The following is a 57103-nucleotide window of genomic DNA, read 5'->3' on the forward strand; positions in this document are numbered from 1 at the left end:
GTTATGTTGAGTATTGCGAAAGTGGCGCGGCCGGTGGCCGCACCGCGTTTTAACGACACGTTCGAGGCTGTCTGAGAGAGGCTCAGGATCACCCTCGGACGGGTCTGCCGGAACGCGCTCAGGCGCGCGCTTCGACGACCCAGTTGCCGTTGCGCTCGACCAACACGCGGTCGAATGCGAATTCGTCCAGATCGTGTTCATGGCCGGGCAGCGCCTGTATCACGACTTCGCCGGCATCGCGCAACGCGGCGACGCTCACGCGCAGTGCTTCGTCGTGCTGCCACGGCGCGAGAATCGCGCTGCTGCGCGCTTCGACCGGCGAAATCCGCGCCACTTCGCGCAGATCGAGCGAAAAGCCGGTTGCCGCGCGCGCACGGCCGTACGCCTGGCCCACGTGGTCGTAACGGCCGCCGCGCGCGACCGCGTTCGGCACGCCGTCCACGTACGCCGAGAACATCACGCCGCTGTGGTAAGCATAGCCGCGCAGATCCGCGAGATCGATCATCACTTCGGCGCCCTCCACCTGGCTTGCGAGGAACGCGAGGTCGTCGAGCGCACGAGCGATGGCCGGTGCGTTCGGCAAGCGTGCGCGGGCTTCGTCGAGCACCGATGCGTCGCCGTACAGCGTGGGCAGCGCGCGCAAGGCGTCGCGGATCACCGGTGTCAGGTTCGCCGTCAATTCGACCAGACGCGGCACGTCCTTGCCCGCCAGCGCGTCGTAAAGCGACTGCCCGAGTTCAGCCGCGGCCGGTTCGGCTTCGATCAGCGCCGCGAGCACGCCCGCGTGGCACAGATCGAGGCGCACTTTCGCGAGGCCGGCCAGACGCAGCGCGTCGAGCATCAGTTGCTGGATTTCCAGGTCCGCTTCGAGGCCCGCGTGACCGTAGATTTCCGCGCCGATCTGGATCTGCTCGCGCGTGGCATGCAGGCCGCGCGGACGCGTATGCGCGACGTTACCCGCATAGCAAAGACGCGTCACGCCCTGGCGATTCAGCAGATGCGCGTCGATGCGGGCGACCTGCGGCGTGATGTCCGCGCGCAGACCAAGCGTGCGCCCGGACAACTGATCGACCAGTTTGAAGGTCCGCAGATTCAGATCGTGGCCGCCGCCGGTCAGCAGCGACTCGATATATTCGAGCAACGGCGGCATGACCATCTCGTAGCCGTACGAACGGAAACGGTCCAGCAAATGGCGCCGCAATTCTTCGATCTTGCGGGCTTCCGACGGCAGCACGTCGGCAATATTTTCGGGAAGTAACCAGGTCGACATCGATACAGTCCTACGACGTTGAACACGGCGGCTGGGTGCGCCGGTAAGTGAGAGTGAATGGCGGGCGGCGGCTCGATTTTGGCGGCCATCGCGGGCGTCTGGATTGCTTGCAACCGCCGCATCCGGCTTTTGGCCGCGGGGCGATGCACGACGCGGCGTTCAGAGCACCGCGGACCATGGCGGCGGGTCGCATCCGGCCGAGGTGATTGCGGGTAAGCGCAGGTAAGCGCGGCTGATCGCACGTGCCGTCGGACCGCAAGGCCATCGGCCACCAGGCCCCATCAAGTCACGATAAACAGCAAGATCAGTCCGAGCACCATCACGATGAGGCCGCCAACGCGAATCTGGTGCGGCGGCCGTTCCGCTATTTTACGGAACGTGTCGCTCCAGGCGCTCGGAAAAACGAAGGGAAACATTCCCTCGATAATCAGCATCAACGCGATCGCGAGCAGTAACGAGCCGGCTATGTCCATGCGAATTAAAGCGCCGCGATGCGGATGCCGCGGCGTTCCGGTTATCAGGGTTTGCGCGAAGCCGCGGAAGCGTCCGGGGCGGCGCCGCCGGTCGAGCTACGCATGAAGCGGAAGAACTCGTTGCTCGGATCGACGACGATCACGTCGCCCGGCTTGAAGGTGTTCTTGTACGCCTGCATGCTTTGATAGAACTGGTAGAACTGCGGGTCGCTGCCATAAGCGTCGGCGGCGATCTGCGCTGCCTTGGCATCGCCCTCGCCCTTGATGGTCTGCGCCTGACGATAACCGTCCGCGAGAATCGCCTGTTGCTGGCCGATCGCGTCCTGCCTGATCTTGTCGGCCTCGGCGGTGCCCTTCGCGCGTTCGTCGGCCGCGACCTGCTGGCGCGCGGCGATCATGCGCTTGTAGACGGAGTCCGCCATCGACGCGGGGAAATCGACGCGCGTCAATTGCACGTCGACCACCGACACGCCGAGCGATGCCGCCGCCTTGTCCATCGCGGCACGCGCTTCGTCGGCGACGGCCTGTTGCCGCGCAAGCGCGTCGGACAGCGTGACCTTCGCGAACGCATCGCCGAGCGCGCCGCGCGACAGCAACGCGAGCCGGTCCGGCAGACTCTGCGCATCACCGCGGGTTTCGGCCAGCAGCTTGAGCGGATCGGTCACGCGATATTTGAGAACCGGGTTGGCCAGCAGATCGATTTTGTCGGACGTCACGTAGCGGTCTTCGTCCGGTGCGTCGAGCGACTGGATGCGGTTGTCGACCAGCGTGACGGTTTGCAACGGCGGCGGCAATTTCACATGCAGACCGGGGCCGAGCAGGCTCGGCGCCGCGTCGCCATGCGAGGACAGTACGGCCATGTGGCGCTGATCGACGACGAACACCATCGACGAAGCGGCGAACAACACGATGACGACAGCCACGACGAGCGCAATGATCTTGTTCATGATGTGCGCTCCTTATTGAACGTCGTCTTCGCGCATACGGCTGCGGAAGGAGTCGCGTGAACGCAGCGGGTCGCTGCCGGATGCGGCCTGGCTGGCCGGCGCGGCGGAGGCGGCAGGCGCCGAGGCCGCCGCGCCGGTTGCGGAGGCAGACGGTGCGGACAAAGGCGACGCGGCATTGCTCGCCGCTTGCGGCGCGGCAGCGGCCGTGGCGCCTGCAGCCGTGCCCGAGGCGGCGGCAGCGTCGGCGACCCGCTGGCGAGTCTGCTCGACGAGCTTGTCGAGCGGCAGATACAGCACGTTGTTGCCGCTCTTGCTGTCCACATACACCTTGGTCGTATTCGAATAGATCTGCTGCATGGTGTCCAGGTACAGGCGCTCGCGAACCACGGCGGGCGCTTTCGAGTACTGCGCGTAGACCTGCTTGAAGCGCTCGGCGTCGCCTTGTGCCTGAGCCACAGTCTTGTCGCTGTAGGTTTTCGCTTCGTCGATCTGGCGTGCCACGTCGGCTTGCGCGCGCGGCAAAAGATCCGCGGCGTAGGCTTCGGCATCGCGCTTGGCGCGGTCGTTTTCCTGACGGACTTTGGCGGCGTCGTCGAATGCGGCCTGCACGCGGTCGGGCACCTGCACGCCTTGGATCGTCACACCGGTCACGGCGAGGCCGGACTGATATTCATCCAGAGATTGCTGGATCGCCGCCATGAGTTGCTGGCGAATTGTTTCGCGATCCTGATAGAGGATGTCATTGGTGCTGCGCGCGCCGACGATGCTGCGCACCGCCGCCTGGGCCGCCTGCATCACGCCCTGATCGGGATCGACGCTGCGAAACAGATAGTCGGTCGGCTTCTTCACCTGATATTGCACGGCGAAGCGCACATCGACGATGTCCGCGTCGTGCGTGAGCATCGACGCGTCTTTCACATTCGCGAGACGCACCACGTTGTTGCGGCCGACTTCCACCTGGCGGATCTGGCCGATATTGACGAGCTCATGCGCTTCGAACGGATACGGCAGACGCCAGTGCACACCCTGTCCCGCCGTGTAGCGATACTTGCCGAACTGCATCACCACGCCGGCCTGGCCGTCCTGCACGACGAACACGCCGCTGCCGAGATAAATGGCCAGCAGCACGCCGATCACGATGCCCACGCCGATGCGCGCGCTACGACCGTTGTCGGGACGGCCGCCGCCCGCACCGCCGCCCTTGCGGCCGAACACCCGGCTCAAACGACGGTTGAAATCGCGCCACATCTCGTCGAGATCAGGCGGGCCCTCGCCGTCTTTGGTCGGCGGACGCTTCGGCTCGTTGGGACGTTGCCGGTCGCCATTGCCGTCTCCCCGGCCCCAGCCCGGATCGTTCAGTGACAGCATGGTGCGCATGCGCAGCCAGATACTCCGCTCGTTGTAATCGTTCACCTGTGTTCGTTCACCAGAGTAGACAGCGGGTCAGTGCAATTGGAACGGGTCAGTGCCCGAGTTCTGGGACCTTGCGGTCGTCGCGTGGTGCTGCCGACCGGTCTTCTTCCGAGAGATCGACCAGCGTTTCGGGAAGAGGTTCGGCAGTAGCGATTTCAGCGATGGCAGCGCGCAGTGTGTCCAGCCCTTGCCCCGTGCGCGCGCTCAAAAAGACGCGCGAAATATTACCATACTCATCCCTTTCAACCGCGTCCCCACGGGCCGCCAACTCCGGCACCGCGTCGATCTTGTTGAAGACCAGCACCTGGCGGATCGTGTCTGCACCGATTGCGTGCAATACCTCGTTCACCTGATCGATCTGGTCGAGCCGCACCGCGCTCGATGCATCGACCACGTGCAGCAGCAGGTCGGCATGAATGGTTTCCTCGAGCGTGGCGCGAAATGCCGCCACCAGCTGGTGAGGCAGTTCGCGGATAAAACCGACCGTATCCGACACCACCACCTGCCCCGCTTCGTCGCCGAGATAGACGCGCCGCGAGGTGGTATCCAACGTCGCGAACAACTGGTCGGCGGCGTACGCCTGAGCCTTGGTGAGCGCGTTGAAGAGCGTGGACTTGCCCGCGTTCGTGTAACCGACCAGCGACACCGACATGGTCTGATTGCGGCTGCGCGCGCGGCGCTGCGTGCCGTGCTGACGACGCAGTTTCTCGAGCCGTGTCTTGAGCGCCTTGATGCGCTCGCCGATCAAACGACGGTCTGTTTCAAGCTGCGTTTCGCCAGGGCCGCGCAAACCGATACCGCCTTTTTGCCGCTCCAGGTGGGTCCATGCGCGGATTAGCCGCGTCGACAGATACTGCAGTTGCGCGAGTTCCACCTGCAGTTTGCCTTCATGGCTGCGGGCGCGTTGCGCAAAAATGTCGAGGATCAGACTGGTGCGATCGATCACGCGCCGATTAAGCGCTTGCTCCAGATTGCGCTGCTGCGCAGGCGCCAGAGCGTGATTGAAAATGACGAGTTCGATGTCGTTCGCCTCACACGCAAGACGCAGTTCTTCGGCCTTGCCGCTGCCGACGAACATCTTGGCATCGGGACTGGACCGGCGCCCGGTGAGGGTGACTAAGGGATTCGCGCCCGCGCTTTGCGCGAGCAAGCTGAGTTCTTCCAGACTGGCTTCGAAATCGATCTTACCGAAGTCGATGCCGACAAGCGCTGCATTGATCAAATTGGAGGGTATCAAAGTGAGGCGGCCGGAAGTAATCGCCAACGGGCGACGTTACGCCGGCCGCGACGGGGGTTAGGACTGTTCAGAATCCGGGTGGAAATTCACCGGACGGGCTGGCACGACTGTCGAGATTGCGTGCTTGTAAACCATCTGGGTGACCGTATTCCGGAGCAACACGACGTACTGGTCGAACGATTCGATGTTCCCTTGAAGCTTGATGCCGTTGACCAGATAGATCGACACCGGCACATGCTCTTTACGCAGTGCGTTCAAAAACGGGTCTTGTAACAATTGCCCTTTGTTGCTCATAGCAAACTCCGTATTTTTTTGCAGGTTGACTTAATTGACGAGGAAGAAAAAGAGATCCACCGTCAACCGCTACACTATAGCCGATTTTCATTTTTGCGCGGCAGGCCTGGCCAGGCGGCCAAAGCCAGCACACACGCGGGTTTCAGCCTGGAATTAGCCTTTATCCGCGTAAGGGTTCGTCGACGATCTGAACTCTATGCGCAATGGAGTCCCAGTCAGCTTGAAAGTTTCCCGGAAGCGGTTTTCCAGGTACCGTTTGTACGTTTCGGTGATCGCGTCGAGCGCGTTGCCGTGAATCACGATGATCGGCGGATTCTGTCCACCCTGGTGCGCGTAACGCAGTTTCGGGCGCACCGGACCGCGTCGGCGCGGCTGCTGGAATTCGACGGCATCGATCAGCGCGCGCGTGAGCTTCGGCGTCGGCAGCTTGGCCATGGCGGCTGCGTAGGCGTCGTCGACCGAACGCATCAACGGGCCGATCCCGGTTTTTTCCGCGGCGGAAATGAAATGGAATTTGGCGAAGTCGAGAAATTTTAGTTTGCGCTCGAGGTCCGCTTTGGTGCGCTCGCGCACATGCGGATCGAGACCGTCCCACTTGTTCACGCCCACCACCAGCGCACGGCCCTGCTCCACCACGAAGCCGGCAATGTGCGCGTCCTGCTCCGAAATGTCCTGGCGCGCGTCGAGCAGCAGGATCACGACGTTGGCGTCGGAGATCGACTGCAGCGTCTTCACCACCGAGAACTTCTCGATCGCTTCGAACACCTTGCCGCGGCGGCGCAAACCTGCCGTGTCGATCAGCGTGTACGGCTTGCCGCCGCGTTCGAAATCGACGTAGATCGAATCGCGCGTGGTGCCCGGCATGTCGAACGCGATCACGCGCTCTTCGCCCACCAGCGCATTGATCAACGTCGACTTGCCGACATTCGGACGCCCGACGATCGCGATCTTCACGCCGCGCGTCTGCTTCTCTTCGTCGCTTTCTTCCGGCTGGCCGGCGTACGCGACTTCGAGCGCCTCGTTGATCATTTCGGTGACGCCGTCGCCATGCGCCGCGGAAATCGCGCGCGGGTCGCCGAGACCGAGCTCGTAGAAGTCGGCGGCGACGTTGCTGTACTTCATGCCCTCCGCCTTGTTGACGACCAGGAAGATCGGCCGGCCGACCTTGCGCAGATAGTCGGCAATCGACTTGTCCTGCGGCGCGAGGCCATTGCGACCATCGACGATAAACACGACGATGTCCGATTCCTCGACCGCCTGACGGGTTTGACGCGCCATTTCGTGCAGGATGCCGTCTTTCGCGACCGGTTCGAAACCGCCGGTATCGACGACCAGATACGGCCGATCGCCGGCTCGCCCTTCGCCGTAATGGCGATCGCGCGTGAGACCGGGCAGGTCGGCAACCAGCGCGTCGCGCGTGCGCGTGAGCCGGTTGAACAGCGTGGATTTCCCCACATTGGGGCGCCCGACGAGGGCAATAACGGGTTTCATCAGATGTTGTTCACGGTGAAACGCGGGATCGAAATCGACCGGCCGCGTAGCGACGCCATGCGGCCGCTACACGGCAGCGTTTGACGAAAATTATCACGAATTCGGCCAGCCCCGGATGTGCTGTCAATATGCACGTCCGGGCGGACGGGGGTTTGGCTGTATGGGCGACGCCAGCGGGCCGCCAGATTCAGTCTTTACTGCTCGACGGCTCGCACGCCGGTTCGAATACGATTCTCTGCGGTATTGGCGAAGATGCCGCCGAGGGTGGTGCCGCAAGCACCCACCGATGGCCACGTGGGCCGTACGCCATGTCTGATCCGACTCGCCGGACCAGCCAGTCCGGCGGAATTCTTTTGCTTACTCTGCCCTGCAACTTCAACTCAAACTAGCACTTACAAAAATGCGTGCGGCCGGCAAAGCCGGCCTGCACGCCAGACGGCGATTGCCGCGCGCGATTAGCGCGGGCGGTAGCCGTACAGGTCACCGTCGTGCGTGAGCACCACCAGCGTTTCGCCGGCGAGTACCGGTGCCGCCGTAATCGGGCTGCCGTCGGTCTTCACGCGCGCGACGAGCGTGCCGTCGTCGCGGGACAGGAAGTGCACGTAACCCTGATAGTCGCCCAGCACGGCTGCGTGACCCAGAATGAACGGCACGCTCAGGTCGCGATTCTTTAGCTTGTCGTTCTTCCACAGCAACGCACCGCTGTTGGTATCGAACGCCGACACCACCGACCAGTCGTCCGCCGCGACTACGGCGCGATCATCCTGCGCCAGACCGCTCGTGCTCGAGAACGCCTTCTCCCAGACGGCACGGCCCGAGTTCGCGTCGAAACAGCCAATCTGGCCCTGGAACGTCACCGCGCAGGTTTCCGAACCGACCAGCGTGGGCGGTCCGGTCACGTCGTTGATGCGCTCGACTTCCGTCACGCCCTTCGGATAGGACACCGGCGTTTGCCAGTAGTTGTCGCCCGTCTGCACGTTGATCGCGGCAAACGCGCCGCCAGGGAAACCGGCCAGCACGGCTGCGTCGCCCGCGAACGTCATGCCCGACGACACGCGCAGATTGAGCGGCACCGCGCGATTGCGGTAGTTCCACTTCTGCTCGCCGGTTTGCGCGTTGAACGCGGTGATCTGGCCGTCGACCGTACGCACCACCACGAGACCATTGCCGACGAGCGGCGGCGAAATGATTTCGCCCGGCGCCTTGGCGGTCCAGAGTTGCTTGCCGTCCGCGCCGAGCACGTAGACGTCGCCCTTCAGGCCGCCGACTGCTGTCAACGTACCGTCGCTGCCAACGCCCGCCGAGAGGTCGTCGTGGAGCTTGACGCGCCAGACGTCCTGACCGGTCTGCGCGTCGATCTTCGCAACCGAACCGTTCGCGCCAGCCGCGTACACCGCATTGCCCACCGCGACCGGCGAGAACAGGTAACGGCCGGCCTTACCGACGCTTGCCTTCCAGGCCTGCTGCACGTCCAGCACGGGTTTGAACTCGGTGAGCGGCGTGGGCACGCGGCGCTCGTCTTTCGTGGATGAGCAAGCCGCCATGGTGAGCACGGTCATCGCACAGGCAACGGGCACAGCGTAACGTTTCAGCAGATTCATCGGTGGACGAAGCATTCAGGAAATTAATTAAAGGAGAGCGGTTGGTCGTTGCACGCGGCGCCGATTGCGGCGCTCATATGCGGCGATCAGCCGCCCAGCGCGTCCAGCTTGAACTGAATCAACTGGCGTGCGGAGCTATCGTTTTTCGACAGCGAGTCGAGCGCGAGCTTGTAGGCCGCGCGTGCATCGTCACGCTTGCCTTGAGCGGCGAGCAGATCGCCGCGGCCGTTCGCCACGATGCCCTTGAACGCGTCGGATTGCGGTTCGGCTAGCAACGCGAGGCCCTGGTCGTAAGCCTTGTCGTCGAGCAGCAGCGAAGCGAGACGCAGCTTGGCGATCTGCTTGAACTCGTCATCTTTCGCGTGATCGATGGTCCATTGCAGTTGTGCCTTCGCGGCGGCTTCGTCGCCCGCGGCGTACAGCGCCTTGGCGGCGCCCAGCGCAGTCATTTGCGCATACGCGGTGCGGCTGAACTTGTCTTCCATGTCGGTGGCGACGCGCGTGATCTTCGCCTTGTCGCCGGACGCCACGGCTTGCTGGACCTGGTCATACAGCACGGCGGCTTCCGCCGCCTGGCGCCGTTGCCAGAAATTCCAGCCGTTCCAGCCGGCCGCGGCCACCAGTGCCACCAGCACGATCCATGTGGTTGCATTACCCCACTGCGTCCACCATGCCTTCAGACTTTCAATCGATTCTTGTTCGTCGTGGTAACTCATTGCCCGGCGATTTCCTCTTTCTTGCTACGTGTGCGTGTCGAATCCGATTGGCGCCCAACCGGCTCGACGACATCGCGATCAGTCGTCGCCGTCTTCGGCGGTTGCAACCATCGCATTGATTAGAAATTCGGTCAAGTCTTCGGCCGGCACGTTTTGTTGCTCGTTTTTACCGCCGTTAGCATTTGTATCGCGCAGCGGTTTCACGCCGACCGTGCCGTTGGCGATCTCGTCTTCGCCGAGCACCACCGCGAACGCGGCGCCGCTTGCGTCGGCACGCTTCATCTGCGATTTGAAGCTGGCCGTTTGACCGTCGGCGCTGCAATGCAGGATCACATCGAGGCCGGTGTCGCGCAGACGCTCGGCGATGATGAAGGCCTGCTCGCGCGCCGCGTCGCCCTGATGGACCACGTACACGTCGCAACCTTCGTCTTCCGGCACGAGCTGCTCTTCTTTCAGCAACTCGAGGATCCGCTCGATGCCCATTGCCCAGCCGCATGCCGCCGTGGGCTTGCCGCCGAGCTGTTCGATCAGCGGATCATAACGGCCGCCCGCCGCGACGGTGCCTTGCGCGCCGAGCTTGTCGGTCACCCATTCGAACACGGTCAGATTGTAGTAATCGAGACCGCGCACGAGACGCGGATTGATCGTAAACGGGATGTTGTTCGCCTTCAGAATGCGCTGCAAACCTTCGAAGTGCGCGCGCGATTCTTCGCCGAGAAAATCGATCAGCTTGGGCGCGTTCTGCGCGACTTCCTGCATGGCCGGATTCTTCGTGTCCAGCACGCGCAGCGGGTTCGTGTAGAGACGGCGTTTCGCTTCCTCGTCGAGCACGTCCATGTGCTTTTCGAGGTGCGCGATCAATTCCACACGATGCGCCGCGCGTTCTTCCGCGAGGCCCAGCGAGTTGATTTCGAGCTTGATACCCATCAGTCCGAGGTCGTCCCACAGACGCTGGCACATCATGATGATTTCAGCGTCGGCGTCCGGACCGGCAAAGCCGAGCGCTTCCACGCCGACCTGATGAAACTGGCGATAACGGCCGCGCTGCGGACGCTCGTGACGGAACATCGGGCCGATGTACCACAGGCGCTTCGGACCGTCGTACAGCATGTTGTGTTCAATCGCCGCGCGCACCACCGCTGCCGTGTTTTCCGGGCGCATGGTCAGATTTTCACCGTTCAACGCGTCGGTAAAGCTGTACATCTCTTTCTCGACGATGTCGGTCACTTCGCCGATACCGCGCTTGAACAGCTGCGTATGCTCGACGATCGGCGTACGAATATTCTGGTATCCGTACGAACGCAGCATCGACTTGACGGTCGTTTCGAAAAATTCCCACAGCCCGGCTTCCTGCGGAAGGATGTCGTTCATGCCCTTCACGCCGGAGAGTTTTTCGAGCTTTTTCTTCTGTTCAGTCATCTGTATTTCGAGAGCCGATATTTAGTTGGCTACCGTGGCGCGGCCATAGCTGCGCTCGACGTAGTCACTCACGATTTGCTGGAATTCTTGCGCGATGTTATCGCCGCGCAGCGTCTTGACCTTCTCGCCGTCGATGAACACCGGCGCGGCCGGGTTCTCGCCCGAGCCCGGCAAGCTGATGCCGATATTCGCCTGCTTCGACTCGCCCGGACCGTTGACGATGCAACCCATCACCGCGACGTGCATTTTCTCGACGCCAGGATACTGATCGCGCCACACCGGCATCTGCGTGCGCAGATAGGTCTGGATTTGCGATGCGAGTTCCTGGAACAACGTGCTGGTGGTACGGCCGCAACCCGGGCACGCGATCACCATCGGCGTGAACGAGCGCAGACCCATGGTCTGCAGGATTTCCTGGCCGACGATCACTTCGCCGGTGCGCGAGGCGCCCGGTTCCGGCGTGAGCGAAATGCGGATCGTGTCGCCGATGCCCTGCTGCAGCAACACGGACAACGCCGCGGTCGACGCCACGATGCCCTTCGAACCCATGCCTGCCTCGGTCAAGCCGAGATGCAGCGCGAAGTCACAACGGCGCGCGAGTTCGCGGTACACGGCGATCAGATCCTGCACGCCGCTGACCTTGCACGACAGAATGATCTGATTGCGCGACAGGCCGAGTTCGACCGCCCGCTCCGCCGAGCCGATCGCCGACTGGATGAGCGCTTCGTACATGACGCTTTGCGCTTCCCACGGCGTGGCACGCGCGGCGTTCTCGTCCATCATCTTCGCGAGCAGGTCCTGATCGAGACTGCCCCAGTTCACGCCGATACGCACCGGCTTGTCGTACTTAGCCGCGGCCTCGATCATCTGCGCGAATTGCGTGTCGCGTTTCGCGCCGTGGCCCACGTTGCCCGGATTGATCCGGTACTTGGACAGCGACTCCGCGCACGCGGGGTAATCGCGCAACAGCAAATGGCCGTTGTAATGGAAGTCGCCGACCAGCGGCACCGACACGCCCATGCGGTCGAGCTGCTCGCGCACGGCCGGCACCGCCGCGGCTGCTTCCGGCGTGTTCACGGTAATACGGACCAGTTCCGAGCCGGCTTGCGCCAGTTCCTTGATCTGGATCGCGGTGCCGATGGCGTCCGCGGTGTCCGTGTTGGTCATCGACTGGACGCGCACGGGTGCGTCGCCGCCGATGGTAACGAGCTGGCCGCCCCAACGGACGTCGACCGCGTGCGACTTGCGCCGCGGTGCGTGGCCGCCGAACACCGGCTCGGTTGAAACGATCTTGCTACTGGATTGGGATTGAGCTTCGGATTGCATCGAAAAACCCATTTACGCCGCATGCGCCACACAAAAGACGTCGCGCCTGAATTGAAAAAGCGCCGCGGACCGGTTGGCCGCGGCGCATACCGTATCTGTCAAGGCAGCGCGAAACGCGCCACGTTGCCTTTGGCCGCCGCATATTTCGACGGATCGACCGGCTGGCCATCGAGCGTCAGCGAGTCGAGGCCGGCCCTGTTGCCGAGCGTGACCTTGAACGGCGCTTCGCCCGTCACTGTCTTGGTATCGCCCGCATGCACGAGGCCGGAGAACACTTCCTTGCCATCTTTGCCACGCACGCTGAACCAGCTATCCTGCTTGACGCTCAACGCAACGATCGACTGACCTGCAGCCGGCGTCACCGTAGCCGCCGGCGCGCTCGCGCCCGGCGCAGTTGCTAGGGCCGGTGCTTGTGAGCCCGTCTTCGGCGCGGCGGTCATTGCCGTGACTGCCGGCGCCGACGAAGGTGCCGCACCCGTGGCGAGTGGCGCGGGCATCGGCGTAGCCGACGCTGCATTCTCCGCCGCCTGCGTGTCCGTCGCTGAAGCAGCCTCTTCCGCAGTCGCTTCCGAACCTGCCGACTGGCCCTGCGCCACCGCGCCCGATGCGCCGGTCGAGCCGCCAGCGGCGCCATTCGCGCTCGCTTTCAAGCGCGCCAGCCAGGCCGACGAATCGCCGCCATTGGTATGCCACATGCCAAGCGCGATCACCGCGACGATCACCGCCGCCACGCCCCACAACCACGAGCGGCTCTTTTGCCCGCTGCCGCCCAGCGAGAGCGATACCTTGCCGCGCGGCAAATCCCTACCCGACGAGGCCGGCATTGACAGATCCGGCGCGGGCACACCCTTTTCGCGGCGCAGTGCCGCCGTGAACGGCGTGGGATCCGCACCGAGCATTTTCGCGTAGCTGCGCACCACGCCGAGCGCGAAAGTCGTATCCGGCAAGTGGCTGATGTCGCCCGATTCGAGCGCGCGCAACTTGATGACGGACACTTTCAGACGCGCCGACACGTCGTCGATCGTCCAACCTTTCGATTCACGCAATTGGGTCAAGCGCGCGCCAACCGCCGCCAACGAATCCATGGCCGGCTGCACAACAGGCTGCACCGCCGCCCGTGCGACTGGCGCCGGATGGCCTTCGTTCGTGTCTGTGTCCTGCGGCTGCGGGTGCTGCGGCTCACTCATCCCAAATCCTTTCGCGTCGATTCTTTTTCACTCGTGCAACCCGGACGGGCTCAAGCCTCACATCCGAATCGCAGACCGTTTATAACAAAATGTGCGGCCTTGTGCGCCGCTTCCGATCGCTTCTGCAAACTTTCTTTTCAATCGACGCCGGCACTGCAGGATGTCGCGCGTTCGCGGAGTTTTCTCCAGACGCCGGCGCCCTGCCGTTCCCGCGCGATTACACGGCGCGAACCTCGATCACCTTGGCTGCCTTCCCGGTGCGCTCAGCGAGCCGGGTGCGGTCTTTCACCGCGCCGGCCAACTGACCGCAGGCAGCGTCGATATCATCGCCGCGTGTTTTACGCACCGTGGTGACGACGCCCGCGTCCATCAACACTTGTGCAAACCGCTTGATCTGTTCCGGCTTCGAGCGGATGAGGCCCGATTCGGGGAACGGATTGAACGGAATCAGGTTGAACTTGCACGGCACGTCACGCGTGAGCGCCAGCAATTCGCGCGCTTGAGCTTCGCTGTCATTGACGCCGTCGAGCATGCAATATTCAAACGTAATGAAGTCGCGCGGCGCGACCTTCAGATAGCGCTGGCAAGCCGCCATCAGTTCGCGCAGCGGATACTTCTTGTTCAGCGGCACCAGCATGTCGCGCAGCGGATCGCTAGGCGCATGCAAGGAGACCGCGAGCGCTACCGGCAGATCGGCGCCGAGCCGGTCCATCATGGGCACGACGCCCGAGGTGGACAGCGTGACACGGCGGCGCGACAGGCCGTAGGCGTTGTCGTCGAGCATCAGGCGCATGGCCGGCACGACCGCGTCGTAATTGAGCAGCGGCTCGCCCATGCCCATCATCACGACGTTCGTGACAACCCGCTCGCCCTTGCCGTCGCCGCCCGTGGCGCGGCCGCCATCAATACCGCGCGACGCGCGCAGCGCGAACTCGGCCATGCGCAACTGGCCGATGATTTCGGCGGTGGTGAGATTGCGGGAGAAACCTTGTTTGCCGGTCGAACAGAAACGGCAGTTGACCGCGCACCCGGCCTGCGACGACACGCACAGCGTGCCACGCGTTTCTTCGGGGATGTAGACGGTTTCGACCGCGTTGCTGTTGCCGACGTCGATCAGCCACTTGCGTGTGCCGTCGGTAGAAATATTGTCGCTGACGATGCCCGGCATCGAGATCGTGGCGCGCCCCTTGAGCTTTTCGCGCAAGGACTTCGCGAGATCGGTCATGCCGTCGAAGTCGGCAGCGTTGTACTGGTGAATCCAGCGCTGCAATTGCTTGGCGCGAAACGGCTTCTCGCCCAGGCTGTCGCAGTAGGCGACGAGCCCTTGGGCGTCGAGGTCGAGAAGGTTGACGGTGGGACTGCTCGTCATATCGAATCCTGCCATTTCAGTGCGAGACTACGTTCATGCAACAAGCTGCATGAACGCAATGCCGTTCGCGCCCATTCCTGCTGCTTTTACCTTACTACTTTGCCGGGCGATTCGTGCGATAAAACCAGTCGGCTGCACGAATCGCGCGAGGCAAGTTCTGCTTAACGCGAGTAGACGTTCACTTGCGGGAAGAAGAACGCGATTTCGACTGCTGCCGTTTCAGCGGCGTCGGAACCGTGCACTGCGTTCGCGTCGATGCTGTCGGCGAAGTCGGCGCGGATCGTGCCCTTTTCCGCCTTCTTCGGGTCCGTTGCACCCATCAGGTCACGGTGCTTGAGGATGGCGTTTTCGCCTTCCAGCGCTTGCACGACCACCGGGCCCGAGATCATGAAATCGACCAGGTCCTTGAAGAACGGACGTGCGGCGTGCACAGCGTAGAACTTCTCCGCGTCGGCGCGCGACAGGTGAACCATGCGCGAAGCCACGATCTTCAGACCAGCGTTTTCGAAACGGCTGTAGATCTGGCCGATCACGTTCTTGGCCACTGCGTCCGGCTTGATAATCGACAGGGTGCGTTCGATCGCCATAAAAACTCCAAAAAATTAAGAGGTTACAGATTCAAATGAATCCGCTATTGTAGCATGTTCCCGTGTATGATTGCGATTGAACCCTTACAGTGCTGAAAGACTTCGAGCAGGAGTTGCCGATTACTGGTAGCGTAGCCGTGTGGGTATTTTCAGGGCATTGAAACTCCCCGCCCCCGCGCCAATCTTAGGGATGAGAGCGCCGCGACCGGCGGCAGGAAATCCCACCGGCGCTGCACGACTCGCTACAACCCGCTTTAGCCCGCATCACAACCATACGCAACACGCTTCTGAGGTAAGGAGAGACCATGAACGATCATCCGTATAGCTTTGGCCGCAATGGCGCGGTCAGCACGGTCGAAACGCGTAACCGCGTGCTACGGAACACCTACTGGCTGCTCGCGCTGTCCATGATTCCGACAGTGCTGGGCGCGTGGGTGGGCCTTACCACTGGCTTCTCGCTGTTCGCCGCCACGAGTCCCGCCATGAGCATGCTGGCGTTCTTCGCGATCGCCTTCGGTTTCATGTTCGCCATCCAGAAGACCAAAGACAGCGCGGCCGGCGTGTTTGTGCTACTCGGCTTCACGTTCTTCATGGGCCTGATGCTTTCGCGCATCCTGAGCTTCGTGCTCGGTTTTTCGAACGGCCCGTCGCTGATCATGCTCGCCTTCGGTGGCACTGGTGTGATCTTCGCGTCGATGGCAACCATCGCCACGGTCAGCAAGCGCGACTTCTCGGGTCTCGGCAAGTGGCTGTTCATGGGCGTGATCGTGCTGCTGCTTGCATCAGTCGCGAACGTGTTCCTGCATTTGCCGGCGCTGATGCTCACGGTGTCGGTCATGGCCATCGTCATCTTCTCGGCCTACATGCTGTTCGACGTCCAGCGCGTCGTGAACGGCGGTGAAACGAATTACATCACTGCTACGCTCGCGATCTACCTGGATCTGTACAACGTGTTCGTCAACCTGCTGGCGCTGCTCGGCATCTTCGGCGGCAATCGCAACTAAGCCTGATTTGGGCGCGGCGTTCGAAACCCGCCGCCCCGAAAGACAAAGCCCATAACGAGCAATCGTTATGGGCTTTTTTCATGACTCCGCGGCGTCTGCTGCGCAGAGAATCAACCGCGTCTGACGCGGTTCACACGCTCAGCCACGCAAACCCCTCATCCTGCGAAGCCACCACCACTTCCGTCGGCGCCGTGCCTAGTACACCGGCCATGGCGGCCTGCGCCAATTCAGGCAAATTGTTCTGCTGGCTCAGATGCGCGGCAACCAGATGGCGCAATCGCGAACGGTCGAGCGAAGCGAGAATTTCAGCCGCCGCGTCGTTGTTCAAATGCCCATGATTGCCGCCGATGCGCGCCTTCAGCGATTGCGGATAGCGGCTGCCCGCCAGCATCCGCACGTCGTGATTGCATTCGAGCACCAGCGCGTCGCAGCCGCTCAGCACCGAGCTGATATGCGGCGTGGACGTGCCGACATCCGTTAGTACGCCCAGCCGGCTCGCGCCGTTCGAGAGCACGTATTGCAGCGGCTCACGGGCGTCGTGCGGAACGGTATAGGGAAGAATGCTGAGGTCGCCGATCGCGACCGCTTCGTCGCCCCACAGCACCTGCAGGTCGACGTCGGCCTCATCGGCGCCCACCGCGCGGGCGGTGCCCCAGCTCATGTACAACGGAATCGACCACTTGCGCGCCAGCGTCAACGCGCTGCCAATGTGGTCGCTATGCTCATGTGTAATCAGAATTGCGTCGAGACCTTCGGCGCTCGCGCCGAGCCGCGTCAGCCGCCGCTCGACTTCTTTGGCCGAAAAACCGCAGTCGAGCAGTACGCGTGTGGTGGTCGCGCCGCTTTGCGCCTCCACCAGCAGCGCATTGCCTTCACTGCCGCTACCGAGACTGGCGAACCTCACGGTCCGCTTAGTTCAGTTGCGCGTGCAGCAGCGTCACGATGCGCTGCGCGTCCGACGAATTGTCGACCTGCCCGTTCGCCGTCAGCACCGCCACCTGCGTGACCGTGTCGCCCTTCGAGCGCACGTTGACGAGGAATTCCTGGCTCGGCTTCTTCGACGAATTGCCGCTGTAGAACAGCTTGCCGAGCAGACCTTCTTTCTTGAGCTCCTGCATCGAGTCCGCGTAGCGCACGTAGTAGATGCCCTTCGCGCGATCGCGATTGTCGACCGTGAAGTTGGTACGGTCGAGTGCGAGGCCCACGCGCAGCCATGCGCGGTCGAACGACTCCGGCAGGTCGAGCGTGGATGCGCCCGCGCTCTGGTCGATTGTGGCCGGCGCGACAGCCGTACGCGCGTCGGTCAGCAGTTGTTTCGATTGCGCTTCGGTCAGGCCGAACTTCTGCATCAGCTTCGTAAGGAACAGCGCCTCGAGCGCCGGATCGCGCGGGCGCTCTTCCCAACGCGACGACGTCTTGTCCTGCCCCGTCAACACTTCTTCCATGGCGCTGTGCGTGATGGAGATGTCGGTCGTGTCGCCCGGCGCACGCGAGACGAGCGTGCGGAAGCTGTCGCGCGTGCCCGACGAATACGCGAAATCGATGACCTTGCCGACCGTGCGGCGGAACCAGTCGTCCGGAATGTTGGCGCGGTTTTCAGCCCAGTCGGTCGTCATGATGCCGGTGGCCGGCGCGTCGGTCTTAAGCGCGAAACCGTTTTCCTGCCAGAACTCCTGCAACTGCGGCCAGAGCTGATCCGGCGAGCGGCCGTCCACAACCAGCCAGCGGCGATCGCCGTCACGTTCGATATGCATGCCGAGCGGATCCTGCGCGTTCGGCTGGCCTTCGGTCGTATTGCCGGCGGCCGTCACCGCGCGCGTCTGCGCGCCGCCCAACGCCAGATTGGCCGGCGGCGCGACGTAGCGCTCGTCGGTCTTGGTGGTGCTCAAATCGTTCGGAACGGCCAGCGGCGGCGCGCTGCCCGCACCCTTGTAGTTGACGCGGTCGGAAGCAAACCAGTCGTTCAGCGTGTCACAGCCGGCGAGCGTCGTGAGGGCAAGCGCCAGCGCCGCCATGCGGGTTGCGTGGAGGGAAAGTGCGGAACGTTTCATGAGGTCCTTCGTGATGCTGGAACGCGGTGCCTTGGTTCTGTGTGCCGGGAACGTGGGCTGGATCGACGTCGGTTAAGGGAGTGCCGGTGGCAGGCTTGGGTTGGCGCTGTGGGTGCCGCGGACGCTGTCCGCCTACCCCAGCAGGCCCGCTTCGCGCAGCGCGCCGCGCACCACTTCGTGGTATTGCGCGTCGAGCGGCGTGAGCGGCAGGCGGATTCCGCCCTGCACACGACCCAGTTGCTGCAGTGCCCATTTGGCCGGAATCGGATTCGATTCGATGAACAGGTTCTTATGCAGCGACAGGAGTTTCAGATGAATTTCACGCGCGGTCTTCGCGTCTGCGGCCAGGGCGGCCTTGCAAAGATCGCTCATCGCGCGCGGCGCGACGTTGGCGGTGACCGAAATATTGCCGTGGCCGCCGAGCAGCATCAGCGCGATCGCGGTGGGATCGTCGCCGCTGTAGATGCCGAAATGCTTGGGCGCGGACTTGATCAGATGCGCGGCGCGATCGATATTGCCGGTCGCTTCCTTCACACCGATGATGCCCGGCACCTGCGCGCAACGCAGAATGGTGTCGTTGCTCATGTCGGCAACGGTGCGGCCCGGCACGTTGTACAGAATCACCGGCAGATCGACGGTTTCGGCGATCTTCGCGAAGTGGCGGTAGATGCCTTCCTGCGTCGGCTTGTTGTAGTAGGGCACGACCTGGAGCGTGGCGTCCGCGCCGACTTCCTTGGCCTGCTGGGTGAGTTCGATGGCTTCCGTCGTGGAGTTGCCGCCCGAGCCCGCGATCACCGGAATCCGGCCCGCCGTGTGCTCGACTGCGGTCTTGACCATCAGCACGTGTTCTTCGACCGACAGCGTGGCCGACTCGCCGCTCGTGCCAACCACGACGAGAGCGTTCGTGCCCTCCGCGATGTGCCAGTCGATCAGTTTGCGAAACGCCGGCAGATCGAGGCTGCCGTCTTCGAGCATCGGGGTGATGATGGCGGGAATGCTGCCGCGAATCTGAACGCTGTCGTTGCTGCCGAGCTTGCTGCTTTGGTTGCCGTTAGTCATGAAACGCCATGAATTTGATCAGGTAAACCGCGATTGTAGCGGATTAGCCAGCCAACTCGTAACAAGGCGGAGATGCCGCCTGCGCGGGGTCGTCTGAGCGCTCCGCCTCCAGAATCGCGCAGATCCGCTGGACGTAGGCCGGGCGTGGCTGCGCGAGAAAACCGTCCTGAAAAGCGACCACCCGGAGCTGGCCGCGCACGCGGTCGAGAAGCTCGCCGGGCGCCAGCAGAAACGCCGGATTAGAGGGTTTGCCGACGCTTTCGTTTCCTTGCGCGAAGGTCTCGTAAACCAGTACGCCGCCGGGCGCGAGCGCGTGCAAAAGCTGCGGAAAGAGCGGCCGGTGCAGATAGTTCGTTACTACGACGGCGGCGAATTTCGCGTCGGCCGGCAGAGGCCACGCGGCGCCTTCGATGTCGGCCTGGAGCGTGGTAACTAGCGGCTCACCGCGCAGCGCGTCGAGCGCCGCCGCGTCGCGGTCGATGGCGGTGACGGGATGCCCCAGCGACGCGAAGAAACGCGCATGCCTTCCCGCGCCGGACGCGACATCGAGCACGGCACCGCCCTTCGCGACCAGATGCGCCCATTCGCGCACCCACGGCGACGGTTCGCCCAATCCATGCACGGCACAGCTAGCGGGAGTACTCATGAGATGGACGCGGCTCGTCAGTCGTGTCAGTTGTGTCAGTTGTATGAGAGCCCCATGGCTTCGCGTACGTCACGCATCGTTTCCGTGGCGAACTTGCGGGCCTTGTCGCAACCGTCGGCGACGATCGCGCGCAACAGCGACGGATCGTCCATGTACTTCTGCGCGCGCTCGAGCATAGGCTGCTGTTCGCGCAGAATGCCTTCGATCACCGGCTGTTTGCACTCGAGGCAGCCAATGCCCGCGGTGCGGCAACCCTTCTGCACCCATTCGTGGGTGGCTTCGTCCGTGTAGACCTGATGAAGCTGCCACACCGGGCACTTGTCGGGGTCGCCCGGATCGGTACGGCGCACGCGGGCCGGATCGGTCGGCATGGTGCGGACCTTCTTCGTGATCGTCTCCGCGTCTTCGCGCAAGCCGATCGTGTTGCCATACGACTTCGACATTTTCTGGCCGTCGAGACCCGGCATGCGCGACGCTTCGGTCAACATGGCCTGCGGTTCGACCAGAATGATCTTGCGCGAACCTTCGAGGTAACCGAACAGGCGCTCGCGGTCGTTCATCGACAGGCTCTGCGATTCCTGCAACATGGCACGCGCCTGTTCGAGCGCTTCGTCGTCGCCCTCCTGCTGGTAGGCGTTGCGCAACTCGTGATAGAGCTTGGCGCGCTTGCCGCCGAGCTTCTTTGCGGCGTCGCTGGCCTTCTCTTCGAAACCCGGTTCGCGGCCGTACAAGTAGTTGAAACGGCGCGCGATTTCGCGCGTCATTTCGACGTGCGGCACCTGGTCTTCACCAACCGGCACGAGCGAGCCGCGATACAACAAAATGTCCGCCGCCATCAGCACGGGATAACCGAGGAAGCCGTAAGTGGACAGATCCTTATCCTTCAGCTTCTCCTGCTGCTCCTTGTAGGTCGGCACACGTTCGAGCCAGCCGAGCGGCGTGCTCATGCCGAGCAGCAGCGCCAGTTCGGCGTGCTCGGGCACCTTGCTCTGAATGAACAGCGTGGCCTGCGCCGGATCGATGCCGGAGGCCAGCCAGTCGATCAGCACGTCCCAGACGTTCTTCTCGATCACTTCGGGCGTTTCGTAGTGCGTCGTCAGCGCGTGCCAGTCGACCACACAGAAGAAACACGGGTATTCGGACTGCAGCCGCACCCAGTTTTTCAGCACGCCGTGATAGTGGCCGAGGTGCAACGACCCGGTGGGCCGCATGCCGGAGAAGATACGGTCTGGGAACATGGTTATCTAGAAAAGCGAAACAAGGGGAGTCAGAATGGCGGTGATCGCGCTGTAGCCGATCGTGACCAGCGGGTTCAGCCAGTATCGCGTGAGCGTGCCCGTCATGACCAGCGCCATCACAATGAAAAACCCGTACGGTTCGAGGCGCGATAGCGTGATGGACTGCCGCGGCGGCAGCAGCGCCATCAGCACGCGGCCGCCGTCGAGCGGCGGCAGCGGAAACAGGTTGAGCACGCCGAGCACGAGATTCACGCCGACGCCCGCTCCCGCCATGCGCGTGAAGAACGGCTCGTCGACGTTCAGCACGGCGAGCGCGACGCCGAACAGCCCCCAGATCACCGCCTGCACGAAGTTGCAGGCCGGACCCGCCGCCGCAACCCACAGGCTGCCCCAGCGCGGATTGCGCAGGTTGCCAAAGGCGACCGGCACCGGCTTGGCGTAGCCGAACATGAACGCGCCGCTGGTGGCGAAGTACAGCAGCAAGGGAATCGCGATCGTGCCGAGCGGATCGATATGCCGCATCGGATTGACGGAGACGCGGCCGAGCACGTAGGCGGTATTGTCGCCAAGCCAGCGCGCGACGTAGCCATGGGCGGCTTCGTGCAGCGTGATGGCGAAAATCACCGGCAGCGCGTACACCGCAATGGTCTGTATCAGGGAAGAATCCATAGCTCGTTATTGTAACAACGCGATTGCGTGCGTCTGTCCGCTTTCACTCATGCCGTCTCTGCGAGGCCGAACGGTGCGAGAGAACCGCGCCCCGGCCGCACCAGCACCGGTTCCGCGCCGGTCAGATCGATCACCGTGGACGGTTCGCACACGCACGGACCGCTGTCGATCACCAGATCCAGTTGCTTCTCGAGGCGCTCGCGGATTTCCTCCGGGTCGTTCAACGGCTGGGTTTCGCCCGGCATGATCAGCGTCGAGCCGAGCAGCGGCTGGCCGAGTTCTTCGAGAATCGCCAGCGTGATCGCGTGGTCCGGCACGCGCAGACCGATGGTCTTGCGCGAGGGATGCGACAGGCGCCGCGGCACTTCCTTGGTGGCTTGCAAAACGAACACATACGGGCCCGGCGTCACCGATTTGATCAGCCGGTATTGGCGGTTGTCCACCATCGCGAAATTGGCGAGCTCCGACAGGTCGCGCACCAGCAGCGACAGCAATTGCTTCTCGTCGAGTCCGCGAATGCGCCGCAGACGCTCGACCGCGTCCTTGTCGTCCAGATGGCAGGCGAGTGCGTAGCTCGAGTCCGTCGGCAACGCGACCACGCCGCCATCGTTGATGATCTGCACGGCCTGCTTGACGAGGCGCGGCTGCGGGTTATCAGGATGAAGCCGGAAGTATTGGGACATGGCGGCTAACGTTGGCTCACGGATGGAAAGCGAATAGACGGCAAATCGAGTTGCAGCTGAAGTGCGGCCGAGAATATGCGCCGCGCCCGGCCAGCTTTCGTCGACGACGTGCCGCGACGGCACGGCGCGGTCACAGCCAGCGTTCCCAGACGGGTTTGAGATCGGCGGGCAGCGGCGGCAGCGTGCCGAGATCGACGCGGCCTTCGCCGGGTGCGTGGAAGTCGGACCCGCGCGACGCCTCGAAACCGAAACGGCGCGCGACATCGGCGTATTCGCGGTACTGATCTGGCGTGTGGCTGCCCGTCACCACCTCGATCGCTTTGCCGCCGAGATCGATGAATTCGGCGAAAAATGCGTCGAATTCGACTGGCGAATAAGCGTAGCGGCCCGGATGTGCAATGATCGCTTCACCGCCGGCGGCCTGGATCCAGCCGACCGCGTCGGCCAGTTTGGCCCAGCGGTGCGCTACGTAGCCCGGTTTGCCGTCGCCGAGAAAGCGGCTGAACACCTCCTGCGTGGAACTGGCGTAGCCGCTTTCCACCATGAAGCGCGCGAAATGGGTGCGCGAAATCATGTCCGGATTCGATACATATTTCAGCGCGCCCTGATAGGCGTCAGGAATGCCGAGCGTGGCGAGTTGCTCGCCGATCGCTTCCGCCCGCGCGGCGCGGCCGTTGCGCGTACGCGCGAGGCCGTCGATCAGGATCGAACTGGTCGGATCGATGCCCAGCCCGACGATATGCACCGTGCGCGAAGCCCAGGTCACCGAAATCTCGACGCCGCTCAGATAGTCCATGCCGAGCGATTCGGCGGTGCTTCGCGCTTCGAGCTGGCCGCCCAGTTCGTCGTGATCGGTCAGCGCCCACAGCGTCACGCCGCCCGCATGCGCGCGGCGCGCGACGTCGGCCGGCGCGAACTGGCCGTCGGAAACGGTGGAGTGACAGTGGAGGTCGGCGTTCATCGTTGTCTGGAAAAGGTTCTGCACTCATTTTACTGCAACGCAGTAAGTGGACGCAGAGCTATCTCATAACGAACGTCCGGAAGCGGCTGCGTCGGAAACGCTCGAACCTCTCGAAAGCGCTACGCGCAGAATCCCTCGATCAGCGCGGCCACCTGCTCCGGCTGGTCGTGATGCACCATGTGCCCCGCTCCCTCGATGATCTTCTCGCGCCAGTCCGGGAACGCCTGAAAGCGCGCCTTGAATTCGTCGAGCGGAATTTCGCCAGCAATCTGCACGAGCGTTGGCGAGTTGGCCGCCTCCACGTGCAACACCTTTGCGCTTACCTTACGCCAGGTCGCCATCACTTCGTCGAGACGGTACAGCGCCGGCCCGCGCAGCTTGTGCGCGGGATCGGCGAGCAGCATGAAGCGCCCTTCGCCGTCCGGCTTCGACCAATGCTGGGCGAGAAACTGCGCGCGCTGCGGGTCGAGCCGCGGATTGGTCTTGATCAGGCGCGCGGCGACGTCGTCGAGCGACGCGTAGCGCTTCAATTGCGGCGGATCGCGCAATTCGTCGAGCCAGTTGCGCAGACGCTTAGGCGCTTGCGCCGAGTGCGACGGCGCAAGACCGAAGCCTTCCAGATCGACTACCCGCCGCACCCGCTCCGGCCGCACACCCGCGTACACGCAGGCGATGTTTGCCCCCATGCTGTGGCCGACCAGATTCACTTCGCCGGTCGGCGCGTAGTGGTCGAGCAAGGCGTCGAGATCGGCCAGATAGTCCTGAATCCAATAGTTGCCGCCGCCGTGCTCGGCCACCGGCCAGTCCGACAGACCGAAACCGCGCATGTCCGGCGCCAGGACCTGCCAGTCGCCGCCCAGCGCATCGACGACGAACTGGAACGACGCGGCCACGTCCATCCAGCCGTGCAGCATGAAAAGCATCGGCGCATCCGGATTGCCCCAACGCCGCACATGCAGACGGATGCCGCGCACGGCAACGAATTCAGACTGGGAAGTGTTCATGAACGGCACGCCCAAAAAAGAATGGTCGTTCGATTATAACGAGATAGCCCGCCGATGCGCGGGGCCGGATGGCGAAGGAAGTCTCAGTCGCCCGCGGGCGGTGGCGCCGCTTCCTGCGCGTCCAGGCCCGCCAGCGCGGCCAGTTCGGCTTCGTCGAAACCGGCGTCGCGGCGCGCCTCGAAATTGAACGGACCGCGTAATTTCGGTGCGTGATACTGGTCGGCGAGGCGCGTGTAAGTCTGGTGAGGGTCGAGGCCGCCGACGTCGCACAGATGGCGGAACCAGCGGTTGCCGATCAGCACGTGGCCGATTTCGTCGCGCAGGATCACGTCGAGGATCGCCGCCGACGCCTGATCACCCGCCTGCAGCAGACGCGCGCGGATCGGCGGCGAGGCGTCGAGGCCGCGCGCTTCGAGCGTGCGCGGCACCAGCGCCATGCGCGCCAGCACGTCGCCGCGCGTACGCTCGCACATGTCCCACAGGCCGTCGTGGGCGGGAAAATCGCCGTACACGTGGCCGTACTCCGCGAGGCGCGCGCTCAGCAACGAGAAGTGGTAGGCCTCTTCGGCGGCGACCTTGAGCCAGTCGGTGTAGAACGCGGCGGGCATGCCGGCGAAGCGCCAGACCGCGTCGAGGGCGAGATTGATGGCGTTGAATTCGATGTGCGCGAGCGCGTGCAGCAGAACCGCGCGACCTTGTGGCGCTTGCATGCTGCGCCGCTTCAGACCGCGCGGATCGACCAGGTCGGGGCGCGCGGGACGGCCCGGCAGGCCGGACGGTTCGGCGAGTTCGGCGTGAGCGGCGCATGCCATGCTGCCGTCGAGCACCGCGGCGTAGAGCGCGCGAGCGGCAGCGGCCTTGGCGGCCGGATCGGCTTCGCGCAATGCGGCGAGCGCTGCGGTGCGCGCGCAAGGGCCTTGGCGCGGGGGATCAGCGGCCGGTGGATCCGGCGAAATGGACGGTGCGGACGGTGCGGACGGTGCGGACGGTGCGGACGGTGCGGCGGACATCATGGCAAACAAATCGACGAGGAAACAGCAAAGGAAGCCACAAACGGCATGGCCAAGGAAACGACAAAATTCTCGGCAAACGACGCGGCAGCATGCGGCGGTCGAGGCGGTCCCGCGGCGCAATTGCGCGAACGATAGCCTGAACAGCGAACCGGCCGTCTAGGCACAGCCGCGCCCGCACTACGTGACCGACGGCGCCTGGGCAGCGAAGCGGCCATCCGGCTAAGTCCACGCAGCTATTGCGCGAACGACAGCCTGAACAGCGAACTGGCCGTCCAAGCACGGCCACGCAGTCATTGCGTGTACGGCAACCTGATCAGCGAAGCGGCTGTTCAGACACGGCACGCTCGCATTGCGAGAACGGCAACTTGAGCAGCGACAGGCCGTCCAGGCACGGCCGCGTAGCCATCGCGTGTACGGCAACCTGATCAGCGAAACGGCTGTTCAGACACGGCCACGCAGTCATTGCGTGAACGGCAGCCCGAGCATCGACCGGCCGTCCAGACACGGCCACGCAGCCGTTGCGTGAACGTCAACTCGAACAGCAGGGCGGCCAGGTAGCGAGGACACGCTCCGCACCGCATCGATACAGACCTCAACCCGAGCCCGAAGCGAGCGCCGCGTGGCCGGACCAAGCGACCGAACCACACAACCGTTTACAATACCCGATTCGACCATCCAACGCGCCCGAGGCGCCAGCGAGGCGGAACAGCCCGGCAAGGCAAAACGTTCCAGCCAGTTCGGCGCGCCAGCCAGCGCACGTAGCGACCGATCAAGAGGAGACACCGTGACCATCTACAAGCTTGGCGAGGCCGCCCCGACCATCCATGAAAGCGTCTTTGTCGCGGATTCGGCGAGCATCATCGGCAACGTGACGCTCGAGGAGAACGCCAGCGTCTGGTTCGGCGCAACGATTCGCGGCGACAACGAGCCGATCACCATCGGCGCCGGTAGCAACGTGCAGGAAAATTCCGTGCTGCACACCGATCCGGGTTTTCCGCTCACGATCGAGCCGAATGTGACAGTCGGCCATCAGGTCATGCTGCACGGCTGCACGATCAAGGAAGGTTCGTTGATCGGAATTCAGGCCGTGGTCTTGAATGGAGCGGTAATCGGCCGCAACTGTCTGGTCGGAGCGGGCGCCGTCGTCACCGAAGGCAAGGTCTTTCCCGACAATTCGCTGATTCTCGGCGCGCCCGCCAAGGTGGTGCGCGAACTGACCGAGACGGATATCGCCAACATGCAACGCGGCGCGGCAACTTATGCCGAGCGCCGCGAATATTACAAGGCGCAGCTCGTGCGCATCGGCTAACCAGCCGGAGCGCGCGGCGCGCACGGCGCGGCATCACGCTGCGTCATTCGACCGAGGAAAAGTTGTGAGCGACCAGTTGCAAAAATTCATGTTCAGCGCGGCGCCGGTGCGCGGCGAGATCGTTTCCCTGCGCAACACCTGGCAGGAAGTGCTGACGCGCCGCGACTATCCGGCGCCGGTGCGCACGGTTCTGGGCGAAATGATGGCGGCGTGCGCGCTGCTGTCGGCGAATCTCAAGTTCGACGGCACGCTCATCATGCAGATTTTCGGCGACGGCCCGGTCAAGATGCTGGTGGTGCAATGCGGCTCCGATCTGTCGATGCGCGCCACCGCCAAGCTGTCGGGCGAAGCGGCTAACGTTATCGGCGAGACGGCCAGCATGGTCGACCTGCTGAACGCGAGCGGCCATGGCCGCTGTGTGATCACGCTCGACCCGGCCAGCAAGCAGCCCGGTCAGCAGCCGTATCAAAGTATCGTGCCGTTGTCGGGTGTGGACGGCCCGCTCAACTCGATGGCCGAAGTGCTCGAGCATTACATGCATCATTCTGAGCAGCTCGACACGCGCCTGTGGCTCGCCGCGAACACCGAGCGCGCGGTCGGCATGCTGCTGCAAAAACTGCCGGGCGACGGCGGCATCGTGCCTCATCCGGGCGATCTGGACGCGGATACGTGGGAGCGCGTCTGCACGCTGGGCGGCACGATGTCGCAAGACGAGCTGCTGAAGGAAGAACCGGAAACGATCTTCCGGCGCCTCTTCTGGCAGGAAAACGTCCAGCATTTCGAACCGGCCACGGCGCGCTTCGAGTGCACGTGTTCGCGCGAAAAAGTCGGCGGCATGCTGAAGATGCTGGGCCGCGAGGAAGTCGACGGCGTGCTCGAAGAGCGCGGCCATGTCGAGATTCATTGCGAGTTCTGCAATCAGCGTTACGAGTTCGATCCGGTCGACGTGGCGCAACTTTTCGTCGCCGAAGCGCTCTCACAAGGTGTGACGCCCGCGGCTGAACAGCGGCACTGAGCGAGTCGCATTCGGCGCGCGTTTCACATGCGCGGAACAGAGGCTCATCACACCCGTATCACGGCTGTAAAAATACCGCGCCGCCCGCTGCCTTTTCAGAGCACGGGCGGCGCAGTATCTTTGATCATTGCGTTGAATCATTGGCGGTGCGCGCGGCGCATGATTTGCTTAGGCATCCGGCCGATGGAGATCGAACATGAACCACCCTACTTCGTTGATCCCGCTGCTGCGCCGTGGGCGCTCGGTGGCTGTGCTGGCTGTTTTGATCGGGAGTGGCGCGCTGGCGGGTTGCATGATGGATCCGCCGGGCCCGTCGCCGATTTATAGCCGGCTGCCCGCCGACCAGTCGGGCGTGGCTACCACCGCCCAACCGCTGACGCCTGAAGAACGCCAGCGCTATGACGCGATCGACCGCCAGGTAATGGCCGAGCAGAATCAGGCGATTGCAGCCGATAACGCGGCGCAGGCGTGGTCGCGTTACTACACGCCGCCTGTCACCGTCTACGGCAGCTATTACGGCGGTGGATGGGGACACGGCTGGGGTACGGGCGTCGGCGTCGGCTACGGGTCCTATTACGGCTGGTGAGCGACTGCAATCGCCCGGGTCGCGACTGGTCGCGCCGGGGCGAGGCCAAAGAAAAAGGCACGGTTCTCACCGTGCCTTTTTTGCATCCATCGACCTGAACCGTTGTCGTGCTAGGGCGACGCTCAGTGCGCAGGCTTCTTGTCTTTCGCAGCAGCCGCCTTACTACCATGCTTGCGATCCGGCTTCGCGCGCGACTCCGGATTCGGCACCACATGCAGCGGTGCCGCCGACATCTCGCCCCGTGTGGAGGTCGTGACCGAAGGTGTATTCGCCGACGGCAACGGCGCGTTCGGCGAGACGAACTGCACGAACACTTCGCCGTCCTTCACCATGCCCATTTCATAACGCGCGCGCTCTTCGACAGCGGCCGTGCCGTTCTGCAAATCCTGCACTTCGCCTTGAATGCGTTCGTTGCGCAGTTTCGAATCGGCGTTCTTTTGCACCTGCTGCGCGAGTTGCTGCTGCAACTCGTGCACGCGCAACCAGCCGCCGTGCCCCCACCAGAGCGGGTACTGGATCAGCGCCAGTAGAACGATCAGGACAGCAGTGACAAGCCGCATGAAGTAAGCACAATAAATACACGCCGCCCTGCGCTATACGCAGGGCGGCGGGGTCAATCAGAAACGAAGAATAACCGGCTCATCGGTCAGCGCCAGCGAACCAGTCATTAGCGCAGATTGTAGAACGCCGACTTGCCCGGGTAGCTGGCGATATCACCGAGGTCTTCTTCGATGCGCAGCAACTGGTTGTACTTCGAGATGCGGTCCGAACGCGACAGCGAACCCGTCTTGATCTGACCGGCGTTCAGGCCGACCGCGATATCCGCGATCGTCGAATCTTCGGTTTCGCCCGAGCGGTGCGAGATCACGGCGGTGTAGCCGGCGCGCTTGGCCATTTCGATCGCCGCGAAAGTTTCCGTCAGCGTACCGATCTGGTTGATCTTGATCAGGATCGAGTTGGCGATACCCTTCTCGATGCCTTCCTTCAGGATGCGCGTGTTGGTGACGAACAGGTCGTCGCCTACCAGTTGCACCTTCTTGCCGAGCTTGTCGGTCAGAGTCTTCCAGCCGGCCCAGTCGCTTTCGTGCATGCCGTCTTCGATCGAGACGATCGGGAACTTGTCGGCCAGGTTCGCGAGATAGTCCGCGAATTCCGTCGACGACAGTTGCAGGCCTTCACCGGCCAGCTGGTACTTGCCGTCGTGGTAGAACTCGCTGGCTGCGCAGTCGAGCGCGAGCAGCACGTCTTCACCGGCGCGGTAGCCGGCTTTCTCGATGGCTTGCAGGATAGTCGACAGGCATTCGTCGTTGCTGCCGAAGTTCGGCGCGAAGCCGCCTTCGTCGCCCACTGCCGTGCTCATGCCGCGATCCGACAGGATCTTCTTCAGCGCGTGGAACACTTCGGCGCCGCAGCGCAGTGCTTCGCGGAAGGTCGGCTGGCTAACCGGCACGATCATGAATTCCTGAATGTCCAGGCTGTTGTTGGCGTGCGCGCCGCCGTTGACGATGTTCATCATCGGCACCGGCAGTTGCATCGCGCCCGAGCCGCCGAAGTAGCGGTACAGCGGCAGGCCGGCTTCTTCAGCGGCAGCTTTTGCGACGGCCATGGAAACAGCCAGCATCGCGTTCGCGCCGAGGCGCGACTTGTTGTCCGTGCCGTCGAGTTCCAGCAGGGTCTTGTCGAGGAAAGCCTGCTCGGAAGCGTCGAGGCCCATGATCGCTTCGGAGATTTCGGTGTTGATGTGCTCGACAGCCTTCAGCACGCCCTTGCCGCCGTAACGGCCGGTTTCGCCGTCGCGCAGTTCGATTGCTTCACGCGAACCCGTCGATGCGCCCGACGGCACCGCGGCGCGGCCCATCGTGCCCGACTCGAGCAGCACGTCGCATTCGACGGTGGGGTTGCCTCGCGAATCGAGAATCTCTCGACCGATGATATCTACGATAGCACTCATGGTTTCCTCAAGAAATGACGTTGAATTCTTTACTGTGACACTGTATCTGGCGCCTGACGATCCAGAGTCAGCGCTTCATCGCTCACTTCGGTCCCGTGCAGAGCACCGGTCTCCCCGGCAAACTACCCGCGCGCAGATACGTTCGACGACCATTGCGTGCATTCGCCGCGTGCCACGATTATGCGTACCGCTCGTGACACGCCGTGAACGCCTGAATCAGTTGAAATTGCTTTCGAGAAACGGCGCGCGCTTGACGGCCTGGTCGAGCGTAACCAGCGTCTCGAGCAGATCGGCCATGCGATGCAGCGGCACGGCGTTCGGACCGTCCGACCTGGCTTCAGCCGGATTCGGGTGCGTTTCCATGAAGAGCCCCGACACGCCCACCGCCACCGCGGCACGCGCCAGCACCGGCACGAATTCGCGCTGACCGCCCGAGCTCGTGCCCTGCCCGCCCGGCAACTGCACCGAGTGAGTGGCGTCGAACACGACCGGCGCGTTGGTTTCGCGCATGATCGCAAGCGAACGCATGTCCGACACGAGATTGTTATAACCGAACGACACGCCGCGCTCGCACGCCATGAAGCGGTCTTCCGACAAACCTGCTTCGCGCGCGGCATCGCGCGCTTTGTCGATCACGTTCTTCATGTCGCCCGGTGCAAGAAACTGGCCTTTCTTGATGTTGACCGGTTTGCCCGAACGCGCGCATGCGTGAATGAAGTCCGTTTGACGGCACAGGAAAGCCGGCGTTTGCAACACGTCGACCACCGAGGCAACCTGCTCGATTTCGTGCTCGGCGTGAACGTCGGTCAGCACTGGCAGACCGAGCTGGCGCTTCACTTCCGACAGAATCCGCAAACCTTCGTCCATGCCCAGACCGCGGAACGATTTGCCGCTGCTGCGGTTGGCCTTGTCGTACGACGATTTGTAGATGAACGGAATGTTCAGCTTCGCGCAGATTTCCTTCAGCCGGCCCGCGACGTCGATCGTCATCTGCTCCGATTCGACTACACAGGTGCCTGCGATCAGGAAAAACGGCTTGTCGAGCCCGATTTCGAAATCGCCCAGTTTCATGCTTTCTCCCCGACTGCGACCGGCGCTTGCGCCTCGTGATGCGCGAGCGCCGCTTCGACGAACGACTTGAACAGCGGATGCCCGTCGCGCGGCGTGGACGTGAATTCCGGGTGGAACTGTACGCCGACGAACCACGGGTGCATGCTGCGCGGCAATTCCATCATTTCCGGCAGATCTTCGCTCGGAGTACGGGCGCTGATGATAAGGCCGCCGGCTTCGAGTTGGGGCACGAAGCGGTTATTGACTTCATAACGGTGGCGATGGCGTTCGTTCACGTCCTTGCCATAAATCTCTTCGGCCATGGTGCCGGGCTTGATCGGGCAACGCTGCGAACCGAGGCGCATCGTGCCGCCCAGATCCGACTCTTCCGTGCGCTTTTCGACGCGGCCTTCGCGGTCATACCACTCGGTGATCAGCGCGACCACGCGGTTGGGCGTTTCCTGATCGAACTCGGTGCTGTTCGCGTCTTTCAGACCGACCACGTCGCGGGCGAATTCGATGACGGCGAGTTGCATGCCGAGGCAGATGCCGAGATACGGCACCTTCGCTTCGCGCGCATAGCGGATCGCGGCGATCTTGCCTTCGGTGCCGCGACGGCCGAAGCCGCCCGGCACGAGCACGGCGTCCAGATGCTTGAGGCTTTCGACGCCTTGCGTCTCGACCTCTTCCGAATCGATGTATTCGATGTTGACCTTGGTCGACGTATGCATCGACGCGTGGCGCAGCGCTTCGATCAGCGACTTGTACGACTCGGTCAGATCGACATACTTGCCGACCATGCCGATCGTGACTTCGTGCTTCGGATGCTCCAGCTTCTCGACGAGGTCGGACCACATGGACAGATCCGCGGCATGCGGCGTGAGCTTGAGCTCTTCGCAGATGATCGCGTCCAGACCTTGATCGTGCAGCATCTGCGGAATCTTGTAGATGCTGTCCGCGTCCCATACGGAGATCACGGCGTCTTCCGGTACGTTCGAGAACATGGAAATCTTTGCGCGCTCGTCGTCCGGAATGCGGCGGTCGGCGCGGCACAGCAGCACGTGCGGCGAAATACCGATTTCGCGCAGCTTCTGCACGCTGTGCTGCGTGGGCTTGGTTTTCAGTTCGCCAGCCGTCGCGACCCAGGGCACCAGCGTGAGGTGCACGAAGCACGCGCTGTTGCGGCCCATGCGCAGGCTCATTTGACGGGCTGCTTCGAGGAACGGCAGCGATTCGATGTCGCCCACGGTGCCGCCCACTTCGACGATGGCGACGTCCGGCTCACCGCACGTCGCGGAAGCCGCGCCGCGTTCGATGAACGCCTGGATTTCATTCGTGATGTGCGGGATGACCTGCACCGTCTTGCCGAGATAGTCGCCGCGGCGTTCCTTGCGGATCACCGATTCGTAAATCTGGCCTGTGGTGAAGTTATTGGCCTTGCGCATCTTCGTGCTAATGAAGCGCTCATAGTGGCCGAGGTCGAGGTCAGTCTCCGCTCCGTCTTCCGTCACGAACACTTCGCCGTGTTGAAACGGACTCATCGTGCCGGGGTCGACATTGATGTAGGGATCGAGCTTGAGGAGGGTGACTTTAAGACCGCGCGATTCGAGGATCGCGGCGAGGGAAGCGGCGGCAATACCCTTGCCGAGGGAAGATACTACGCCGCCGGTGACGAAAACATATTTGGTCATCGCTGGATGCTCGCGGAAAAAACGGATTATACCGTAAAGCAGGGCCCCAACCCCAGCAAAATCCTGGCGGCATCCGCACGTGCGCACGCCGCGGCGGCGGCCGTTGCCGCGCGCGGATCATGCACCGTTTCTTGCGCCGCGTGCCGGCGCGGCGCGCTATGGCCGGCGTCGCGGCGCATGGCTGATGCTGCGGCCGTCGCCGTCAGCGCTCAAGTCCGCGCCAACGTCCGCGCGTGAGTTCGCGTCAACCGCGCTGCTCCAGTTCATGCAACATGCTTTGCACCGCGCGCGCGGTTTCGACGGGTTTTTCCATCGGAAAGAGATGACTGCCCTCGATCCATTCCACATGGCCGCCGGTCGCGCGGCGGGTGGCGTCGAGACCGGCCTGGCGGATTTCCTTCGAACGCGTGCCGGCGATGAAGCCCACCGGCACCGGCGCGCCCCGGGCGAGCCGCGAGCCCAGCGTGTGCGGCAAGGTCTTATAGATCTGATATTCGGTACGACGGTCGAAGGCCAGCGAGCGCGAGCCGTCGGGCGAAGTCTGCGGAATGCCGAAGTCGATGTAGTCGGACAGCATGCGCTCGTCCCAGCGCGCGAACGCCGGCTTCGAATGGAAATGGCGCCACGCTTCGTCGCGGCTCGTCCACTGGGTGCGACGCGTGCGGGTCGCGGCCGCGGGCGAGAGCCGCTCGTCGAGGCCGGTCCATTGCGACACGCGCAGCATACTGCTGCGCCAACCGGCGATCACCGGCGAATCGAGCATCACCACGCCGCGCACCCATTGCGGCTTCTTGAGCGCGGCCATCAGCGAAAGATAGCCGCCGAGCGAATGTCCCACCAGCCAAACCGGGTACTCGTACGTCCTGCGGATGTCGTCGAGCAACTGTTCGACCAGATGCGGCCAGTCCTGCGTCACCGGAAAACGCGCGTCGTGCCCGATCCGCTCGATGGAGCGCAGTTCGTAGTCGTCGGCGAGCTCGGCGAAAATCGTGCGATAGGTCGATGCCGGAAAGCCGTTCGCGTGCGAGAAGTGAATGATGTTTTTCAACTGCGGCTGTCTCCGTTCTGTTCTTGCGTGCGGGTCGTGGCACACGCCTGCGGGTAGTCGACATGCCCGGCGCGCGTTTCTTCTATCTGCGCGCCGGCAATTCACCAATTAACCGGTCAGCGATCCATCCAGTAGCGGCGCTGCGTGTCGCGATAGCGCTCGAGCGTGACCGTGGCGCTGCTGCGGGTGGCGTCGCTTATCTCGCCGCCCGGGTTCACCTCGACGCGCACCGCACCGTCCACGTCGCTGCGCCCGAGCTCGATCCGTCGCGCCTTGTAGCGCTCGAACACACCCGCATTCGGATGATGAAAACGGTTGCGATAGCCTACCTGAAATAGCGCGATGAGCGGATCGATAGAGTCGAGGAACGGCTCGGTCGACGAAGTCTTGCTGCCGTGATGCGGCACGACCAGCACTTGTGCGCGCAACGCCTCGCGATCGCGCGCGAGCAGAACGCGTTCGACGGGCGCCTCGATGTCCGCCGTGAGCAAGGCCGTCATGCGCGGCGGTTCTGTATGAGTATGGCTGATCGACGGGCTTGCGGCGGTCGGCAAAGTGCTGACCCGCAGCACGCAGCAATGCGCATTCGGCTTGCCTTGCAGCGGCCCGGCGTCCGGCCAGAGCATTGCGAACTCCACGCCGTCCCACTGCCAGCGCTGACCCGCCGCACAAGGCAGCGTGTCGGCGCCGCGTTGCCGCGCATTCGACCACAGCGCATTCGACGGCGCCAATGCCGCCACCATTTGATGCACATCGATCGCGTCCAGCACGGCGGGCGCGCCGCCCGAATGATCGGAGTCGGCGTGGCTCACGATCAACGTATCGAGCGCCGTCACGCCACGCGCCTGTAAAAACGGCACGACCACCCGCTCGCCCGCGTGAGTCGACTCCGGTCCCGGTCCGGTATCGAACAGCAACGTGTGATGCGTCGTTTCGACCAGCACCGAGGTGCCTTGACCGACGTCCAGCGCGGTCAAACGGAAACTGCCGTGCGGCGGTCCGGACGGCGCGGGTATCAGCAGCGGCAGCCAGGTCAGCGGCGCGGCCCAGCGCAGCGGCCAGCCGCGCGGCGCAAGACACCAAAGCACGCCGACTGCCGCCGCGGCCAGCGTCCATGCATCCGGTTGCGGCAGACGCCAGAGCGTCCAGGCGGGGCCGGATAGCGCTTGCAAGCCCACCGCCAGCAGGTCCAGCAAAGCGTGTGCGCCATGCCATGCGTAGGCGTCGAACGGCGCCGGCAACGCGACGCCGGCCAGCACCGCCGGCGTGACCAGCAGGCTTACCCACGGAATCGCGAAAGCATTCGCGAGCGGGCCGATCAGCGGAATCTGCGCGAACCAGTAGATGGTCAACGGCGCAAGCGCGATCGTCACGGCGAACTGAACCTGCGCGGCGCTGCGCAACCTCGCGCCGGCATCGCGCAAGCGGCGGCGCAAAACGATAACCAGTCTCGACCAGCGGCTCGCCGCAGCGCCGTCGTCCGCTGTTTCGTCGCGGTGCTGTTCGTGATCTTGCACATGCGGCCGCCCCGACATGGCGTACAGAATCGCCGCCACCGCGCAGAACGACAACCAGAAGCCCGCCGACACGACCGCCCACGGATCGACCACCAGCACGAGCCCCAAGGCCCACGCGAGCACCGCCGAGCGCGGCACATTGCGCCCGCTGATAAACGCGAGCGCGACGACCCCGGCCATCCACAGCGCACGCTGCGCCGGCACGTTGAACCCGGCCAACGCGGCATGCAGCGCGGCGAACAGCGCACCGCCCGTCACCGCGACGACTTGTGCCGGCAGCCGCAACGGCCAGTTGCGGCCGAACCATCCGGAGCGCCGCCACACCGCGCCGGCCAGCCAACCCGCAAGGCCCGCGACGAAGCCAATATGCAGCCCCGAAATCGCCACCAGATGACTCGTACCCGTGCCGCGCATCAACAGCCAGTCCGCGGCGCTGACTTCGTCCTGCGCGCCGATCGCGAGCGCCACGACAATCCCGCGATGCGGCGCGTCAGCGAGCACTGCATCGATCCGTTCGCGCAGCGCGGCGCGCCAGCGGTCCACCGTCACGCCGACGCCGCGCGCCCTACCAGGCAATCGCACAGCGTGAACCGGCGCGCTCACATAACCGGTGGCGCGCACGTTGCGTGCGAGCAGAGTCGCCTCAGCATCGCGCACGCCGAAGTTGGCATTGCCATGCGGACGCTTGAGGCGCACGGCCAGCCGCCATCGTGAGCCCGGCTCGAGCAAAGGCGGCGGCGCATCTTCGGCGATCCACGAGAGCTGGATGACGCGAGGGAAAGCGTCGATTGGCGCATCGGCAGACTCGACGTCGAATAGAAAACGCGCACCATTTTCATCGTGTGACGGCAAGCCTTTGATACTGCCGACGACCTCGATATCGCGCGCTTCCCACGCGTTCGGCAAGCTCACCGCAAGACGCATGTCCGCACGGATCGCTGCGTAGCCAAAGCCCGCGCACATGGCCGCGCACCACACGGCGCTCCAGCCCAGGAAGGAACGCACGCGCCGGCTGAAGCGGATGCGGAGTACGAGCGAAGCGAGGGTCGTAGCACACGCGTGCTGCCAATCGCCGGGCGCCACCGTTGACCTTGTCGCGGCGCCAACTCGCGGCACGGTCCCAACCTCAGTGTCAGCGTCAAGCTCCGCTATAGCCGGAGCTCTATCTGCATTCGTAGTTCCGGCCTCAGCCGAAATGCTAGTTACGCGGGTCATCGCATGATCCGCACCGACCGCCGCGCGACTACCCTCGCCCAAACCCCACACCGCCGCCACGACCGCGGCGCAAGCAAGCATCACCAACCCGCACAACGCCGTCCAGTCCGGCAACACCGCCTGCCGTTGCAGCCCGATCACGCCCAACGCAAAACCACACCACCATGCCCGCATCCGCCCTCCGCCAGCAATCGCCGGACGACGGAACACTCGACGCGCGCGCGTCAGCGAGCCCGCCAGGCGTGGGTATCGCCCGGCGCGAACCACTCAGACCATCGGGTTCAATTATGCAGAGGAAAGTGCCAGCCGCGGCAGCGCGGCGAGCGCGTTAGCCGTTGTGCCTAGGGCGGCTTCGTCGGCGGCCATGCCGCGCAGTTGCGCGAGGCCGGCGCCGATTGCGGGAATCTGCTCCGGCGTGTTGCGCTGCTTGTAGATCCACGACGGCGCGATGTCCGGCGCGTCGGTTTCGACGACCAGCGCGTCGAACGGCAACTGCTCGGCGAGACGGCGAATTTGCCGCGCGCGCTCGAAAGTCAGATTGCCGCCGAAGCCGAGATGCATGCCCTGATCGATATACGCCTGAGCCTGCTGAAAACTGCCGTTGAACGCGTGCGCGATGCCGCAATGAATCTGATGCCGCCGCAGTCCTTTGATGACCTGATCTTGCGATTTGCGCACGTGGCAGATCACCGGCAGATCGAACTCACGCGCGAGCTGCAACTGGCCGTTGTAGAAGAATTGCTGGCGCGCGTCGTCGAGCCCGTCGACGAAATAATCGAGTCCTATCTCGCCGATGCCGACAAAGAGCGGATCATCGAGACTCGCCTCGATTTCCATGCGCAACAGATCCAGATCGCTTTCCTGCGCGCGAGGCGTGAACAGCGGATGAATGCCAAGCGCGTACGCACCGCCCTCAATCTGGTGTGCCAACTCACGCACCGCCGCGAAATTCTGCCGGCCGATCGCCGGAATCACGATTCGCCCCACGCCCGCGCGACGCGCCGCCGCCGCGACTTCCGCGCGATCGGCGTCGAATTCCGATGCGTCGAGATGACAGTGCGTATCGATCCACATCACAGACCTCGCGAGCGGCGCGGCAGCCACGCCGAATGGACGGCCATTTAAACCGGCACCGGCGGCTCTTCGTGCAGCACGCCGTCGCGCAGCCGCATGATGCGGTCGCAACGTCCCGCGAGTTCGGGATCGTGCGTGACGATCACGAAGCTCGTGTCGAGCGTTTGCGACAGTTCGAGCATCAGATTGAACACGGTGTCGGCGGTGCCGCCGTCGAGATTGCCGGTCGGTTCGTCGGCCAGTACGCAGGCGGGCTTCGTCACCAGTGCCCGGGCAATCGCCACGCGCTGGCGCTCGCCGCCCGACAGCTCGCCCGGACGATGCTTCGCGCGATGCCCCATGCCGACGCGTTCCAGCACCGCGAGCGCTTCGCGGCGCGACGCTTCGGTCGTCATGCGGCGGATCCGCAGCGGCATCGCGACGTTATCGAGCGCGGTGAACTCCGGCAGCAGATGGTGGAACTGATACACGAAACCCAGCGCGCGATTGCGCAGGTCGTTGCGTTCGCGCTCGGAGAGCCTGGTGAAGGGCTTGCCCATCACCGAGACATGGCCGGCGCTCGGATCGTCGAGGCCGCCGAGCACGTGCAGCAGCGTGCTCTTGCCGGAGCCCGACGCGCCGACGATCGCGAGCTTCTCGCCACGCCGCACGCTCAGCTCAGTGTTGTTGAGGACCGTCACGTTCAGGCCGCCCTGCACGAACGACTTGGAAATGCCGGTTGCTTCCAGCACGTAGGGATGCGGCACGGTGTCGGAAGAAGCCATGGACAGATTAGCGGAACGGTCATTCATAGCGCAGTGCCTCCGCCGGACGGACTTTGGCACCACGCCAGCTCGGGTACAACGTGGCCAGCGCGGACATCACGAAGGCGATGACGCCGATTCGCGCGACGTCGGCCGGAACCAGTTCGGACGGCAGTTCGCTGATGAAATACACCGACGGCGGCAGGAACTGCACGCCGAGCAGGTGTTCGATCATCGGCACGAGCCATGGAATACTCCACGCGATCAGGCAGCCGAGCGCGACGCCGGTGGCAGTGCCGATAAAACCGATCGTCACGCCCTGCACCACGAAAATCTTCATGATCGAACCGGGCTGCGCGCCGAGCGTGCGCAGAATCGCGATGTCGGCCTGCTTGTTGGTCACCGTCATCACAAGCGACGACACCAGATTGAACGCCGCCACCGCGATGATCAGCGTGAGGATGATGAACATCATGCGTTTTTCGATCTGCACCGCCGAGAACCAGGTCTTGTTCTGCTGCGTCCAGTCGCGAATGTATAAATCGCCGGACAGCGTGCGCGCAAGCTGATGCGCGACTTCCGGCGCGCGCTGCATGTCGGTCAGGCGCAGCCGCACGCCGGTCGGCGCGGGCAGCCGGAACAGCGCCTGCGCGTCCTTGATGTTGATCAGCGCGAGCGTGCTGTCGTATTCGTAGTGACCCGACTCGAAGATGCCCACCACCGTGAACTGTTTTAGCCGCGGTAGCATGCCGGCGGGCGTAATGGTGCCTTCGGGCGCGACCAGCGTGATCTTGTCGTTGACCGTCACGCCGAGATTGGTGGCGAGGTCGGCGCCCAGCACGATGCCGAAGTCGCCCGGCACCAGCGCGTTCAGACTGCCGCCTTTCATCTCCTTACCGATATCGGACACCTGCGGCTCCAGCGACGGCTCGACGCCGCGCAGCGCCACGCCGCTCACCGCGTCCTGGCGCGTGAGCAGCGCCTGGGCTTCGACATACGGCGCCGCGCCGATCACTTCCTTGTTCTGGCGGGCCTCTTTGGCGGTGAGTTGCCAGTCGGGCATCGAGCCGGTCGGCGAAAAGATTTCCACGTGCGCGAGCACCGACAGCATGCGGTCGCGCACCTCTTTCTGAAAGCCGTTCATCACGGACAACACGACGATCAGCGCCGCGACGCCGAGCGCGATGCCCGACATCGACACGAGCGCGATGAAGGAAATGAAGCCGTTACCGGTCGTGCGTTTGCCGGCGCGGGTGTAGCGCCAGCCAATCTGCCATTCGTAGGGAAATTTCAAGCGAATCCTTTTCTGCGTTCTTCGGCTTTGTGCCGCGCACGAAGGCGTGAAGCGCCGTTCGTGCGGCCCGAGCGTCGTGATTGTTGGTGTCGTTGCGGCGCGGATGGTTCCGGTGCGGCGCGCCGTTGCGTAGCAATGCGCGCGCCGGCGCGGTCCGCGGCCGGCTGAAAGGCGGCTCCGGTCGTCGCCGCCATTACCGCCACCACTAATCACGCGCGAAGTTTGCCATACAATTCGGCCCGCTCGCGCAAAGGGAGTGTGGACGGCAGGTGCGGCCCGGGCGTGCAAATCCTCGCGCGCTTTGCCCTACAATGCGCAGCATCATGCTCGCCAACCGTCTCCATCTTCTCCTGCCCTTCGCGCTGCCCGCCGCAGCGGACGCCCCCACCGCCCTTCACGACATCCGCAGTCCGGCCCTCGACCGGCTGATCGCGCGCGCGACGCTGGTGGAGCGCGTGGTCGGCGAAGACTTTCAGCGCACACTGCCGCACGAGCGCTGGGTGGCGCGCCAGTTCGGCGCGCTGCCGAGCGGCGCGGCGGCCGCCGACGAAGCGCCGCTCGCGCCCTACATGCTGCGCGCCGACGGCGGCGAACCCGGCACCGCCACATGGGCTTGCGTGCAGCCGGTGCACGTGCGGATCGCGCACGATCATCTGGTACTGATCGACCCGGCCTCGCTCGACCTGTCCGACGAAGAAGCCGGCGCACTGCTCGCGGTCGCGCGGCCGTTGATCGAGGAACTCGGCGTGCGCATCGAAGCGCCGCGGCCCGCGCGCTGGTATCTGTCGGGCGACGGCTTCGGCACGCTCGCCGGCGCGTCGCCGTTGCGCGCGAGCGGACGCAACATCGAAATCTGGCTGCCGCACGAGGCGCATTCCGGCGAGCGTTCGCGCGCGTGGATGAAGCTGCAGAACGAAGTGCAGATGGCGTGGTTCGAGCACCCGGTCAACGAAGCACGCGAGGCGCGCGGCCTGCCTGCGGTCAATTCGATCTGGTTTCACGCGCAGGGCGCCGCGCAGCCTGTACGCAGTCCGTTCGCACGCGTGTTCTCCGATGCAGCCGCAACGCGCGGTCTCGCGATGACCGCGGGCGTCGCGGCGGCTGCGCCGCCAGCGTCGTTTGCGGCATTGCGAGCGGCTGGCGCTGCGCGCGGCGCGTCGGATGACGCTATACGAGGCTCGTCCGAGCTCAACGCCGACGCTAATGCAAACACGAGCACGAGCGGGCCGACGCTGGTCGAACTCGATCCGTTCTCCGCGCCCTACATCGAGCAGGACTGGGCGCGCTGGAACGACGCCTTCGCCGCCATGCAAACGGACTGGTTCGAACCGGCGCTCGCCGCGCTGCAATCCGGCGATCTCGCCGAACTCGGCCTGACCTTGTGCGGCGACACCGGCTCGGTGACGCTGTCGGTCACACGCGGCGATCTGCGCAAATTCTGGCGGCGGCGTGTGCTCGCCTCGCTCTTCATCGAATGATTGATTGAATGACTCGACGAATGACCCCACGAATGACTCACGGCCTCTCCGAATGACTCGAATCGTTACGCGCGCCTGCTCTCCCGTCGACGCCGAAATCCTCACCCGCCATGGCCTGCATCCGGTACTCGCACGCCTGTACGCGTCGCGCGGCGTGTGCATGCCGGACGAAATCGAAACCGGCCTCGCGCGGCTCGTACCGCCGGTCGCGCTCAAGGGTTGTGAAGAGGCCGCCGCCCTGCTCGCCGACGCGATCCAGCAGAAACGCCGCATGCTGGTGGTCGCCGATTACGATTGCGACGGCGCGACCGCCTGCGCAGTCGCCGTGCGCGGCCTGCGTATGTTCGGCGGGCGCATCGAGTATCTGGTGCCGAACCGTTTCGAGTATGGCTACGGCCTGACGCCCGAGATCGTCGCGCTGGCCGCGCGCAACGCGTCGGGCAAACCGGATCTGTTGATCACGGTGGATAACGGCATCGCCAGCGTCGATGGCGTGGAAGCGGCCAACGCGCTCGGCATCGACGTGCTGGTCACCGACCACCACCTGCCCGGCGACGAACTGCCGGCCGCCCGCGCGATCGTCAACCCGAACCAGCCGGGCTGTACGTTTCCGAGCAAGTGTATCGCGGGTGTCGGCGTGATGTTTTATGTACTGCTCGCATTGCGCGCGGAATTGCGTCGCCGTGGCGCCTTCAACGACGCGTTTCCCGAACCGCGCCTCGACGGCCTGCTCGATCTGGTCGCGCTCGGCACGGTCGCGGACGTGGTCAAGCTCGACGGCAATAACCGCGTGCTGGTCGCGCAAGGCTTGCAGCGCATCCGCAAGGGCAAGATGCAGCCGGGCATCGCCGCGTTGTTTCGCGCCGCCGCGCGCGACGCCCGCAGCGCATCGGGCTTCGACCTCGGCTTCGCGCTCGGGCCGCGCCTGAATGCGGCGGGCCGCCTGTCGGACATGTCGCTCGGAATCGAATGCCTGACTACGGACGACATCGGCCGCGCATGGGATCTCGCGCAGCAACTCGACACGATGAATCGCGAACGCCGTGAGATCGAAGCCGGCATGCAGCAGCAGGCACTCGAAGACCTGTCGGCAATCAATCCGGACGGCGCGACCACCATCACGTTGTTCAATCCGAGCTGGCATCAGGGCGTGATCGGCATCGTCGCTGGGCGGTTGAAAGAGAAATTCCACCGGCCGTCGTTCACCTTCGCGCTCGCCGACGACAGCGGCCAGACCGTCAAAGGCTCGGGCCGCTCCATCTCGGGCTTCCATCTGCGCGACGCGCTCGATCTGATCTCGAAGCGCGAGCCGGGCCTGATCGTCAAATTCGGCGGCCACGCGATGGCCGCGGGCCTCACGCTCGCCGCCGCCGACGTGCCGCGCTTCACGGCCGCGTTCGAAGCGGTCGGCCGCGAATGGCTGTCCGAGGACGCGCTCTCGCGCACCGTGGAAACCGACGGCGAACTGGAAGACGCATACTTCACGCCGCAATTCGTCGAAATGCTCGACGCCGCCGTGTGGGGCCAAGGCTTTCCGGCGCCGGTGTTTTCGGGCGAATTCGACATCGCCTCGCAAGCGCTCGTGAAGGACAAGCACCTGAAACTGCAACTCGTGCGCGGGCGCCAGCGCTTCAACGCGATCTGGTTCAATCACACCGACACCCTGCCCGCGCGCACCACCGTCGCCTATCGCCTCGCGAGCGATACGTGGAACGGCGTGTCGCGCGTGCAGTTGATCGTCGAGCATGCGGCGAGCTAAGGTGGCCAGCTGAAAAGCCCAGCCGGACCGGGCGAGTTGCAATCGCGAGCTGAAGCGCGGACCTGACGCGGCCAATGCAGGCGATGAGTCGGCGCTGGCGCATCAAACGCCTTGCCGGCCGTCCCAACCCCCGTCGACCTAAAACCCCGAAAATCTCCGCAAAATCAACCGCAAACACGCGCCGGATCGCTCAACAGCCACCGGCGTGGCGTACCGATCGGCTATAATTTCTCCTTTTTACGAAGCTATAAAAGATCGACATGGAAGCGGAACGTCTCAACGCGATCGAAGCCTCACTGGCGGACCTGCGCACTCGCGCAGACTCGCTACGGGGGTATCTTTGACTACGACGACAAAGCACTGCGTCTAATCGAAGTCAACCGGGAACTCGAAGACCCCGACGTCTGGAACGACTCGAAGCACGCCCAGGCCCTCGGCCGGGAAAAGAAGCTGCTCGACGACACGGTCGGCAAACTCACGTCGCTCGATAACGACCTGCGCGACGCGCAGGACCTGTTCGACATGGCTCGCGAGGAAGACGACGAGGAAACGCTCCTCGCCTGCGAATCCGACGCGCAAGGCATCGAACAGCGTGTCGCCGACATGGAATTCCGCCGCATGTTCGCGAACCCGGCCGATCCGAACAATGCGTTTCTGGACATCCAGGCCGGCGCCGGCGGCACCGAGGCGTGCGACTGGGCGTCCATGCTGCTGCGCCAGTATCTGCGCTACTGCGAGCGCAAAGGCTTCAAGACCGAAGTGCTGGAACAGACCGACGGCGACGTCGCGGGCATCAAGAACGCCACGATCAAGATCGAAGGCGAATACGCGTACGGCTTTCTGCGCACCGAAACCGGCGTGCACCGCCTCGTGCGCAAGTCGCCGTTCGATTCGTCGGGCGGCCGTCATACGTCGTTCTCGTCGGTGTTCGTGTACCCGGAAATCGACGACTCGATCGAAGTCGACATCAACCCGGCCGACCTGCGTATCGACACGTACCGCGCGTCCGGCGCGGGCGGTCAGCACATCAACAAGACCGACTCCGCGGTGCGTATCACGCACATACCGTCGGGCATCGTCGTGCAGTGCCAGAACGACCGGTCGCAGCACCGCAACCGTGCCGAGGCCATGGCCATGCTGAAATCGCGCCTGTACGAAGCGGAAATCCGCAAGCGTCAGGAAGAGCAGGACAAGCTCGAAGCCGGCAAGACCGATGTGGGCTGGGGTCATCAGATCCGCTCGTACGTGCTGGATAACAGCCGTATCAAGGATCTGCGGACCAACGTCGAAATCAGCAATACCAAGAGCGTGCTCGATGGCGACCTCGATCCGTTCATCAGCGCCAGCCTGAAACAGGGCGTCTAAGCGCAACCGGCGCGGCTTGCAACGCCGCGCCGCAGCTTCGCTGTTTGTTCGTCGCTGCCTCGCTGTTTCCTAACACCGCCTGAGGTTTTTACTGACTGGCCACCCGCATGCGAGCCACTCCCGTGCGGGCTACCGAATATCAGATCATCATGACCGAACCGACCCAGCCTAATGCGGCCCAGCCTGACGCGGCCCGACCCAACGTCGCGCCTGAGATGGACGACAACAAGATCATGACCGAGCGCCGCGAAAAGCTGCGCGAACTGCGTGAGCAAGGCGTCGCCTATCCGAACGATTTCCGCCCCACGCATCACGCGGAAGATCTGCAATCGCAATACGAGCAATCCGACAAGGAAGCGCTCGAAGCGAATCCGCTCGAAGTCGCGATTGCCGGCCGCATGATGCTCAAGCGCGTGATGGGCAAGGCGAGCTTCGCGACCGTGCGCGACGGTTCGGGTCAGATCCAGTTCTTCATCACGCCCACCGACGTCGGCCAGGAAACGTACGACGCCTTCAAGAAGTGGGACATGGGCGACATCGTCGCGGCGCGCGGCGTGCTGTTCCGCACCAACAAGGGCGAACTCTCGGTGCGCTGCACGGAGCTGCGTCTGCTGTCGAAGTCGCTGCGTCCGCTGCCGGACAAGTTCCACGGTCTCGCCGACCAGGAAATGAAGTACCGCCAGCGATATGTCGATCTGATCGTCACGCCGGAAACGCGCAAGACTTTCGTCGCGCGCACCAAGGCGATTTCGTCGATCCGCAAGTTCATGGCCGAGGCCGACTTCATGGAAGTCGAAACGCCCATGCTGCACCCCATTCCGGGTGGCGCGGCGGCCAAGCCGTTCACCACGCACCACAACGCGCTCGACATGCAGATGTTCCTGCGCATCGCACCGGAGCTGTATCTGAAGCGGCTGGTGGTCGGCGGCTTCGAGCGTGTGTTCGAGATCAACCGTAACTTCCGCAATGAGGGCGTGTCCGTGCGCCACAATCCGGAATTCACGATGATCGAGTTCTACGCCGCGTACACCGATTACAAGTGGCTGATGGACTTCACCGAACAGCTGATCCGTCAGGCGGCGATCGATGCTTTGGGTACCGCCACGATCACGTACCAGGGCCGCGAACTCGATCTGGCGAAGCCGTTCCATCGCCTCACGATCACGCAAGCCATCCAGAAGTACGCGCCTCAATATACGAACGAGCAACTCGCCGACAGCGCCTTCCTGCGCACCGAGTTGAAGAAGTTCGGCGTGGATGCGTCGCAGCCGCAGTTTCTGAACGCGGGCGTCGGTTCGCTGCAGTTGGCATTGTTCGAAGAAACCGCCGAGTCGCAATTGTGGGAGCCGACGTACATCATCGACTACCCGATCGAGGTTTCGCCGCTGGCGCGCGCGTCGGACAAGGTCGCAGGCATTACCGAGCGTTTCGAGCTGTTCATCACGGGCCGCGAGATCGCCAACGGCTTCTCGGAGCTGAACGATCCGGAAGACCAGGCAGCGCGCTTCAAGAAGCAGGTCGACCAGAAAGAAGCCGGCGACGAAGAAGCGATGTTCTATGACGCGGACTACATTCGCGCGCTCGAATACGGCATGCCGCCGGCCGGCGGTTGCGGCATCGGCATCGACCGTCTGGTCATGATGCTGACCGACAGCCCGAGCATCCGGGATGTGATTCTGTTCCCGCATCTGCGTCGCGAAGACTGAACGCTGCGTGGTTCAAAGCATGTGCAAACGCCCGGCTCGATGCCGGGCGTTTTTCTTGCCGCCGCTCGGGTGTGGCGCCCGTTTGACGGTTTGTAACCATCGGTAAAAGCTGCATGCTGTGCGATGATTCGACTGCGGACATTCATTGCACGAGCGCTTGCCGGAAGCGGCGCCCGGCCGCGTTGCGCGGCTTATATGCGAATCAGCGCGATGTTTGAGCGGAAATCGTTACAAATTGAAACCCTCACAAAATCGATTTATCCGACACTCGGACTTACCAAAAGTCGACTCCCGTTGAAAACGGAGGCCAAAAATGGACAATCCAAACACGCAACCCACCACGCAGTCCGCTCAGCCTGCGCAGCCGCGCCGGATTCACCCACTTGTCGCGACCGCGGCCGGTGCGGTGATCATCGCAAGCCTTGCCGCGACGGCGGCTGTAACCGGCCTGTTCACGAAGGCGTCCAGTAGCGGCGCGCAAAACGATCAGACGCAAGCTGCGCAGGTGGCGACACAGGCCACGCCGCCGGGTGTGGTCGATTCGGCGGCGCCCGCCAATCTGACGGCGCAACAGGCCGCGCAGCAACAGGCCGCGCAGCAGCAAGCCGCGCAACAGCCGCGACCCGCTCCGGCGCCTGCACCCACACAGCAGCAATACGCTCAGCAGCAACAGGCGCAGCCGGCACCTAACTACGCACAGCAACCGCCGCCGCAACCCGCCTACTGCTCGAGTTGCGGGACAGTCGAGGCCATCTCGGCGGTGCGTCAGGAAGGTCATGGCACCGGAATCGGCGCAGTCGGCGGCGCAGTGGCCGGCGGCGTGGTCGGCAATCAGTTCGGCAGTGGCAACGGGCGTACCGCGATGACCGTTCTCGGTGCGCTCGGCGGCGGCCTTGCCGGCAACTCGGTCGAAAAACATATCCGCAGCACCACGTCGTATTCGGTGCGCGTGCGGATGGAAAACGGCAAGACGCGTTACTTCACTTACCATGAAGCGCCGCCGTTCCAGCAAGGTCAGCGCGTGCGGGTTCAGAACGGCACGCTCGTGGCGAGCTAACCTCTCGCAGCGAGCTTTCCGCCAGACGCAAAAAAGGCGATTCCAAATGGAATCGCCTTTTTCTTTGCCGCAACCTGAAGCGCAATCAAATCGCTGACCGGCGCCGGAAAACTCAGCGGCGCTCAGTAATCCGCGTCTTCAATCCATGCAGCCTGAATCGCCTCGAGGATCTTTTCGTTCGACCGGTTTGGATCGTCGTCGAATCCTTCCAGCTCGGTGACCCAGCGGTGCAAGTCGGTGAAGCGCACCTGTTGCGGATCGATGTCCTGGTGCTTGTCAGTCAGGGCCATCGCGATGTCTTGCGTATCGGTCCACTTCATGGCTGCATCCTCCTGTTAGTGATTTTCCTTCGCGTGATTGATCGAGTAGCGAGGGATTTCGACAACCAGATCCTGCTCAGCCGGCACCATGGCCTGGCACGACAGACGCGAGGCCGGTTCGAGCCCCCACGCCTTGTCCAACAGATCGTCCTCGTCTTCCTCCGACGGCGTCAAGGCGGCGAAACCCTCACGCACGATCACATGACAGGTCGTGCAGGCGCACGACTTCTCGCACGCGTGCTCGATTTCAATGCCGTGTTCGAGCAGGTTGTCGCAAATGCTCTTGCCGGGCACGGCATCGATCACCGCGCCTTCCGGGCACAGTTCGACGTGAGGCAGCACAACGATTTGAGGCATACATTTTCCGTTTGGGTCTGCGGCACGGCGGCCGCAAACAGGCTCCGTACCATTTTACTGGCGCCGCACGGACTTTTTAAGAAGTCTGCGCGGCGCGATTCGATTTTTGCGGCGGCCTCTCGCAAGTCAAGGCCGCCTGCCGTTAGCGCAACGCTCAGATCTCGTCGAGCTTGCGGCCGGCGAGCGCGCGGCGAATGCCCTTGTTCATGCGGCGGGCGGCAAATTCGTCGGTGCCTTCGGCGAGCGTTTTGGTGGCGGCTTCGATCACGTCGACGTCGTCGCTTTGCACGACGTTGCGCAATGCATCGAGGAGCGCGTCGAGCTCGGCGCGCTCGCTGTCGTCGAGCAGTTCGGCGTCGGCGTCGAGCGCGGCCTCGGTGGCTTCCACGAGACGGCGCGCTTCGACTTGCGCTTCGCGCAACGCGCGCGCGCGCATGTCGACTTCAGCGGTCGAGAAACTGTCTTCGAGCATGCGCGCGATGTCGTCATCCGCGAGACCGTAGGACGGCTTCACCACCACAGATGCTTCCACGCCCGAGCCCTGCTCGCGCGCGAACACGGACAGCAGGCCGTCCGCGTCCACCTGGTAAGTCACGCGGATGCGCGCGGCGCCCGCGGCCATCGGCGGAATGCCGCGCAGTTCGAAACGCGCGAGCGAGCGGCAGTCGCTGACGAGCTCGCGCTCGCCTTGCACGACGTGGATCGCCATCGCCGTCTGGCCGTCCTTGAAGGTCGTGAAATCCTGCGCGCGCGCGACCGGAATCGTCGAATTACGCGGGATGATCTTCTCGGTCAAACCGCCCATCGTTTCGACGCCGAGCGAGAGGGGAATCACGTCGAGCAGGAGCCAGTCGTCGCCGTCGGCGCCACGGTTGCCCGCGAGCAGATCGGCCTGGATCGCCGCGCCGAGCGCGACCACCTGATCCGGGTCGAGATTGATCAAGGGCGGCTGGCCGAAAAACGACTCGACCGCGCGGCGAATCACCGGCATGCGCGTCGCGCCGCCGACCAGCACCACGCCCTTGATTTCTTTCGTCGTGACTTTGGCGTCGCGCAGCGCCTTTTTCGTCGGGCCGAGCGTGCGCTGCACGAGCGCCTGTGTGATCGCTTCGAAAGTGGCTTCGTCGATCGTCAGATCGAGCCTGGCGCCGTTCGAAAGCTCGGCTTGCAGCTTCGCATTCGGCGCGTCGGACAGGGCCTCCTTGGCCTCGCGTACGCTGTCCAGCAGCAGGCGCACATCTTCCGGGGCGAGTGTTTGCGGCGCAATGCCGGCCTGCTCCAGCACATGGCGATACAGCGCGTGGTCGAAATCGTCGCCGCCGAGCGCGGAGTCGCCGCCGGCCGCGAGCACTTCGAATACACCCTTGGTGAGCTTGAGAATCGACAGGTCGAAGGTGCCGCCGCCGAGGTCGTACACGGCGTACAGACCTTCGGAACCGTTGTCGAGGCCGTAGGCAATCGCGGCCGCGGTCGGTTCGTTCAGCAGGCGCAGCACATTCAGGCCGGCCAGACGCGCTGCGTCTTTGGTCGCCTGACGCTGGGCTTCGTCGAAGTAAGCCGGCACCGTGATCACAGCGCCGACCAGTTCGTCGCCGAGCGTGTCTTCGGCGCGCTGGCGCAGCGTCGCCAGAATTTCGGCCGACACTTCGACCGGGCTCTTCACGCCGTCGATGGTACGGATCTGCACCATGCCGGGCGCGTCGATAAAGTCGTACGGCGCGTTTTCGGCGCCCTCCACTTCCGCCTTGCCACGACCCATGAAGCGCTTGACCGAGACGATCGTGTTACGCGGATCGCTCGCCGCCTCGGCCTTGGCGGTGCGGCCGATACGCCGGCCGCCTTTTTCGAGGTAGCGCACCACCGACGGCAGCAGCGCATAGCCGTCCGCGTCGGGCAGCACGTCGGGCACGCCGCTGCGCACGGCGGCGACGAGGGAATTGGTGGTGCCGAGATCGATACCGACCGCCAGACGCCGCTGGTGGGGCGCCGGCGCCATGCCGGGTTCAGAGATTTGCAGTAGGGCCATCTGGATCTTCTCGGGGCCGCTCGGCCCCGTCCTGAATTTTCGCGTTGCTGGATGTAATGCTACGGCTCTTCTGGCGGCCATTGCCGCAATCGCGGCGCGCTCGGGCTCGCTAGTTATCGAGCCGCTCGATCTGCGTGCCGATTTCCGACGCCACCCGTTCAATAAACATCAATTGCCGCACGGCTTCGCCCGCGGCCTGATTCGCGCCGCTGTCGAGCAACGCGCCGAGCTTGTCGAAACGCATGCGCTCTTCGTCGCGCAGTTCGGTGAGCAAGGCGTCGAGCGCGTCGACGTTCTTCGCCGCCGCCGCGTCTTCGATGCCTTCACGCCATTCCATCTGCTGCATCAGGAACGCCGGCTCCATCGCCGTATTTTCGTGCGCGCCGACGTCGATGCCGCGCAGATGCAGCAGATAGGTGGCGCGCTTCAACGGATCGCGCAACGTCTGATACGCCTCGTTGGTGCGCGTCGCCCATTGCATCGCAATGCGCTTTTGCGCGTCGCCGGCCGCCGCGAAGCGGTCCGGATGCACTTGCGCCTGGACCGTGCGGTAGGCGTGATCGAGCGCGGAGGCGTCGAGCGCGAATTGCGCCGGCAGATCGAACAGGTCGAAGTGGCTGTCGTTCAGCGAGGCCATCGGATAGAAGAGGTCCGTTCAGGAAAGCGCACCGGAGTGCAGTCTAAAAACGCGGCTCGTCGAAGCGGAGCCCAGCGGCATAAGCGAATTCGCGCGAATTCGCGGATCAAACTAAAAAGGCGGCACGCGCCGCCTTTGATCCGCTGCACGCGGAATGTCCCGATTTACACGCGGAACGATTCGCCGCAACCGCATTCGTCCTTCACGTTCGGGTTGTTGAACTTGAAGCCTTCGTTCAACCCTTCACGTGCGAAGTCGAGTTCGGTGCCGTCGATATAGGCGAGGCTCTTCGGGTCGACAATGAGCTTTACGCCGTTGCATTCGAAGACCTCGTCTTCGGGCGCGAGTTCGTCCACGTACTCGAGCTTGTAAGCCAAACCGGAGCAACCGGTGGTGCGCACGCCGACGCGCAAGCCGACGCCTTTACCGCGCCGGTTCAGATACTTCTGGACGTGCTGTGCTGCCTTTTCGGTCAACGTAATTGCCATAGCGTTTCTCATTGCGCAGAGTGTGCCGGCCATGCCTCTACCCGCTCACGCGCTGCTACCCTGCCTGCACCAAATATCGTTCGTGCCGGACGGCTGGCGTGAATCCACGCCGTCGTCCGTTTCGATTTACCTGAAACCGCGCCGCAACTGCCGCTCTGGTTAAGCGTGTTGCTTGTCGCCTTCGACCGAAGCAGCTTCACCGTGACGTTGCTTGTAGTCGGCGACCGCTGCCTTGATCGCGTCTTCCGCGAGGATCGAGCAGTGGATCTTCACCGGCGGCAGCGCCAGTTCTTCGGCGATCTGCGTGTTCTTGATCGACATGGCTTGATCGAGCGTCTTGCCCTTCACCCACTCGGTGACGAGCGAGCTCGATGCAATCGCCGAACCGCAGCCATACGTCTTGAACTTCGCGTCTTCGATAATGCCGTCCGCGCCCACGCGGATCTGCAGCTTCATCACGTCGCCGCATGCCGGCGCGCCGACCATGCCGGTGCCGACCGCATCGTCGTCCTTCGCGAAGGAACCGACGTTGCGCGGGTTTTCGTAGTGGTCCAGAACCTTGTCGCTATAAGCCATGATGACACTCCTTGATTCGTTTCAACCTGCAATTCGCAATTCGATGAATTCGACGTCGTCCAAACGGCGCGTCAGTGCGCTGCCCACTGGATGGTCGAAATATCGATCCCGTCCTTGTGCATTTCCCACAGCGGCGACAAATCGCGCAGCTTCGAAATCTTGGTCTTCAGCAGGTTGATCACGTAATCGACATCCTGCTCGGTCGTGAAACGGCCCACCGTGAAGCGGATCGAGCTGTGCGCCAGCTCGTCGTTGCGGCCCAGCGCGCGCAACACATACGACGGTTCCAGCGAAGCCGACGTGCAAGCCGAGCCCGACGACACCGCCACATCCTTCACCGCCATGATCAGCGATTCGCCTTCGACGAAATTGAAGCTGATGTTCAGATTGTGCGGCACACGCTTTTCCATGTCGCCGTTCACATACACTTCTTCCATTTCCGACAGGCCGCGCAGCAGACGGTCGCGCAGCATGCGAACGCGCTCGTTTTCCGTCGCCATTTCTTCGCGCGCGATACGGAACGCTTCGCCCATGCCGACGATCTGGTGCGTGGCCAGCGTGCCCGAACGCATGCCGCGCTCGTGACCGCCGCCGTGCATCTGCGCTTCGATACGGATACGCGGCTTGCGGCGCACGTACAGCGCGCCGATGCCCTTCGGACCATACGTCTTATGCGCCGAGAACGACATCAGGTCGACCTTCAGCTTTTGCAGATCGATCGCGATCTTGCCGGTGGCTTGCGCCGCGTCGACGTGAAAAATGATGCCCTTTTCACGCGTAATCTCGCCGATCGCCTCGATGTCCTGGATCACGCCGATCTCGTTGTTCACCGACATGACCGACACCAGAATCGTGTCCGGACGCAGCGCGACCTTGAACTTTTCGAGGTCGATCAGGCCGTCGTCTTTAACGTCCAGATACGTGACTTCGAAGCCTTCGCGTTCGAGTTCGCGGCAGGTGTCGAGCACGGCCTTGTGCTCGGTCTTCACCGTGATGATGTGCTTGCCTTTGCTCTTGTAGAAGTGCGCGGCACCCTTGATCGCCAGGTTGTCCGACTCCGTGGCACCCGAGGTCCAGATGATTTCGCGCGGATCGGCGTTCACCAGCGCGGCGACATTCTCACGCGCTTCTTCGACTGCGCGCTCCGCCGCCCAGCCATACGAGTGGCTACGCGATGCGGGGTTGCCGAACTGCTCACGCAGATACGGAATCATCTTGTCCACCACGCGCGGATCGATCGGTGTCGTCGCGCTGTAATCCATGTAGATGGGCAGATGGAGAGTGTCGTTGTTCATCAATTGCTCCGGGGACGTCGTGTGCTCTGGCTTCTGGGTTTCTTATCAGGCTGCGGTGACTGCTCGATACAGCGCCTAGGAACCGGCCATGTTGAAAACTGAATTGGGCCCTTTCGGCGCCACGCGGACGGGTTCGACCGCCGGCGCTTCGTTGCGTCTGTCGCGTATCACCGCCGGCGCGCCTTCCCGCGAGCGCTGCTGATCGACCAGATCCTTCAGCGACACCGAATCGAGATACTCGACCATTTTCTGGTTCAGCGTGGACCACAGTTCGTGCGTCATGCAGTGGCCGTCGTGCTGTTTGGTGCCCTCGCACGAGCCCTTGCCGCCGCATTGGGTGGCGTCGAGCGGCTCATCGACAGCGATGATGATGTCGGCCACGGTTACGTCTTCAGCGCGGCGAGCCAGATTGTAGCCGCCGCCCGGTCCGCGCACGGACTCGACGATTTCATGACGACGCAGCTTGCCAAACAGCTGCTCGAGGTACGACAGGGAGATGTGTTGGCGCTGGCTGATACCCGCAAGCGTCACCGGGCCCTGCTCCTGGCGCAGTGCCAGGTCAATCATCGCCGTGACGGCGAAACGGCCTTTCGTGGTGAGTCTCATATGGTGTGGGAACCGCAATTCTCGACAAGTTTTGTCAAGTATAAATACATGAGCGATTTAGTCAAGTATCCCTACCGCGATTTGGGTCATTTGCTTAATTGCTGGATAAGCTCGGCGCGCTTCCTCGCCGGGTCTATGCAAGCAACTGGGGACGCAGCGCCGCGATGAGCCCGCGGCAGGCAACTTCGCACTGATCCAGCACCTGCTCGAAGCCTTCCACGCCGCCGAAATACGGATCGACGACTTCGCGGGCGCCACTCCAGCGGGCGTCCGCTTCGGGGACAAATTCCATCAGCAGACGGATCTTGTCGCGTTGGTGCGGCGGGCAGATTTGACGCAAGGCGACAATGTTCTTGTCGTCCATGGCGATCAGCAGGTCGAAGCGGTCGAAATCCGCCGCGGCGATCTGGCGGCCGCGTAAGCCGGCGAGCTCATACCCGCGCCGGCTGGCTGCCAGTTGCGCGCGCTCGTCCGGCGGCTCGCCGATGTGCCAGTCGCCCGTTCCGGCGGAGTCGATCACAATGCGTTCCGCGAGCTTCGCCTCGTCGACCAGATGACGCATCACACCTTCCGCGGTCGGCGAACGACAGATGTTCCCGAGGCAGACAAAGCAGATGGATACGGTTTTCATCGAGGGCTTTTTAGGCGCGTAACGCGCGCAGACTGACTGTTGGTAAATGTTGCCGCGATTATACAAAGCTGGCCGGAATCTCGCCTGCGGCTGGCGCGAGCATGGCGTTCGGTATAGCGGCCGATCCCGGTCGCGCTCAACCTCGTGCTTATGACGCTTCCGCGCCCGGCATCGCCGTAGCGGCGCGCATCGGTTTCGCGCGCAAAGTCGAGGCGTCGTCGATCATGCCGTAAGAAACGGCACGCGCGAGTTCAGCCGTCAACTGGTCGGCGGCGAGCGGAGCTTGCGGGACGCGCGAAGCAGCGTCGCCACAAATATGGAGATAAGCAGCCGCAGCGAGCGGCACAACGATGGCAAGGGGCCAGTACACCGATATTGTCTTTTTCATGATGTCGATTCTTCCGATTGGGGGCAGATGAGTTCGTTACCCACTATGCCCAGTCGAAATCTTATAGAAATTTGCAATCGGGAAAAACCTACTAGCGCGAGATAGACCGTTGCGCCTAGTGGAACAGTGAATTCACTTTTCGCAACGCACGGCCCCAACGCGTGCCATGGCACAAAAAAGAAATCCTTACAAACACATACAAAGCTCTTGCGACGGTTAGCGATAATAGCGGTCTTACAGAAACAAAACCTCGCATCGGTCGATCACATGAAACGCTTTGTCTTTGCACCACTCGCCTGCCTCGCCGTCGCTGTCCTGCTCGGCGGCTGCGCGGTCTATCCGGACGGCACGCCGATGTACAGCAACGGCTACGGCGGCGGTTATAGCGGCTACGATGGTTACGATGGCTACGCCACCGGTGTGCCGGTCGTGCCGCAAAGCAATGTCTACATGGGCTACAGCAACTACCCGGGGCCTGGTTACTACGACGGGCCGGGCCGCTATTACGGTCCTGGCCCCAGCTACGGCGGCTATCCCGATCGAGGCCGGAACAATGGCAATTATGGAAACAACGGCAACCACGGTGACAACGGCGGCTGGCACGGCCAGCCGAATGGCGGATCGCGCGGCGGGCCGCCGCCGCAAGGTGCCGTGGGCGGCCCGCGCGGGCCGAGCGGATCGAACGCGCCTCGACCGGGGGCTGGTAGCCCGCCGCCGCCCCCACCGCCGCAGCAACAGGCCGGCGGCGGAGGCGGTCGTGGCAACGGGAATAACGGCGCACCCGTGCGAGGGGTGCCGGGTCGCCAGTCGGGCCAGATGACGGATCACTGATCTGGACTAGCCGCATGGTGGTTGCGCGGTACGCGTGTGCTGATGCGCAGGCGTACCGCGCTCCATTTTCTGCGGCCGCAACGTGCGGGTCGCTTCGGCGAGATCTGGCAGACTGCTCTCGGGTTCAACGCAATATCAGACAGCGCAATATCTGAATCACCGGCTCACGCTAACTGCCGAGTGAATAAGCAAAAGACGATAGCAATGTCCGCCCACCGACGCCCGCTCACCCAATATGGCTGCGCTGCGCCGCGTACAACTCCCTGAACGTCCGACCGACCGGAGCGGGCATATCCCGCGTATTAGTCCAGCCCGCGCCGCCCAGCGGCAGCCTGGCGATCGACCGGTTTCTCCCGCCCATGCGTTCCAGCACACGGACAGCCAGTTTAGTAAAAAGCGCGTACGCATCCGGGTGGAGCGCCAGAAAACCCCATACGGCGAGTCCGGCGCGCTCTTTCCACGGTCGCAGACGCCGCTCCACCTGCTTCTCGCGCAGCTTGCGCAACAGATCGGATAGCGGAATCCCCACCGGGCACACGCTGTTGCACTCGCCGCACAAGGTCGCGGCCTGCGGCAGATCCAGCGCCTTGTCGATGCCCACGTAGCTCGGCGTCAATACCGAACCCATCGGGCCGGGATAGACCCAGCCGTATGCATGGCCGCCCACCTTCTGATACACCGGGCAATGGTTCATGCACGCGCCGCAGCGGATGCATCTCAGCATTTCCTGGAAGTCGCCGCCGATCAGTCCCGTGCGCCCGCCGTCGACCAGCACCACGTACATATGCTCGGGACCGTCCTGGTCACCCTCGCCGCGCGGCCCCGTCAACACAGAAAAATAGTTCGAGGTGGCCTGCCCGGTCGCCGAGCGCGGCAAGAGACGCATCGCCGTGGCCAGATCTTCGAGTGTGGGCAGCACTTTCTCGATGCCCGTCACCGCTACGTGCACGCGTGGCATCACGGTGCACATGCCCTCGTTGCCCTCGTTCGTGACCAGGACGACCGAGCCCGTTTCCGCCACCACGAAATTGCCGCCAGTCACGCCCATGTCCGCGGTCATGAAATGCGGACGCAGCATCTCGCGCGCTTCTCGCGTCATGTCGGTGATTTCGGTGAGGCGCGGGCGGTTGTGAGTCTTCGCAAATAGGTCGGCGATCTCGTCCTTATCTTTATGGACGACTGGCGCGATGATGTGGCTCGGCGGCTCGTTGTCGTTGATCTGCAGAATGTACTCACCCAGATCGGTTTCGATGGATTGCACGCCCATCTGCCCGAGCACTTCGTTCAGGCGCATTTCTTCGGTGACCATCGACTTGGTCTTGATCACCTTTTTTACCTCGTGCCGGCGCGCAATGTCGCCGACGAGCCGCGCGGCTTCCTGGGTCGTCTCGGCGAACAGCACCGTCACGCCGCGCCGGGCCGCTTCGCGCTC

54 protein-coding genes (1 of these 54 running past the window's edge) are annotated in these 57103 nt (G+C 63.6%); 10 read left to right on the top strand and 44 right to left on the bottom strand.

The features are described 5' to 3' along the window. Positions 1–118: 118 nt before the first annotated feature. The 14 genes from BPHYT_RS12530 to ndk all read right to left on the bottom strand — a co-directional run bounded on the left by BPHYT_RS12530 (position 119) and on the right by ndk (position 15330). Positions 119–1270 carry an ATP phosphoribosyltransferase regulatory subunit gene (locus BPHYT_RS12530; RefSeq protein ID WP_012433521.1) on the bottom strand — a complete coding sequence of 384 codons (1152 nt, stop codon included), beginning with the start codon at positions 1268–1270 and terminating at the stop codon, positions 119–121. A 281-nt stretch (positions 1271–1551) separates the two neighbouring features. Next, positions 1552–1743 (bottom strand): DUF2065 domain-containing protein, encoded by a 192-nt coding sequence (locus BPHYT_RS12535; RefSeq protein ID WP_012433522.1) that lies wholly within the window; start codon positions 1741–1743, stop codon positions 1552–1554. A 44-nt stretch (positions 1744–1787) separates the two neighbouring features. Continuing rightward, complete coding sequence (hflC, locus tag BPHYT_RS12540) at positions 1788–2690, bottom strand: protease modulator HflC (RefSeq protein ID WP_012433523.1); 903 nt, start codon at positions 2688–2690, stop codon at positions 1788–1790. Between the two features lie 12 nt (positions 2691–2702). Beyond that, complete coding sequence (gene hflK / locus BPHYT_RS12545; RefSeq protein ID WP_012433524.1) at positions 2703–4103, bottom strand: FtsH protease activity modulator HflK; 1401 nt, start codon at positions 4101–4103, stop codon at positions 2703–2705. A 49-nt stretch (positions 4104–4152) separates the two neighbouring features. Further along, the gene (gene hflX / locus BPHYT_RS12550; protein ID WP_012433525.1) at positions 4153–5367 is read right to left on the bottom strand and encodes a GTPase HflX; all 1215 of its coding nucleotides are present in this window, start codon (positions 5365–5367) and stop codon (positions 4153–4155) included. A 30-nt stretch (positions 5368–5397) separates the two neighbouring features. Continuing rightward, entirely contained in the window at positions 5398–5634 is a 237-nt protein-coding gene (hfq, locus tag BPHYT_RS12555; RefSeq protein ID WP_006051315.1) for an RNA chaperone Hfq, read from the bottom strand. A gap of 153 nt (positions 5635–5787) precedes the next feature. Next, positions 5788–7125, bottom strand: a complete 1338-nt coding sequence (der, locus tag BPHYT_RS12560) for a ribosome biogenesis GTPase Der (RefSeq protein WP_012433526.1) — start codon at positions 7123–7125, stop codon at positions 5788–5790. 455 nt (positions 7126–7580) lie between these two features. Beyond that, positions 7581–8726, bottom strand: a complete 1146-nt coding sequence (bamB, locus tag BPHYT_RS12565; RefSeq protein WP_012433527.1) for an outer membrane protein assembly factor BamB — start codon at positions 8724–8726, stop codon at positions 7581–7583. Between the two features lie 86 nt (positions 8727–8812). Continuing rightward, positions 8813–9442 carry a YfgM family protein gene (locus BPHYT_RS12570; protein WP_012433528.1) on the bottom strand — a complete coding sequence of 210 codons (630 nt, stop codon included), beginning with the start codon at positions 9440–9442 and terminating at the stop codon, positions 8813–8815. Positions 9443–9520: 78 nt separating this feature from the next. Next, positions 9521–10861: a histidine--tRNA ligase gene (gene hisS / locus BPHYT_RS12575; RefSeq protein WP_012433529.1), complete on the bottom strand. Its 1341-nt coding sequence runs from the start codon at positions 10859–10861 to the stop codon at positions 9521–9523. Between the two features lie 21 nt (positions 10862–10882). After that, a complete protein-coding gene (gene ispG / locus BPHYT_RS12580) occupies positions 10883–12199 on the bottom strand; it encodes a flavodoxin-dependent (E)-4-hydroxy-3-methylbut-2-enyl-diphosphate synthase (protein WP_012433530.1) in 1317 nt (438 codons plus the stop codon). Positions 12200–12285: 86 nt separating this feature from the next. Beyond that, complete coding sequence (locus BPHYT_RS12585; protein ID WP_012433531.1) at positions 12286–13374, bottom strand: helix-turn-helix domain-containing protein; 1089 nt, start codon at positions 13372–13374, stop codon at positions 12286–12288. A 217-nt stretch (positions 13375–13591) separates the two neighbouring features. Continuing rightward, entirely contained in the window at positions 13592–14743 is a 1152-nt protein-coding gene (rlmN, locus tag BPHYT_RS12590; RefSeq protein ID WP_012433532.1) for a 23S rRNA (adenine(2503)-C(2))-methyltransferase RlmN, read from the bottom strand. A 161-nt stretch (positions 14744–14904) separates the two neighbouring features. Beyond that, positions 14905–15330 (bottom strand): nucleoside-diphosphate kinase, encoded by a 426-nt coding sequence (gene ndk, locus BPHYT_RS12595; RefSeq protein WP_012433533.1) that lies wholly within the window; start codon positions 15328–15330, stop codon positions 14905–14907. Positions 15331–15635: 305 nt separating this feature from the next. Here ndk and BPHYT_RS12600 point away from each other — a divergent pair, with 305 nt between their 5' ends. After that, a complete protein-coding gene (locus BPHYT_RS12600; RefSeq protein WP_012433534.1) occupies positions 15636–16334 on the top strand; it encodes a Bax inhibitor-1/YccA family protein in 699 nt (232 codons plus the stop codon). 130 nt (positions 16335–16464) lie between these two features. On the opposite strand, the gene BPHYT_RS12605 is transcribed toward BPHYT_RS12600, so the two are convergent. From BPHYT_RS12605 to BPHYT_RS12650, 10 genes are all read right to left on the bottom strand, one after another. Then, positions 16465–17238 (bottom strand): MBL fold metallo-hydrolase, encoded by a 774-nt coding sequence (locus BPHYT_RS12605; protein WP_012433535.1) that lies wholly within the window; start codon positions 17236–17238, stop codon positions 16465–16467. Positions 17239–17245: 7 nt separating this feature from the next. Beyond that, complete coding sequence (gene bamC / locus BPHYT_RS12610; RefSeq protein ID WP_012433536.1) at positions 17246–18385, bottom strand: outer membrane protein assembly factor BamC; 1140 nt, start codon at positions 18383–18385, stop codon at positions 17246–17248. A gap of 132 nt (positions 18386–18517) precedes the next feature. After that, positions 18518–19444 (bottom strand): 4-hydroxy-tetrahydrodipicolinate synthase, encoded by a 927-nt coding sequence (dapA, locus tag BPHYT_RS12615; RefSeq protein ID WP_012433537.1) that lies wholly within the window; start codon positions 19442–19444, stop codon positions 18518–18520. Positions 19445–19487: 43 nt separating this feature from the next. Beyond that, on the bottom strand, positions 19488–20090 hold the full coding sequence (locus BPHYT_RS12620; protein ID WP_012433538.1) for a class I SAM-dependent methyltransferase: 603 nt from the start codon (positions 20088–20090) through the stop codon (positions 19488–19490). Positions 20091–20125: 35 nt separating this feature from the next. Beyond that, positions 20126–21328 (bottom strand): tryptophan--tRNA ligase, encoded by a 1203-nt coding sequence (locus tag BPHYT_RS12625; RefSeq protein WP_012433539.1) that lies wholly within the window; start codon positions 21326–21328, stop codon positions 20126–20128. Between the two features lie 6 nt (positions 21329–21334). Next, positions 21335–21997 (bottom strand): site-2 protease family protein, encoded by a 663-nt coding sequence (locus BPHYT_RS12630; protein ID WP_012433540.1) that lies wholly within the window; start codon positions 21995–21997, stop codon positions 21335–21337. Positions 21998–22044: 47 nt separating this feature from the next. Next, positions 22045–22680 carry an L-threonylcarbamoyladenylate synthase gene (locus tag BPHYT_RS12635; RefSeq protein WP_012433541.1) on the bottom strand — a complete coding sequence of 212 codons (636 nt, stop codon included), beginning with the start codon at positions 22678–22680 and terminating at the stop codon, positions 22045–22047. A gap of 130 nt (positions 22681–22810) precedes the next feature. After that, on the bottom strand, positions 22811–23641 hold the full coding sequence (locus BPHYT_RS12640) for a 3',5'-nucleoside bisphosphate phosphatase (RefSeq protein WP_012433542.1): 831 nt from the start codon (positions 23639–23641) through the stop codon (positions 22811–22813). Positions 23642–23760: 119 nt separating this feature from the next. Beyond that, entirely contained in the window at positions 23761–24645 is an 885-nt protein-coding gene (locus tag BPHYT_RS12645; protein ID WP_012433543.1) for an alpha/beta fold hydrolase, read from the bottom strand. A gap of 83 nt (positions 24646–24728) precedes the next feature. Beyond that, positions 24729–25658 (bottom strand): ferritin-like domain-containing protein, encoded by a 930-nt coding sequence (locus tag BPHYT_RS12650; RefSeq protein WP_012433544.1) that lies wholly within the window; start codon positions 25656–25658, stop codon positions 24729–24731. A gap of 784 nt (positions 25659–26442) precedes the next feature. Here BPHYT_RS12650 and BPHYT_RS12655 point away from each other — a divergent pair. From BPHYT_RS12655 to BPHYT_RS12665, 3 genes are all read left to right on the top strand, one after another. After that, entirely contained in the window at positions 26443–26967 is a 525-nt protein-coding gene (locus tag BPHYT_RS12655) for a gamma carbonic anhydrase family protein (protein WP_012433545.1), read from the top strand. A 64-nt stretch (positions 26968–27031) separates the two neighbouring features. Further along, positions 27032–27982 carry an Hsp33 family molecular chaperone HslO gene (gene hslO / locus BPHYT_RS12660; protein WP_012433546.1) on the top strand — a complete coding sequence of 317 codons (951 nt, stop codon included), beginning with the start codon at positions 27032–27034 and terminating at the stop codon, positions 27980–27982. Between the two features lie 196 nt (positions 27983–28178). Further along, positions 28179–28568, top strand: a complete 390-nt coding sequence (locus BPHYT_RS12665; protein ID WP_012433547.1) for a hypothetical protein — start codon at positions 28179–28181, stop codon at positions 28566–28568. A gap of 122 nt (positions 28569–28690) precedes the next feature. Here the strand turns inward: BPHYT_RS12665 and ftsB are convergent, their stop codons facing one another. The 9 genes from ftsB to BPHYT_RS12715 form a co-directional block, all read right to left on the bottom strand. After that, complete coding sequence (ftsB, locus tag BPHYT_RS12670) at positions 28691–29128, bottom strand: cell division protein FtsB (protein WP_012433548.1); 438 nt, start codon at positions 29126–29128, stop codon at positions 28691–28693. 107 nt (positions 29129–29235) lie between these two features. After that, a complete protein-coding gene (eno, locus tag BPHYT_RS12675; RefSeq protein WP_012433549.1) occupies positions 29236–30519 on the bottom strand; it encodes a phosphopyruvate hydratase in 1284 nt (427 codons plus the stop codon). 216 nt (positions 30520–30735) lie between these two features. Then, positions 30736–31590: a 3-deoxy-8-phosphooctulonate synthase gene (gene kdsA / locus BPHYT_RS12680; protein WP_012433550.1), complete on the bottom strand. Its 855-nt coding sequence runs from the start codon at positions 31588–31590 to the stop codon at positions 30736–30738. Beyond that, positions 31587–33260, bottom strand: a complete 1674-nt coding sequence (locus tag BPHYT_RS12685; protein WP_012433551.1) for a CTP synthase — start codon at positions 33258–33260, stop codon at positions 31587–31589. Before BPHYT_RS12685 ends, kdsA begins: the two co-directional genes overlap by 4 nt. A 244-nt stretch (positions 33261–33504) precedes the next feature. Next, the gene (locus BPHYT_RS12695) at positions 33505–34308 is read right to left on the bottom strand and encodes an alpha/beta fold hydrolase (protein WP_012433552.1); all 804 of its coding nucleotides are present in this window, start codon (positions 34306–34308) and stop codon (positions 33505–33507) included. 116 nt (positions 34309–34424) lie between these two features. Next, on the bottom strand, positions 34425–37214 hold the full coding sequence (locus tag BPHYT_RS12700; RefSeq protein WP_012433553.1) for a DNA internalization-related competence protein ComEC/Rec2: 2790 nt from the start codon (positions 37212–37214) through the stop codon (positions 34425–34427). Between the two features lie 111 nt (positions 37215–37325). Further along, the gene (locus BPHYT_RS12705; RefSeq protein WP_012433554.1) at positions 37326–38114 is read right to left on the bottom strand and encodes a TatD family hydrolase; all 789 of its coding nucleotides are present in this window, start codon (positions 38112–38114) and stop codon (positions 37326–37328) included. Positions 38115–38161: 47 nt separating this feature from the next. Continuing rightward, complete coding sequence (gene lolD / locus BPHYT_RS12710; protein ID WP_012433555.1) at positions 38162–38905, bottom strand: lipoprotein-releasing ABC transporter ATP-binding protein LolD; 744 nt, start codon at positions 38903–38905, stop codon at positions 38162–38164. Then, positions 38898–40151 carry a lipoprotein-releasing ABC transporter permease subunit gene (locus BPHYT_RS12715; RefSeq protein WP_012433556.1) on the bottom strand — a complete coding sequence of 418 codons (1254 nt, stop codon included), beginning with the start codon at positions 40149–40151 and terminating at the stop codon, positions 38898–38900. The genes lolD and BPHYT_RS12715 overlap by 8 nt, the downstream gene beginning before the upstream one ends. Before the next feature lie 311 nt (positions 40152–40462). Here BPHYT_RS12715 and BPHYT_RS12725 point away from each other — a divergent pair, with 311 nt between their 5' ends. The 5 genes from BPHYT_RS12725 to BPHYT_RS12745 all read left to right on the top strand — a co-directional run bounded on the left by BPHYT_RS12725 (position 40463) and on the right by BPHYT_RS12745 (position 47516). Further along, entirely contained in the window at positions 40463–41629 is a 1167-nt protein-coding gene (locus tag BPHYT_RS12725; protein WP_012433557.1) for a hypothetical protein, read from the top strand. 52 nt (positions 41630–41681) lie between these two features. Continuing rightward, complete coding sequence (gene recJ / locus BPHYT_RS12730) at positions 41682–43388, top strand: single-stranded-DNA-specific exonuclease RecJ (protein WP_012433558.1); 1707 nt, start codon at positions 41682–41684, stop codon at positions 43386–43388. 260 nt (positions 43389–43648) lie between these two features. Continuing rightward, a protein-coding gene (gene prfB, locus BPHYT_RS37260) for a peptide chain release factor 2 (RefSeq protein ID WP_148225088.1) occupies positions 43649–44753 on the top strand; the annotation gives its coding sequence in 2 pieces (ribosomal slippage) (positions 43649–43729 and positions 43731–44753; 1104 coding nt in all). 149 nt (positions 44754–44902) lie between these two features. Then, positions 44903–46459, top strand: coding sequence for a lysine--tRNA ligase (lysS, locus tag BPHYT_RS12740; protein WP_012433560.1), 1557 nt, complete (start codon positions 44903–44905; stop codon positions 46457–46459). A 313-nt stretch (positions 46460–46772) separates the two neighbouring features. Then, positions 46773–47516: a glycine zipper 2TM domain-containing protein gene (locus BPHYT_RS12745; RefSeq protein WP_012433561.1), complete on the top strand. Its 744-nt coding sequence runs from the start codon at positions 46773–46775 to the stop codon at positions 47514–47516. A 122-nt stretch (positions 47517–47638) separates the two neighbouring features. Here BPHYT_RS12745 and iscX read toward each other — a convergent pair whose 3' ends face one another. The 10 genes from iscX to BPHYT_RS12795 all read right to left on the bottom strand — a co-directional run bounded on the left by iscX (position 47639) and on the right by BPHYT_RS12795 (position 54840). Continuing rightward, positions 47639–47836, bottom strand: coding sequence for a Fe-S cluster assembly protein IscX (iscX, locus tag BPHYT_RS12750; protein ID WP_007181290.1), 198 nt, complete (start codon positions 47834–47836; stop codon positions 47639–47641). Between the two features lie 15 nt (positions 47837–47851). Further along, the gene (gene fdx, locus BPHYT_RS12755) at positions 47852–48193 is read right to left on the bottom strand and encodes an ISC system 2Fe-2S type ferredoxin (RefSeq protein ID WP_012433562.1); all 342 of its coding nucleotides are present in this window, start codon (positions 48191–48193) and stop codon (positions 47852–47854) included. Positions 48194–48347: 154 nt separating this feature from the next. Beyond that, a complete protein-coding gene (gene hscA / locus BPHYT_RS12760; protein ID WP_012433563.1) occupies positions 48348–50219 on the bottom strand; it encodes a Fe-S protein assembly chaperone HscA in 1872 nt (623 codons plus the stop codon). A 109-nt stretch (positions 50220–50328) separates the two neighbouring features. Beyond that, positions 50329–50856: a Fe-S protein assembly co-chaperone HscB gene (gene hscB, locus BPHYT_RS12765; protein ID WP_012433564.1), complete on the bottom strand. Its 528-nt coding sequence runs from the start codon at positions 50854–50856 to the stop codon at positions 50329–50331. Between the two features lie 164 nt (positions 50857–51020). After that, the gene (gene iscA / locus BPHYT_RS12770; RefSeq protein WP_012433565.1) at positions 51021–51344 is read right to left on the bottom strand and encodes an iron-sulfur cluster assembly protein IscA; all 324 of its coding nucleotides are present in this window, start codon (positions 51342–51344) and stop codon (positions 51021–51023) included. Between the two features lie 159 nt (positions 51345–51503). Beyond that, positions 51504–51920 carry a Fe-S cluster assembly scaffold IscU gene (iscU, locus tag BPHYT_RS12775; protein ID WP_012433566.1) on the bottom strand — a complete coding sequence of 139 codons (417 nt, stop codon included), beginning with the start codon at positions 51918–51920 and terminating at the stop codon, positions 51504–51506. A 71-nt stretch (positions 51921–51991) separates the two neighbouring features. Further along, on the bottom strand, positions 51992–53215 hold the full coding sequence (locus BPHYT_RS12780) for an IscS subfamily cysteine desulfurase (RefSeq protein WP_012433567.1): 1224 nt from the start codon (positions 53213–53215) through the stop codon (positions 51992–51994). 75 nt (positions 53216–53290) lie between these two features. Further along, positions 53291–53821: a Fe-S cluster assembly transcriptional regulator IscR gene (gene iscR, locus BPHYT_RS12785; protein ID WP_012433568.1), complete on the bottom strand. Its 531-nt coding sequence runs from the start codon at positions 53819–53821 to the stop codon at positions 53291–53293. A 133-nt stretch (positions 53822–53954) separates the two neighbouring features. Next, the gene (locus BPHYT_RS12790; protein WP_012433569.1) at positions 53955–54452 is read right to left on the bottom strand and encodes a low molecular weight protein-tyrosine-phosphatase; all 498 of its coding nucleotides are present in this window, start codon (positions 54450–54452) and stop codon (positions 53955–53957) included. A 148-nt stretch (positions 54453–54600) separates the two neighbouring features. After that, complete coding sequence (locus tag BPHYT_RS12795) at positions 54601–54840, bottom strand: hypothetical protein (RefSeq protein ID WP_012433570.1); 240 nt, start codon at positions 54838–54840, stop codon at positions 54601–54603. Positions 54841–55107: 267 nt separating this feature from the next. Here BPHYT_RS12795 and BPHYT_RS12800 point away from each other — a divergent pair, with 267 nt between their 5' ends. Beyond that, positions 55108–55671, top strand: a complete 564-nt coding sequence (locus BPHYT_RS12800) for a hypothetical protein (protein ID WP_012433571.1) — start codon at positions 55108–55110, stop codon at positions 55669–55671. A gap of 226 nt (positions 55672–55897) precedes the next feature. Here the strand turns inward: BPHYT_RS12800 and BPHYT_RS12805 are convergent, their stop codons facing one another. Then, positions 55898–57103, bottom strand: the 3' portion of a protein-coding gene (locus tag BPHYT_RS12805) for a lactate utilization protein B (RefSeq protein WP_012433572.1). The gene runs 210 nt beyond the window's last position; only the last 1206 of its 1416 coding nucleotides appear in the window; the start codon falls outside the window, past its right edge — the gene reads right to left on this strand; the stop codon is at positions 55898–55900.

The sequence above is a fragment of the Paraburkholderia phytofirmans PsJN genome (assembly GCF_000020125.1).
Taxonomy (GTDB): domain Bacteria; phylum Pseudomonadota; class Gammaproteobacteria; order Burkholderiales; family Burkholderiaceae; genus Paraburkholderia; species Paraburkholderia phytofirmans.

Coding starts and splice junctions, on each gene's coding strand:
- BPHYT_RS12530 (WP_012433521.1), bottom strand. CDS start 1,270: ATGTCGACCTGGTTACTTCCCGAAAATATTGCCGACGTGCTGCCGTCG.
- BPHYT_RS12535 (WP_012433522.1), bottom strand. CDS start 1,743: ATGGACATAGCCGGCTCGTTACTGCTCGCGATCGCGTTGATGCTGATT.
- hflC (WP_012433523.1), bottom strand. CDS start 2,690: ATGAACAAGATCATTGCGCTCGTCGTGGCTGTCGTCATCGTGTTGTTC.
- hfq (WP_006051315.1), bottom strand. CDS start 5,634: ATGAGCAACAAAGGGCAATTGTTACAAGACCCGTTTTTGAACGCACTG.
- der (WP_012433526.1), bottom strand. CDS start 7,125: ATGAAACCCGTTATTGCCCTCGTCGGGCGCCCCAATGTGGGGAAATCC.
- bamB (WP_012433527.1), bottom strand. CDS start 8,726: ATGAATCTGCTGAAACGTTACGCTGTGCCCGTTGCCTGTGCGATGACC.
- BPHYT_RS12570 (WP_012433528.1), bottom strand. CDS start 9,442: ATGAGTTACCACGACGAACAAGAATCGATTGAAAGTCTGAAGGCATGG.
- hisS (WP_012433529.1), bottom strand. CDS start 10,861: ATGACTGAACAGAAGAAAAAGCTCGAAAAACTCTCCGGCGTGAAGGGC.
- ispG (WP_012433530.1), bottom strand. CDS start 12,199: ATGGGTTTTTCGATGCAATCCGAAGCTCAATCCCAATCCAGTAGCAAG.
- BPHYT_RS12585 (WP_012433531.1), bottom strand. CDS start 13,374: ATGAGTGAGCCGCAGCACCCGCAGCCGCAGGACACAGACACGAACGAA.
- rlmN (WP_012433532.1), bottom strand. CDS start 14,743: ATGACGAGCAGTCCCACCGTCAACCTTCTCGACCTCGACGCCCAAGGG.
- ndk (WP_012433533.1), bottom strand. CDS start 15,330: ATGGCGATCGAACGCACCCTGTCGATTATCAAGCCGGACGCAGTGGCC.
- BPHYT_RS12600 (WP_012433534.1), top strand. CDS start 15,636: ATGAACGATCATCCGTATAGCTTTGGCCGCAATGGCGCGGTCAGCACG.
- bamC (WP_012433536.1), bottom strand. CDS start 18,385: ATGAAACGTTCCGCACTTTCCCTCCACGCAACCCGCATGGCGGCGCTG.
- dapA (WP_012433537.1), bottom strand. CDS start 19,444: ATGACTAACGGCAACCAAAGCAGCAAGCTCGGCAGCAACGACAGCGTT.
- BPHYT_RS12620 (WP_012433538.1), bottom strand. CDS start 20,090: ATGAGTACTCCCGCTAGCTGTGCCGTGCATGGATTGGGCGAACCGTCG.
- BPHYT_RS12625 (WP_012433539.1), bottom strand. CDS start 21,328: ATGTTCCCAGACCGTATCTTCTCCGGCATGCGGCCCACCGGGTCGTTG.
- BPHYT_RS12630 (WP_012433540.1), bottom strand. CDS start 21,997: ATGGATTCTTCCCTGATACAGACCATTGCGGTGTACGCGCTGCCGGTG.
- BPHYT_RS12635 (WP_012433541.1), bottom strand. CDS start 22,680: ATGTCCCAATACTTCCGGCTTCATCCTGATAACCCGCAGCCGCGCCTC.
- BPHYT_RS12640 (WP_012433542.1), bottom strand. CDS start 23,641: ATGAACGCCGACCTCCACTGTCACTCCACCGTTTCCGACGGCCAGTTC.
- BPHYT_RS12645 (WP_012433543.1), bottom strand. CDS start 24,645: ATGAACACTTCCCAGTCTGAATTCGTTGCCGTGCGCGGCATCCGTCTG.
- BPHYT_RS12650 (WP_012433544.1), bottom strand. CDS start 25,658: ATGATGTCCGCCGCACCGTCCGCACCGTCCGCACCGTCCGCACCGTCC.
- BPHYT_RS12665 (WP_012433547.1), top strand. CDS start 28,179: ATGAACCACCCTACTTCGTTGATCCCGCTGCTGCGCCGTGGGCGCTCG.
- ftsB (WP_012433548.1), bottom strand. CDS start 29,128: ATGCGGCTTGTCACTGCTGTCCTGATCGTTCTACTGGCGCTGATCCAG.
- eno (WP_012433549.1), bottom strand. CDS start 30,519: ATGAGTGCTATCGTAGATATCATCGGTCGAGAGATTCTCGATTCGCGA.
- kdsA (WP_012433550.1), bottom strand. CDS start 31,590: ATGAAACTGGGCGATTTCGAAATCGGGCTCGACAAGCCGTTTTTCCTG.
- BPHYT_RS12685 (WP_012433551.1), bottom strand. CDS start 33,260: ATGACCAAATATGTTTTCGTCACCGGCGGCGTAGTATCTTCCCTCGGC.
- BPHYT_RS12700 (WP_012433553.1), bottom strand. CDS start 37,214: ATGCGGGCATGGTGGTGTGGTTTTGCGTTGGGCGTGATCGGGCTGCAA.
- BPHYT_RS12705 (WP_012433554.1), bottom strand. CDS start 38,114: ATGTGGATCGATACGCACTGTCATCTCGACGCATCGGAATTCGACGCC.
- lolD (WP_012433555.1), bottom strand. CDS start 38,905: ATGAATGACCGTTCCGCTAATCTGTCCATGGCTTCTTCCGACACCGTG.
- BPHYT_RS12725 (WP_012433557.1), top strand. CDS start 40,463: ATGCGCAGCATCATGCTCGCCAACCGTCTCCATCTTCTCCTGCCCTTC.
- recJ (WP_012433558.1), top strand. CDS start 41,682: ATGACTCGAATCGTTACGCGCGCCTGCTCTCCCGTCGACGCCGAAATC.
- lysS (WP_012433560.1), top strand. CDS start 44,903: ATGACCGAACCGACCCAGCCTAATGCGGCCCAGCCTGACGCGGCCCGA.
- BPHYT_RS12745 (WP_012433561.1), top strand. CDS start 46,773: ATGGACAATCCAAACACGCAACCCACCACGCAGTCCGCTCAGCCTGCG.
- iscX (WP_007181290.1), bottom strand. CDS start 47,836: ATGAAGTGGACCGATACGCAAGACATCGCGATGGCCCTGACTGACAAG.
- fdx (WP_012433562.1), bottom strand. CDS start 48,193: ATGCCTCAAATCGTTGTGCTGCCTCACGTCGAACTGTGCCCGGAAGGC.
- hscA (WP_012433563.1), bottom strand. CDS start 50,219: ATGGCCCTACTGCAAATCTCTGAACCCGGCATGGCGCCGGCGCCCCAC.
- hscB (WP_012433564.1), bottom strand. CDS start 50,856: ATGGCCTCGCTGAACGACAGCCACTTCGACCTGTTCGATCTGCCGGCG.
- iscA (WP_012433565.1), bottom strand. CDS start 51,344: ATGGCAATTACGTTGACCGAAAAGGCAGCACAGCACGTCCAGAAGTAT.
- iscU (WP_012433566.1), bottom strand. CDS start 51,920: ATGGCTTATAGCGACAAGGTTCTGGACCACTACGAAAACCCGCGCAAC.
- BPHYT_RS12780 (WP_012433567.1), bottom strand. CDS start 53,215: ATGAACAACGACACTCTCCATCTGCCCATCTACATGGATTACAGCGCG.
- iscR (WP_012433568.1), bottom strand. CDS start 53,821: ATGAGACTCACCACGAAAGGCCGTTTCGCCGTCACGGCGATGATTGAC.
- BPHYT_RS12790 (WP_012433569.1), bottom strand. CDS start 54,452: ATGAAAACCGTATCCATCTGCTTTGTCTGCCTCGGGAACATCTGTCGT.
- BPHYT_RS12795 (WP_012433570.1), bottom strand. CDS start 54,840: ATGAAAAAGACAATATCGGTGTACTGGCCCCTTGCCATCGTTGTGCCG.
- BPHYT_RS12800 (WP_012433571.1), top strand. CDS start 55,108: ATGAAACGCTTTGTCTTTGCACCACTCGCCTGCCTCGCCGTCGCTGTC.